Raw genomic sequence first — 57,671 nt, 5'->3', positions numbered from 1 at the left:
GTGCGAGCATCAGGCCAATTGCAAGACGGGGAGCCTGTCTCTGCCACAGCTTCAGAATGCGAAAAATAGCCTGTCTGTCTGTCACGGCAGGCGTGTTTGGCTGCCCGGCGGAAGAGGTTGCAGGAGCGGAGGAGTTCTGGGTCACGTCAGGCATCTCAGGCTGCTCCCTGCTGAAAAATGATCTTTCCATTCTGGAGGCCAATCTGCTGACCGTTGAACATATGGGCAGCCGCAGAGTGCGTTGCCAAAATGACGGTTTTGTTTAGCGCAAGCTGCTGCAGGCTTTCAAAAATGCTTTTTTCTGTTTCCGGATCAAGGTGGGCCGTGGGCTCATCCAGCAGCAGCACAGGTGCATTTTTCAAATAGGCGCGCGCAATGGCAATACGTTGAGCTTGTCCGCCAGAAAGACCAAACCCTCCTTCCCCAATACGTGTTTCCAGTCCTTCCGGCAGAGAGGGGAGGAATTGGTCCACGGCCGCGGCTTTCACTGCCGCCATAAGTGTTTGCTCATCAGCATCAGGATGCGCAAACAGGATGTTGTCACGTAATGTGCCAGCAAACAGGGTGGGTTTTTGTCCTATCCAGGAGATAATTCGGGAAAGGGCATCTGATGAAATGGTTTCGAGCGGCGTCTCATTCAGGCGTATCTGTCCGCTCTCAGGTTTGATGAACCCTAGCAGAAGCTCCATCAATGTGGATTTCCCGGAGCCCGATGCGCCCGTCAAAATAACGGTTTCGCCCGCAGGCACTTTAAAACTGATGTTATCAAGAGCCTGCCCACGTGCGGGATCCCATGTGAAGCAAACCTGATCCAGCGTGATGGAGATGGCCCGCTCAGAAGCAAGCTGTTGCTCTTCAAGCGCCGGGTGCGATTGCGCTGCGGGTAAATCCAGTACGGCTGTAGCGGCGCCCTGCGCATGAGCACGATCCTGATAGGCAAGAGCCAAAGCGCGCAGAGGGGCAAAAAATTCTGGAATAACCAACAGGACAAACAGGCTACTTGTCAGAACATGCTCCAACTGCGGGCTCGCATTCTCGGCCTGCAAGGCCAAGGCCACCTTTCCGTCCATGATGGCAACCACGATCAAAGCGATCACCATGGCGGCATCAATGGATGCTGAAGAAAGGAACGCAACGCGCAGAACTTTCATGGTCCGCTGTCGCAACTCGTCGGCTGCGTCAGCCAGGCGTTGGGTCTCGTCTTCTGTCCGGCCAGCCAGCACAATGGTGGCGATGCCTTTTACACGGTCCAGAAAGCGCGCTTGCAGGCGGGTCATGGCAAGGAACTGATTGCGGGATGCAACAGCGGCACCAATGCCAAAGATTGCCTGCCCGAACGGAACAGCCAAACCGCAAAGCCCTAAAACGAGGCCTGCCCGAGGTTGAATAATGTAGACAGGAATAAGAACAAGAGCGGGGGCAGCAATCCACGTGACTGAGGCGGGAATCCACCGACCAAAAAAGCCATCCAGCGCTTCGATCCTGTCAACAGCTGTTGACGTCAGAGCGCCGCTATGTGTTTGACGAAGAAGTGCAGGCCCGCCAGCCAAAATAGAGCCAAGGACCTCTCCACGCAGCCGTCGACGCGCTTCGATGCCTGCATTTGCAGCCGCCACATCGGCCCCCGCCACCACACAAGCCCGTGTGAGAGCCAGAACCAAAAAGGACACAATCGGCCACACAGGAAAAGAGTGAGGAGAGAGCCCTGAATGCAGGCTTATCAGCGCATGGCCGAGCACAACGGCTATGCACCATGCCTGCGCCACGCCAACAAGAGAAGACAGGATGCCAAGGACCATTACAGGTCCGGCTGCTTTGCGTCCCAGACGGGTTTGTGTCCGCGTCCACCCGCGTATCGCTTGTTTTTTACCGCTCATGACGTAGGCGTTTATACCGGACAGGAAGGGACGCAAACCATTAAGCACGCCAGCCCCGGCTGCAAACAGGGCATACCGCCACTTTTTTCTGGGCGAATCCTAAAGGATCAGGGGGAAAAGAAGCCGTTTCTAGGAACCGTCCAGTGGAAAAACAAAGGTGTAACGGGTGCCATATTCGCAGTTTTTGTCAAACGTGGCGTTTAACTGCCTGGCAAAGCCACGGATTAACTTCAAACCGATGCCATGTTGATCTGGGGAGGTGGCGGACTCAATATCGCACCCTATTCCATCATCACTGACAGAAAGATTCACATTTGGTCCCTGAAGGCTCAAGCGAACAGCAATGGTTCCATGCCGTCCATCCGGGAAGGCATATTTGATAGAGTTGGTCACAATTTCCGTCACGATGAGGGCAAGAGGTACTGCCTGATCAGGGTTCATGGAAAAATTGTCTGCGACGACATCCAGCGTAATACGTGCGGCGCTTTCTTCGCCCGCAATGTGCAATGTCTGGTCGCATAGCTCTTTAAGAAAACCCGCCATGTTGAGGCTGTCCAGACGATCTTCTGCGTAGAGCGTCCGATGGAGGGTTGCGAGAGCTCTTACTCTGTCTCGGGCCAATGCAAATTCCGCACGTACATCAGGGTTGGAGATGCGACTAGCTTGGAGGTTCAAAAGGGAAGCTACAATTTGCAGGTTGTTTTTGACCCGATGATGGATTTCACGCATCAGCAGCTCCTGATGCGCCATGGCTTTTTTTAGACGCGCTTCATGGCGAGAAAGTCGGCGGGTTGCCCGTGTGAAAGCTTGACCAAGTCTTTGAAGTTCCAAAGGCATTGAGCGCGTGATGCGCGTATCAAAAACGCCTTCTATCTGCCATTTCTGAACAGAGTAGGTTAATCGCCGTAGTGGCCACACCAGCACAATGTTGGCAGCCAGCGTGACACCAATCAGTCCGGCCGCCAGCAAGAGCACTAACCCCGATATTTCCAGAATCATGGTCCGCAATGCCCCTGATTCCCGGGCCGTTCGTTGCGCGGAGACCAGAATATCAGCCCCTCCAGCAATAGCTCCCAAGGCGTATCCACCTTCAGGCGTGGGAAGTGACACGACAGATCCTGCGCTGGCTTCAAGCCGCTGCTGGAGGGCTCCTACGATAAAGCTGGGGGGCGGCGTCCATCGGCAATCCGTGCAGACGGAACTCAAGGAACCATCCTGATTGATGAGCCATGCCTTCAGGGGATTGTTTTCATCCGAAAACGCCTGCCAGCCAATGCTGTTGGAAAGATAGGCTGCCTTCCGGGAGAGTTGAAGGATACCAACAAGATATCCATGCGTTTCCGGAATGGAAAGAAAAACGGCAGGAACCGTGATTCTCAAGAAGGAGCCGCTTCCTTCCGACGAGCTATTGCTCTGAATCGCTTCCAGTAAGGTTCCCTGAAAAGAAGGAAAAGTTTCTCCTTCCTCAATATTCTGACACCCACTTCCTGGCGTGGAAATCGACTGGATGACGTTGCCTTCAGCACTGAGCACACCCAGATAGCAGTAACGTTGCCCGCTCATGGTTTCAGCCAGCTTGAGGGCGTGACCAATCTGCTCAGGCGTCAATCCCATACCACCGATGGTTTCCAACGCGCTCCGCAGGCGGTCCGTATCGTGTCGAAACTGGAGGTCCAGCCGTGTAATGGCTGTAGCAGCACGCTGGGCGCTGCCCACCATCAGTTCGTTGTAGTTGTGAACAGCAAGGACCGATCCGATCGCCACCACAGGTATGGCGGAAAGGCAGATCAAAAGCCGCATTCGGGCGCTGGTTGTGCTGAAGATATGCCCGATGCCGGAAAGCAGGGAAGCGAGAATTTTACGCAGACTGCGTATAAGACTCCCTCTCTCCTGTCCCTGCTTAGTCTCGACGATCTTCTTCAATGAGCTTTAGCAGTTCTTCTGGAATAGGTTCGTTCGCTACATCATCAAAAAGCTGGTGAAGTCCGCGTTTGAGCCAGAGATCAAACGCCTGATCAGACGTTTTCTTGGATTCTTTTGGTGGATCGTCACCCATGAATTTTTCCATCCGGTGGTGCACCCTTACGCCGCCCGACGGAAATGCCATGTTGTCTGTCTGAATAGCAAACATCTGACATACTCAAGCTCGTTAGCCTACCTTACATATGTGGGCCTTCAAGCCCACTTTCTGTCTTCACGTTACACGCGGCTTGATGCGGTTTTTTCCTGTGTATTCCGCTCTACCTTCCGCTGCAATGCTGCGGCCTGCGCTTTCAGACGATCTGCGCCCACATGTTCTTCACCTATCATCCAGGCTTCAAGCTGGCGGCGTGCCCGGAAAACGCGGCTTTTTGCCGTGCCAACCGCACATCCTGCAACTTCTGCCAGTTCCTGATAGCTCATCCCTTCCAGAACGCCTAACACCAGAGCTTCCCGCTGATCGTCTGGCAGACGTGCAAGCGCAGCATCCAGATCCTTGAGCACAATCCGATCTTCATGCGGAGCATTGGTGGACAGGAAGGACGGCGGCATATCATCAATGTCGGTCGTTTCACGTTTTTTCCGCAGGTCGGAAATAAAACGATTGCGCAAAATACGATGCATCCAGGCAGGGAAATTTGTGCCTGGGGCAAAGCTATCCTGCGCCGAAAGGGCGTTGCAAACGGCATCCTGTACCAAGTCTTCGGCCGCGGCGCGGTTACGGGTTAGCGCCAGTGCCTGAACACGCAGCTTGGGCAGGATAGCAATAACCTGATCGTGGAATGACTTCGTCATCGGATTTTTCCTTCGCCTTTATTCATTCTTGAAAACTGAATGAACGGGAGGAGGCAAAGGTTACAAAAAAAGCCTCAAAAAATTATCACGAAAAAGTGAATGACGCTTTTGGAGAAGTTTCAGTGGTCCTGCGTCAGAGCCTGAAGTTCTGCTCTGGCGCGCGAGACACGGGTTTTCATGGTCCCAACTGACACCTCGCAGATGCAGGCGGCCTCTTCATAAGTCATTTCCTGTGCGCCAATCAGAATAAGAGCTTCCCTTAAAAGAGGAGAAAGCTGCCAGAGATAATAATCGAGATCCCGAATCGTTTCCCTGTCGGGGCCGTTCTGTCGGTTTGCTGGTTGCGTCTGGGCATCAGAAGCATAGTGATCCAGCACTTCCCTTTCTTTCTGCTTGCGTCGTGCCTGTTCAAGAAACAAATTGCGCAGTATGGAAAATGTCCATGCTTTCAGATTGGTGCCCTGAGTGAATTGTCCTGCCTTTGCCAACGCGCGGAGAATGGTTTCCTGCACCAGATCATCCGCAAGTGTCGCATCACGCGCCAGCAGGCGTGCAAAAGCGCGAAGTGCTGGAACCTGTTTCAATAAATCTGTGCGAGAAAATGATGCAGTTGCGCTACGGTGCTCCAGTTTATCGCGTGTCAGAACACTTACCCCTTCCTGCAGACGATCGGTCATGTCATCGTTGCGATCCTGCGTGTCTATCGTCATTACTCCACGCGAAGGAGATTTGTCATGCCAGAGTCACAACGCGCGGCCTTAATCCAGGCACTTCCCTATGGCAGACGCTACGCACGCGCATTAACGCGTAGCCAGCCGCGAGGTGATCTTCTGGTGGCCGAAAGTTTGCGGACTTTGACAACCAGCCGCCCTGCTGATGATCTGCCTGCTTTATGTCGTCTGTATCAAGAAATATCACGCCATTTTTCTGCTCAGGCGGATCACCACCATCCGGAAGGTTCTCTCTCCATCCTTCAGCGCCAGTTACTCCTTCTGTTAACACTGGAAGAAGTTTCTCCTCCAATGGCAGCGCGAATTCTTGACCTGTCAGACGCAGAAGCCGAGCGGGAAACTGAACGCGCATACTCTTTCCTTAAAACCGGCATTCAAACGTCTGTTCTTATTATTGAAGACGAACCCATTATCGCCATGGACATTGAAGAACTCGTTCTACAATGCGGGCACAAAGTGGCAGGAATAGCGCATACGCAAGAAGACGCCATTCGTATTGCTCAGGAAACGCGCCCCGGTCTTATTCTGGCGGATATTAATCTAGGTAGTGGCGGTGATGGCATGCGTGCCGTGGCGGAAATCACCAAAACGCATGATGCGCCGATAATTTATGTTACGGCCTATCCGGAACGTCTCCTGACCGGTGAAACATCGGAGCCCAGCTTCGTCATCACCAAGCCGTTTGAACCTTTGACTTTGGCGGTTGCGACCTATCAGGCTGTCAGCAGTTTTGATCTTGCAAGTTCCTGATGATCGTCTAGCGTTTCTTACTGACCAAAGGGCGATATCTGGAAATATCCTCTTGCGTCACTGAGGGCTCTGGCACAGAAACGGAGAATGGCTCTCCCTCCCCTTCTCCACCTTCAAGATATTTCTCTCACTCTTGGTGGCAGGCCTTTGCTTGATAAGGCAGGCTTCGCTGTAGCACGGGGTGAACGTGTCTGCCTCGTGGGGCGGAATGGTTCAGGAAAATCCACTTTACTTAAAATTGCAGCGGGCGCTTTGCAGCCCGATTCAGGCGTCGTGTTTTTGCAGCCGGGAGCCACTTTGCGTTATTTGCCGCAGGAACCCGATCTTTCTACGCATCTTACGACGTCAGATTATGTGCTGGCACAGATTGCCGAGCCCGAAAATTCGTGGCGTGCTGCCGCAATGCTCGATGCTCTTGGCCTAACGGGTCAGGAAAGCACCTCTCATCTTTCTGGCGGGGAAGCACGGCGTTGTGCAATAGCTGGCGCGCTGGCGGCTGCTCCTGATATTCTTTTGCTGGATGAGCCCACAAACCATTTGGATATGCCTACGATCGAGTGGCTTGAACGCGAATTGCTAAGCCTCAATTCAGCAATGCTCATGATCAGCCATGACAGGCGTCTTCTGTCTACCCTCTCCCGCTCCGTCGTATGGTTGGATCGAGGGATTACGCGCCGTCTGGATCAGGGTTTCAGCCGCTTTGAAGAGTGGCGTGAAGAGGTCATCGAACAGGAAGAGCGTGATGCGCATAAACTTGATCGCAAAATCGCGCGCGAAGAAGATTGGATGCGCTACGGTGTTACCGCACGGCGCAAACGGAATGTTCGGCGTGTGGGTGAATTGGCTGCGTTGCGAGCCGCTAAGCGTGAGGCCGTAAGGGCACCGGGTTCGGTTACGTTAGCGGCACAGTCATCGGGCGTCTCTAGCAAGCTGGTTGCTGTAGCTGAGAACGTTAGTAAATCCTGGGGAGATCGCGTTATCGTGCGTGATCTGGATCTGCGCCTACTGCGTGGAGACAGGCTCGCTCTTGTGGGAGCAAATGGCGCAGGGAAGACGACACTTCTTCGTCTTCTGGTTGGTCAGGATCAACCCGATAGTGGCACGGTTTCTCTTGGCCCCTCCCTTTCCATGGTAACGCTTGACCAGCAACGCCGGACGCTGGACCCTCAGAAAAGTTTGGCTGATACTCTTACGGGTGGCGGTGGAGATATGGTTCAGGTTGGTGCGGAAAAACGCCATGTTATCGGCTATATGAAAGATTTTCTGTTTAAGCCCGAACAGGCTAGGACACCAGTTGGTGTGCTATCAGGTGGTGAGAGAGGCCGCTTGATGTTGGCATGCGCTCTTGCTCAACCTTCCAACCTTTTGGTGCTGGACGAACCAACAAACGACCTTGATCTTGAGACGCTTGATTTGTTGCAGGAAATGCTGGCGAGCTATTCTGGGACAGTGCTTCTGGTAAGCCATGACCGAGATTTTCTGGATCGCGTTGCGACTTCTGTTTTAGCTTCAGAAGGCCAAGGTAACTGGGTGGAATATGCTGGAGGGTATAGTGATATGCTTGCCCAGAAAAAGGGTGGCATAGAAGAGAATGTTATGGCTGCACCGCCTGTTGTCAGGGTGCAGGGTTCATCAGAAGCTAATGTATCATCCGGAAAACCGTCGTCCCGAAAGTTAAGTTATAAAGACCAGTTTGCTCTGGATAGCTTGCCCAAGGAGATCGCTAAGCTTGAAAAACAGGCGGAAATAATCCGGACCAAATTGGCTGATGCTGATCTCTATGCAAAAGATCCGAAGGCGTTTGAAAAATATAGCACTGATTTAGTGAAGACCGAGACAGCTCTCGCCGCGGCAGAGGAAAAATGGTTGGAGCTTGAAATGAAACGAGAAAATCTGACGGTGGACCCAAATTAATTTCCCAAACCAGCTTGCCAAGAGCAAGAGGCTCCGCTAATACCAACCACACAAACCGGGTGCGTAGCTCAGCGGTAGAGCATCGCCTTCACACGGCGGGGGTCACAGGTTCAATCCCTGTCGCACCCACCACGATTTCCCTAGTTTTCTGCGGGTTTTACGTGGTTTCCGGTATTGCCTTCCAAATCACGGCATATAAATAAGTAAGCGTTTCTTGTTCGCGTTATGGCGGTAGCAAGTAGTTATTCTCCTTCTCTATTATGTTGATTTGAGAGGATGATGAGACGTAATTGCTATCATATAAAAATGGAATATTTTCTTATGTATTTGTTTTATTTTAAAATAGTTTTCAATGAAAGTTATTCGGTGATAGTAAAATAAGAAATTTTCTTAAATTTAGAATTACATTTCTCTGATAATGAATATAAAATAGCTTTGTTTGTGCTGAAAGTTATAGTTCTATATAAATATTATATTTCGTGAAGCATCGAATAAAGAATGTTTGTATTTTCACAAAAATCCTTTATTCGATGTAGGTAATTAAAAAATTATTCTGATGTAACAGCAACAGTTTCTGGGTTCAGACGGTAGCCACCACCTTCTGTAATAAGAAGGGAGGCATTTGCTGGGTCTGGCTCAATTTTCTGCCGCAGTCGATAGATATGAGTTTCCAAAGTATGGGTTGTCACCGCTGCGTTATAGCCCCACACTTCGTTCAAGAGAACTTGGCGCGGAACAGGCCGGGTCCCTGCCCTGTAGAGGAATTTAAGAATAGCCGTTTCTTTTTCCGTCAGGCGGATACGGCGATTTTTCTGGGGATCCTGTAAGAGTTTTCCTGAGGGACGGAACGTGTAAGGACCGATGGTAAAGACGGCATCTTCACTGTTTTCGAAAAGCCTAAGCTGCGCACGCAAACGCGCAAGCAATTCAGCAATTCTAAATGGTTTGGCAACATAATCATTTGCCCCTGCATCCAGACCGCGAACAATATCCGCTTCATCGTCTGAGCCAGTGAGCATAATAATGGGCATACGAAGCCCTTCTTTTCTCAGCTCGGCACAAAAATCACGCCCATCTCCGTCAGGTAGCGTGACATCAAGCAGAATAGCGTCACATCTGGCGTCAGGAGCCTTGAGTTTCTCGCGGGCTTCAGCGAGCGACGCTGCTTCCTGTACAGTGAACTCACCTTCAAGTTGCAGTTGCTCTACCAGCGTCTGACGCAGTATCCGGTCATCATCAACAACCAATATTGGACGTGCACCCGTCATGGGGTTTTCTTCTCCTTGTGTCAGCCTGTAACTAATGGCTGCCTAAACCATCCACTCTGACAAGTTTGTCACGATTTTGGGCTCAAACCAATAGCCATAAGCATGATCTCACTGACATCATAGAAAAATCTACAGCCAGGACTCTTATTGCGATGATGATACACATTAAACCACGCTCATGCAGTCGTAGTGATGCACAACTGCATTGCGAACACAAAGTCATGAGGGCGATAATCGGGAAAAACGGCGTTACACAGGATAAGCAGGAAGGTGATCACGCAACGCCAATAGGGATATTCTCCCTCAGGCAGGTTTTTTATCGAGCAGACCGCATTCAAAAACCCGATACCGTATTGCCTGTAGAGGCCCTGACCATTCAGGATGGATGGTGTGATGATCCTACCCATTCCGCTTACAATCAAAAAATATCGCTTCCTCATTCTGCACGGCATGAGGCTCTTTGGCGAGAAGACAATGTCTATGATCTGATTGTTGTTATTGGCTATAATGACGAAAAAATTCAGCCCGGGCGAGGATCTGCTATATTTATGCATCTTCAGCGGGAGAATAAAGCTCCCACCGAAGGATGCGTTGCCCTGACAGAAGAGGATTTGCAGGCAGTGTTAGCTTCGGGAGCTACAGCCATTCATATTCATGCTTCTGACGACTGATGGCAGTGTGGGAAGTGCCTGAAGACATATGCTTCTTGAGAGCGTCAGTATGCTCGCCTAGACCTCTCGAACTAAGAGGAGGAATCTTGAAGCCTTATTCCGCAGACAAAGGCAAGTCTATCTCATCAGAAGCAGTTTTTTTCTTCTGCTCGCGTCAAAACCGCAGCAAAAAAACCATCCGTCCCATTTTGCCGGGGCGATAGCGAAAACATGCTCGTTTCTTTCAGCTTTTCGGGTAGGGCGGAGCTATCTGAGGCAACAAGTTTGAAATCCGGTTTGCGACGAAGAAACGCCTCAACTTGATCTGCATTCTCTGCGCGTAGAACAGAACATGTCGCGTATACCAACCTGCCGCCGGGTTTTACAAGAGTTGAGGCTTTGTCCAGAATTTCTGCCTGCTTGGTCAGTAGCTCTTCCAAATCCTGTTCAGTCATACGCAGACGGGCATCAGGATTGCGGCGCCACGTGCCCGTCCCACTGCATGGTGCATCGACCAACACTCTGTCGAAGGAAGCTGAACGGCGCTTGGCCCATTTATCACCAGCTTGAAGAAGATGCTGTTCTACATTGTGCACACCCGCACGCCGCAAACGCCGCACAGCACCATCAAGGCGTTTTTCGGCAACGTCACATGCGGCAATATGCCCCTTGTTTTCCATCATCATGGCTAATGCGAGGGTCTTGCCCCCTGCCCCGGCACAATAATCCAGAATGCGCATCTGAGGTGCCGCGCCCAGAATGGCAGCGACCAGTTGACTCCCCTCATCCTGGATTTCTACTCGACCATCCTTAAAAAGTGTGGTGGAGGTGACAGGTTGCCTTCCATTCAGACGTAAACCCCATGGAGAAAGTGGGGTTAAAGTCGCATGCAGGCCTTCGCGGGCCAGAGCCTTCTGAGCTTCCTGTCGTGAGTTACGAAGAATATTCACCCGTAGATCAAGGGTGGCGGGCTCAGAAAGAGCTGCGAGTTCTTCTTCCAGCGTGTCTCCGAATGTCTCTTCTAATTTAGGGAGCAACCAATCGGGTAGTTCCAGCTTAACGGCGCGCGGCATGCGCGCATCGTCCAAAGATTTTTCCGCCAGCGCTGAGAGAACATTTTTCTCTTTGAACGTCAGCGCTCCAGCGGCAAAGCGTCCATCAGAAAAAAGGGAGGCGACGTCCCTAATGGGCGTCCCTTTAAACGCAAGGCATGCCGCCGCCAAAGTTCTGGGAGTTGGTGTTTCTGCGCCACTTTGCTCCAGATGCCAGCTTAGCCTGCGCCACTCGCGCATGACATCCCAAACTAGTCCGGAAACAGCCCGACGATCTCCGCCGCCAATGTAACGCCGCTCCCTGAAGAAGCTGTTGGCAACGGCATCGGCCGGCTTACGGGGGGCTGCCTCCATAGCAGTAAGAAGGTCAATGGAGGCAGCAAGTCGGGCGGAGGGCGTCATGATCGTGTCTTAATCCCGGCGATAATTCGGCGCTTCACGTGTGATGGAAACATCATGAACGTGGCTTTCACGGAGACCCGCGCCTGTAATGCGACGGAAACGGGCACGTTCCTGAAGCTCTTTGATTTCACGGGAGCCTGTGTAGCCCATACCGGCCTTGAGACCACCGACAAGCTGATGAATAACGGCAGACATGGTGCCCTTGTAAGGAACACGCCCTTCAATTCCTTCTGGAACCAATTTCAAGGAATCTTTCACTTCCTGCTGGAAGTAGCGGTCCGCAGATCCTCGGGCCATAGCGCCAAGGCTGCCCATGCCCCGATAAGATTTGTAGGAACGGCCTTGATATAAAAAGACCTCTCCCGGAGCTTCCTCGGTCCCAGCAAGCAGAGAACCGACCATAACCACGTCGGCCCCGGCCCCCACGGCTTTGACGATATCTCCTGAAGTGCGAATACCGCCATCAGCAATCGCTGGCGTATTCTTGGCGTGGCACGCCTGTGCCGTTTCCAGAACGGCGGAAAACTGAGGCACACCAACACCGGCAACAATGCGCGTCGTACAAATTGAGCCTGGGCCGATCCCGATTTTCACACAATCAGCTCCAGATTCGATCAGAGCTTCGGCTGCTTCCGGGGTCGCTACGTTGCCAGCAACAATCTGAATCTGGTTATCAAGCGCTTTAAGACGCTCTACTGCGCGCAGCACGCCAGAGGAATGGCCGTGCGCAGTATCAACCACCAGAACGTCAACGCCTGCTTCAACAAGCAGCTTGGCGCGGCTGAACCCGTCTTCTCCTACCCCAGTTGCTGCGGCACAGCGCAACCGTCCCATGCTATCCTTAATGGCGAGGGGGTAGGCAACGGCTTTGTCCATGTCCTTGACGGTAATAATGCCAACGCAGCGATCCGCGTCATCTACAACAAGCAGTTTTTCAATCCGGTGCTTGTGTAAAAGCTGCCGGGCCGTGTCGGCATCTGCCCCATCGCGAACAGTGACCAAGCCCTCATGGGTCATAAGTTCAGAGACGCGTTGAGTCGGATCTATGGCAAAGCGCACATCGCGATTGGTGAGGATTCCGACCAGTTTCTGCGTATCCGGCTCTACAACAGGAAGGCCGCTGATGCCATTCCGGTGCATGATTTCACGCACCTCAGCTAACGTCTGGTCTGGTCCCACTGTAACGGGATTTACAACCATGCCAGACTCAAAGCGCTTCACGCGGCGTACGTGTTCAGCCTGTTCCTCGGGGGACAGATTTTTATGAATGACCCCCAAACCACCTTGCTGTGCCATGGCAATAGCCATTTGATCTTCCGTTACGGTGTCCATAGCGGCGGAAACAAGCGGAATATTGAGTTCAATGGAACGTGTCAGACGGGTACGAACAGAGGTTTGACTCGGAACGACTTCAGATGCAGCGGGAACAACCAGAACGTCGTCAAACGCCAAGGCTTCGCTAACACGGCTGTAAGGGGAGGAAGTCATACAACGGGGCCCTTCAGTAGAGTGCGACTGGGTCACCCGATAGCAAACTATTGCCTCAGGTCACCTGACCATTGGCGCTTCCTCATATGCCGTTGCGGATATAAACGCAAGAGGAGAAAAAACTCTGTAATCATGATTTTATGGAATATGTTTCCTTTCGCCAAAAATGGTGTTTCTCGTCAGACAAGAGTTCTTCGTAAGCGCTGTGAGAATTTGGGCCATGGTCAAGCCTCCTTTTGAGACGGGCTGTTAGTGGATACTGCACACAGCCAGAAGAGAAGCAGACTTCGAGCCTTGAGCTCGCCGCTTTTACCGTAAAAAATAACGCTCTCAGAAGTAAACCTTCAGGAGAGCGTTATTCTGGAAGTGAATGACTTTACAGGGTCTCATTTTTTTGTAGATTTGACGGGTTTGGGAGATTTCTCCGGTGGTCCCCTATCGCCTGTTACACCACTGTGAGACGGTGGATCACTGGCTGGGAAACTGTCATCCAAAGTTTCGTCCAGCTTCTCATCCTGAGCTTGTTTTTTGCCGTTTTTGTTCTTTTTATCGGTCATGGCAGAACCTCATGTTGTTGATAAAAGTGAGAGAGCCCGCACTGATAAAAATGGGATGTTTAATCCGCTCTTTCCAAGAGTGGCGAAGCTTCTTCACTCCAACGTGCCAGATGGACTGATTTTCCCTTATTTAGATAGGTTGCTTATTCTTAATTATTGAGAAACATCTAATCCAGAAAATAAAAAACAAAGACAACGGACGACGAGAAAAATGTAGAAAAAACCACTTTATCATATTCTGGCAGGGCCAATACAAGTATGAATGTCTTTCCTTTGATGATGTGATAATCAAGATATTTGAGCGCTTGGTATTAGGATGTCGATGGGGAAATAACGGCATGAATCAGGAATGGCGAGTGTACCATCTTTGGTTATTTTCACATTGTTCCATAATATAGATTTCCATTCATGCTCTGTATTTTCAATAATTTCATCATTCGTTTTCACATAATCCAAAGTGCTCAGGTCTATAGATTCCGGTTTCAATAAAAAACCATGCTTTGGAACAAGAACGAGAGTTTTATTGTTGCCTTCCTGACGAGAAAAGCAAAAAAGAGAATTTTTAAAAATGGGTTTTAAAGTGATGGGAATATAATCTCCTTCTGAAAAAAGTTCTGGAAAATTCTGACGAAATTTGAGTATTTTTTGTATTAATATCTGTTTGATAATTCCATCTTTCCAATGCTGTGCCGTCTGAGAGAAGCTTTCATGGCGAAGGAGAGCTTTTTTTCGGGATTTATAATCAACCGCCTGACGGTTGTCTGGATCTACCAAGCTAAAGTCCCACCATTCTGTGCCTTGGTATGTATCTGCCACCCCAGGCACAGTAAAACGTAGCACAGTCTGGGCTAGACTATTCAAGGCACCGGCAGGCGCTATTTTCTGAAAAAATAGGGTAAAATCAGCAAGAAAAGGCTCGTGCGTAAGAATTTTTTCTATAAATGCCGTACAATCTGCTTCGTAATCTTTATCCGGGTCTGTCCAGCTTCCATGCCGTTTGGCTTCACGTATTGCTTTTATCTGCCATCCGAGAATGCGCTTCTTAAAAGATGCGTCTGGGATAGTCTGCTCCAAGGGCCAAGTGCCCAAAAGCGTTTGATATAAAATCAGTTCGTCTCTGCTGTCTGGCCCATTTTTCCCTCTGTGGACTTTATTCAGTGTTGACCATCTGGATACGGCTTCTCTCCATTCAGAGGAAAGAGACGATAACACAGCCAGTCGGGCCCTGGCGTCCTCTCCCCGCTTATGGTCATGAGTGGCCGTGGTGAGCATGCTCTGAGGACTATTCGTTTTCCGAGACTGCATTGCCTGATGGAATTGGGTGCTGGATATGGAAAATTGGGCCGGGTCCGTTCCCACATCGTTGCGTGAAAGCAAGCGTCCGTAACGATAGAACACAGTGTCTTCAATGGCTTTGGCTGCAAGTGGCGCACTTAGATGTTCGAAAGCTTGCACTCTCTTCCAGTCATCACCCTTTCCTGCCAGTTTTTCATTTAACCAATTCAACAAGGGAGAAAGGCGGGAAGGAATTTTTGTTTTGAGTTCTTTATGCGCCTGCTCAAGAAATATGTTCTGATTGCCAGAATGTGCCGATAAAGACCTGTTTTTGCCAAATTCATCAGCATTATATGTTCGATATATGCGTATAAGCGAGAGAAGCTTGATGACAATAAGGCGGACTTCCCGCTTGGTAAAATCGCGAAGAGTAATATCCTGCCGCGTAAGACGATAAAGATGATCAATGAGGTTATCGGTCGCGCCACAAAGCAAGCTCTCTGCGACTTCAATGCGGGCATTCTGGCTTTCTGTTGCATAATCAGACCAGCTTGGCGCGACCTCTTTCCACAAACTCTCGAGCGCTTTTTCTCCCGAATTGTCATGCAGTAAAAGGCTGATTTCCTCTAGAAAATCATATCCTGTCGTGCCGGTTACCTGCCAAGTGGGCGGTAGTTTTTCTTCTGGCTCCAGAATTTTTTCTACGTAAAGGATAGGGGCTTCAGGAGATGAGGACGGACGAACTGCTTTCCGTTTAGCCATTTCTTCTCTGAGGCGCTGACAGTAATAGCCGGGTTGCGCCAAGCCATCGATATGATCAACACGGAAACCATCAATAACGCCTTGCTCATAAAGGGTAAGAGCATAGGAATGAACGGTATCAAACACGAAATCATTCTGAATATTCAGGGCAACTAGCTCAGTAATGTTAAAAAAACGTCGCCAGTTTATGGTTTCGTCAGCAACACGCCACCATGCCAGCCTATAATTCTGTTTTTCGAGAAGGTTATGGAGATCTGTCGCATTGTCGTTGTAAACATCGAGAGTGGATTGAATAGAATTATACCATTTTTCTGCTCCTACGTCATTTTTACTGGGTAACGGAAGATGATCCGGGCAGATCGGGAAGCAATGTTCATGGTGCTGAATATAAAAATATTCTTTCTCTTCATTATAAAATAACGTGAGAAGCCCATCATTTAATGCCAACCCATAGGGGCGATCTAGAAAAGGAAGAAGGATAGTATTTTCAGGCCGATGCTGAGTTGCGTCCCAGTCAATATCGAAAAAAGAAGCGTAATCGGAAGATCGTCCCCACGTCAGAACATCTTGCCACCATTTGTTCTCAGATCCAACAGCCATATGATTTGGAACAATGTCCAGTATCAGCCCCATATTGCGTGTATGGGCAGCGTGGCTGAGCGCTAGAAGCCCAGGCTCCCCTCCCCTTTCCTGACTGATGCGATTGTAGTCAATGGTGTCATAACCGTGATTGGAGCCGTGCCGAGATTCAAAAAGAGGAGAAAGGTAAAGGTGACTGATTCCAAGAGAGTGATAGTAGTCAATGTGCTCACATGCGTCATAAAGTGTGAATTCGTTGTGGATTTGTAGCCTTAATGTCGCACGTAAATTGCTCATTTTACGTTTCTTGCTTTTTCTATAATGGCGATACGACGCGCAATATCTTTGTTTTGGACAATTTCTTTTACCATGATTGGATATCTGTTGCGCCAGTTTGGATGTTCTTTCTGATCGCCGGGCACATTTGGTTGTTCTGTCATACCCAGAAAATCTTCCATGGGTACAAGAACAAGGGGGCAAGGTGTGCTGGCTACGGCCTGAATTGATGTGTCAACAACTGTTGTAGCGCCCGCAGGACTGACGGGCGGCATAGGGAGAGGGTCTTCCTTTGACGTGGCGGCGGTCAACATAGACCATAACGTGTTGCGCTCATTCTGCCGTGCTGCTGTTGGCGCTTGTTCTTTATTTCTGGCGTGTTGGGCAGGGTTATCCATTTCCAACCACCATCCGGCTACTGTAGGCAGATCATGTGTTGTTGTCATGGCAACACCCGTTGTAGGCCACGCCGCAGGTGCCATAAACTGGTTTGACGGGGTTTTCATAAACCACATCACATTCATGCCCCATATTTTTTTTCTGCCATACGGCTTCGGAAGCCTTTGGGAACAGTTCCTAGGTCTTCTCCTATTACCATGCCTCCTGCTCTTACAGATTCAAGCGCCAGAAGATTTTTCAGGTCTGCCTGAGGCATGGTGAGATATGTTCCCTCATTGGAATTTCCTCCATCCGGTATCAGCCATATCCGTTCGAGGCCCATAACGTGATCAAATCTGATCCCGCCGCCTGCAGCAAAACCTGCACGGAGCATGGCAATAAAGGCTTCATATCCATTTTGCTGTAATGCCTGTGGAGAAAAGGTGGTCAATCCCCAGTTCTGCCCCGCCGGTGCCAGTTGATCCGGGGGGGCGCCAATCGAGGCTCCAATAAGAAAATTATCCTGTTGTGACCAGCATTCCGCCCCGGATGGGGCGAGCCCAACGGCAATATCCGCAATCAACCCGATGGGCATTCCCGCCTCTCGCGCTGTCCTGGCGGCATATTTCAGGCTTTTTACTGCAAGCCATTGCAAAAAAAGCCAAAACCCTACTTCTTCCTGGTGAGTATGGGCAAAGCGGGCAACTTCTGGCGTATCGGGTTTTTTGAAGGGAGCTTCCCATAATCTCCAGTTGTCTCCCCGCGGCCCCCGCGTTTTCAGAAAAGCCTGTAGCGCTTCAAAGACAGCATGGTTTTTTAACGCGCTTCCTCCCTCCTGAATGAAGGACAGCATGTCTTGTGGAGGACACGGCCTAATATGTTTTTCATACAGTACACGAAGAACCTGAAGCCTCAATGTACCGGCAGCCTTCCAGTTAATCAGCTTTTCTGCCGTTCTTTCTGTAATCTGGGCCGCCCAGTCCGGATGTTGCCGGTAAACTGTATGGATAAGCTGCTTGGAAAAACACGTCCGTAAATCAGCAAGAAGCGGATTCAAAAATCTTCTGCTGGAGGGAGAATACGGGCTGCATCGTTCGGGATGTATTGGGCAAAGTGCATGTAAAGGGCTCATCATAAGAGCGTCTGCTCCCTGGAGGCCTGCTATTTTGGCAAGCTTTGCCACACTGCCCAAATGCCCGATGCCGGTATCATTACTTTGCCGAAGTGCGGGGATTTGTACAGTTAGCCCCCAACCGCGTGACTGTTCATTACGAAATTTTAGAGAAGCGCAGGTTTCTGGTGCAACAGCGAGCGTAATTTCTGTCCCACCAAGTTCCAATGTATGGTAGCCGGGTTTGTAACAACGGGGTAATTGAAAGATATCGTTTTGAGTTGGCGAAATCTTTCCTTCAGTTTGCGTACCATCTTCGTGTTTTAATAAGAAGGACTGTGGTCCTCCTTTCCGAAATGGCAAATTTGTCGTTTCGCCCACTTTAACAGTCAGTAAGGACGGGTAATTTTTTTCCTCTCCAGAAGAGCGTGTCTGCAAGGTATGGAGAAGTGCCTGAAGCACATCCGGGTCCGTGCGATGTGTTTTGCCGAACGCATCCTGCCATGAGATGGCAAGCCCCGCCTGCTTGGCAGCTTGATGCAGATCGCGCTTGGTCATCGTTCAGAACCTTCTCGCAAGGTTGCTATAAAACTATGAGATTTTAATGTATGATTGATTTTACGGTCCTGATGGTCCGAGCGGTAGAGGACAACCCCCGCATAGCCTGTAAGCATCGTAATGTCGGTGTCAGAAAAATTGACAAAAAGCTCCAGAAGTCTGTCATCACCCATGCGCCAACTGACGGCAAAGGCCCCAGGAGCCCATATATGGCTGGAAGCGGCACGTGCATTGCGTAAGCGCGGGACGATATGTTCCTGCCGAACAGCAATCAGCTTTTTTACCGTTTCATAGATTTCTGCATACTCGGGCTGGTTACGCTCGGCCCAATCCAGGCAGGAACGCCTGAATGTCTCAGGAGAGGCAGGGTCAGGAATAAGATGGGCTTTTTCCTGACTATTAAAAGCAGAAAACGCAGCCATTTCTTTTTGCCGCCCTTCGCGAACAAGCCTGTTCAAATCGTCACTATGACTTACAAAATAAAGAAAGGGTGTTTTCGCCCCCCATTCTTCTCCCATGAAAAGCATAGGAATGTGAGGAGATAACAACAGCAAAGCATGAGCAACACTCAAAACTGCACTTTCTATCTGTGTCGATAACCGATCACCTACCGCACGGTTGCCAATCTGATCATGATTTTGAAGAAAGAAAATGAACGAGGTTGGTGATAAATCGGCCGAGGGCTGTCCGCGGGGCTTTTGCGTATCGGGTGAGATCTGTCCTTGATAAACAAAACCTTCCTGTAGGGCGAGCACAAGGTCCTGAGTTGGGTTTTGGGCGAAGTTTCCGTAATAACCCTCTGTTTCTCCGGTTAACAGGACATGCAAGGCGTTATGCGCGTCATCATTCCATTGGGCAGAGTACCCTGCTCGCAGAAGAGAGGCATCATTATTTTCATTTTCCAGAATAAAATGGATATGTCTTTCAGGATGACACCTTGCGCGTATCTTGTGAACAAGATCCTGAAGCCATGATTGGGGAGCAATGGCATGCACTGCATCCAACCTCAATCCATCAATATGATAGATGTTAAGCCAATATAGTGCATTATCAAGGAAAAAATCCTGCACGGCAGGAAGCGTAAAATTTATGGCCTGCCCCCACGCCGTTTGTCGAACAGAAGAAAAAAACTCGGGAATGTATTGAGAAAGAACATTCCCTTCAGGTCCAAAATGATTATACACGACATCCAAGAATACCATGATATGCCGCTCATGCGCAGCATCAATCAGGGCTTTCAGATCATTTGGTGAACCGTAACTTGATTCCGGAGCATACGGAAAAACGCCATCATATCCCCAGTTTCTGCTGCCTGGAAACTCAGAGAGCGGCATCAGTTCGATGGCGGTTATCCCTAGGTCAGAGAGCGTATCTAGCTGTTTGATGATAGCAGAATACCCGCCACAGGTCCCCACATGGAGTTCATAGATAACGGTTTCTTCCCATGGGCGTCCAAGCCACTGAGGGGTGCGCCATTGATAGGCGTGCTGATCAACAATTGCGCTCTTCCCGTGCACATCGTCTGGCTGGAACTGAGAGGCCGGGTCTGGAATGAGCGTGTCGGGAGACAGTTTATAGGAATAGCGCACGCCGGGCTGGCATGAAAAACAGGTTTCATGCCAACCCTCCTCATTCTTGGACATGGCCATTTCTGAACCATCCTCCAAAACCACAGAAATCTGCTCATAGTGAGGAGCCCATATGCGGAAACGTGTTGTTCCATCTGCCTGATACCAGGCTCCCCATTTTGGCAAGAAGCTGACAGTGGGGCTCATGATACCTCTCCCACTTCTGTCGTGGTGGACGAAGGCCGATAGGCCAGCATGGCCAAGCTCCGACCACTCACCTGAAGCTCTGAGAGAGAGGAAAAAAACAAAGTTTCCTCCTTCTCAGGATGCGCACTTTCCAGAATAAAGCGCCATTCGCCAAACGGTTGAGGAAGAGTGAAAAGTTGGGGATCGGCATTGGCGTTTAATAGAAGAAGGGTAATATCTTTCTTACCCTGCCTGGACGCCGCTCGCCTTAAGGCAAGGGTCCGCCCTTCCGGCCGTTCCCATTCTTCCACGCTCATTGGCGTTCCGTCTGCAGAAAACCAGCCGATGTCAGTAATTCCGGGGCTAATTTCGGTATGACCGTGCAGATATCGTCCGTATTTTATGGAAAAATGATTTTGTCTGGCCATCAGGAGGCGTTTGACAAATTTAGCCATTTCCAGTTCTGACGGTATGTCCAGAAGGGACCAGTTCAGCCAGCTTAAAATACTGTCCTGGCAATAGGCATTATTATTGCCATTCTGGGTTTGTCCAAACTCGTCGCCCGCCAGGAGCATGGGAGTGCCTTGTGACAAAAGCAGAGTTGCAAACATGGCGCGGCGCACTGTATCGCGAACATGAAGGATGCCCGGGTCTTCGCTTTTCCCTTCCTCTCCCCAGTTGGTGCTATAGTTCTCACCATGTCCGTCCTGATTGTTTTCTTCATTTGCCTCATTATGGCGTTCATTGAAACTGACAACATCCATGAGGGTGAAACCATCATGCGCTGTCAAAAAATTCACAGAACTCCATGGGCGCCTGCCTTTGCGTTCAAAAATGTCGCCTGATCCGGTCAGGCGGGCGGCAAGTAGGCCTCTTTGTCCTTCGTCCCCTCTCCAGAAGCGTCGGCTTGTGTCTCTATAACTGTCGTTCCATTCCACAAAACCCGGTGGATGGTTGCCAATCTGGTATCCTCCCGGTCCCGGATCCCAAGGTTCTGCAATCAGTTTAAGAGAAGACAGAAGAGGGTCTTGCCTTAAAATATCAAAAAAACCACTCCGTGGATCAAAGCCATACTCTTCACGGCCTAATGTGGTGCATAAATCAAAGCGAAAACCGTCAATGTGAAATACCTCAGCCCAGTAGCGCAGTGAGTCTATGACCATTTGCAAAACACGGGGATGAGAAAGATTAAGCGTGTTTCCACATCCTGTATCATTGATACAGCAGCGTAGATTGTCCGGTGCCAGACGATAATAACTGGCGTTGTCCAGGCCGCGATAACAGAGTGTTGGGCCGAGTTCGTTCCCTTCCGCAGTGTGATTGTACACCACATCCATTATGACTTCGATGCCCGCAGCATGTAAAATTCGGACCAGCGTGCAGAGATCTGAGGGAGAGCCTGAGGTAATGTAGCCTGTATGAGGCACAAAAAAAGATAGAGTGTTGTAGCCCCAGTAGTTTACTAGGCCCTTGTCTTGCAGATATCGATCCGTCAAAAAAGCCTGAACTGGCATCAGTTCCAGTGTCGTGATACCCAGATTTTTAAGGTAGGACACAAACCAGTTTTCACATAGGGCTGCAAATGTTCCCCGTTTAGAGAATGGGATATCCGAACGTAGCATGGAAAGGCCGCGCGGATGTGCTTCCATAATGACGGTGTCTTCCCATGGCACATGAGGGCGTTTGTCGTCTCCCCAGTCAAAAGCGTGATGGCAGACAACGCTGCGTGGCATATAAGGAGCACTGTCTCTTCTGTCCTGAGTTAAATCTGCTCGTGCGGCGTTAATGCGATAACCGAACAGGGCATCAGTCCATGTCAGGCGACCTGCCATTCCTCGTGCGTAAGGATCAAGGAGAAGCTTGTGGGGGTTGAAGCGGTGCCCTTGCATTGGCTCGTAATTACCAAAAGCGCGGAAACCATATAGGGTGCCGGGACGCGCACCGGGAAGATACCCATGCCAGATTTCATCTGTGTATTCTGGTAATTTATAACGGTGAGATTCCTTGCGGGAGGAGGAATCAAATATGCATAGTTCAATACGTTGGGCGTGGCCGGAAAACACAGCAAAATTAACGCCGTTTCCATCCCACGTGGCACCCAAGGGATAAGGTCGTCCAGGCAGAAGGGCATCACTCCATGATGTCATCCGGCTCCTCCTTCATGTTGTAGATACAAGACACTCAAAGGGGGGAGATACAAAACACACGATTGCTCATAACCGTGGGACACAATCTGCTCCGTGCTGCGCCCGCCAGCGTTGCCCGTCCCCCCTCCCCCATAATCGTCTGCGTCTGTGTTCAATCTTTCTGCCCACCAGCCGGGAAGAGGAACACCTATCCGATAATCGATGCGCGGTACGGGGGTCATGTTACACACAACCAGAACCGGTTTTCCGTCATCTCCATATCGAAGCCACGCGAACACGCTGTTTTCTGTGTCATTGCCAATGATCCACGCAAATCCATCAGAATGAGTATCGCGTTGGTGAAGAGTAGGCTCCGTGCGGTGCAGCCGGTTCAGGTCTCTGACCAGCGCATGCATTCCCCGCCCCCACGGGGTATCAAGCATGTTCCAGGCAAGTTCCCCGTGAGGATCCCACTCTTCCCATTGGGCAAGCTCAGCCCCCATGAATAGGAGTTTTTTTCCAGGATGGCCCCACATGAAAGCGAGATATGCGCGTAATCCTGCGTAGCGCGTGCCGCCTTCTCCTGGCATGCGAGAAAGAAGAGATCCTTTCCCATGCACAACTTCATCGTGAGAAAGGGGAAGGACAAATTTTTCGGAAAAAGCGTAGTGCAAACCGAAAAGAATGTTGTCATGGTGATAGCGGCGCCAGAGAGGGTCACGGCTGATGTAGGACAAAGTGTCGTGCATCCACCCCATGTTCCATTTGTAAGTAAACCCAAGGCCACCGCTGTCTACGCTGCGCGTGACACCTGGCCAGGCGGTTGATTCTTCCGCAATCATCAACGCAGTAGGCGCGTATTCAGCGACTGCGTGGTTCAGTTCCCGCAGGAATTCCACAGATTCAAGATTTTCCCGCCCGCCATAATAATTTGGCAGCCAGCCATTATGGGGGCGACTGTAGTCCCGGTACAGCATGGATGCCACGGCATCTACACGCAGCCCATCAACATGATATTGAGTAAGCCACATCAAGGCACTGGCAATAAGAAAACCTCGGACTTCGTTTCTTCCCACATTATAAATAAGGGTATGCCAATCGGGATGCAGACCCTCTCGTGGGTCCTGGTGTTCAAATAGGCATGTGCCATCAAAACGCGCCATGCCGTGAAGGTCATTGGGAAAATGCGCCGGAACCCAGTCCAGAATGACCCCCAAACCGGCCTGGTGACATGCGTCTATGAAAGAGGCCAACTGCTGCGGGTTACCTTGTCGCGGCATGGGAGCGAACAGTCCCAATGGTTGGTAACCCCATGAGCCATCAAAAGGATGAGCCATGATGGGCATAAGCTCAATATGCGTAAATCCTAGGTCAACAACGTAGGGGATAAGAGTTTCTTTAAGTTCATCCCATGTCAGAATACGCGTGCCATCTTTATCAGGGCGTCGCCATGAGCCGACATGGCATTCATAAATTGAGAGAGGAGCATTTTCTGCGTGGAATGAAGAGCGGCGAGCCATCCATTCTTCATCATGCCATTCAAAATCTAAAGGAGAGGCAACAACAGATGCGGTGGCTGGTGGAATTTCGGATGCCAATGCAAAAGGGTCTGCATGCAATGGCAGACGTGCGCCATCAGGGCCAGTTATATCGTATTTGTAACGCGAACCGGACATCACGTTGGGAATAAATAATTCCCAAATGCCACCGTCATGCCGCAGCCTCATAGGGTGCCGGCGGGCATTCCAGAGATTGAAGTCTCCGACAACCGACACACTTTTCGCATTGGGAGCCCACACAGCAAATCGAACACCGGCCACGCCGTCAATGGTCATGGTTTGTGCGCCCATCATGTGAGCCAATTCACGGTGTTTCCCTTCCGCAAAGAGATGCAAATCATGATGGCTTAACAAAGGAGGAAATGAATATGGGTCTGCTCCCTCCTCCCACCCGTCAGCCCACCCAATCCGTAATTTATAAGGTGCGCCAGTAGGAATGCGTGCTTCATAAAGCCCCGCCTGAGCAACGCATTTCATGGCTTGTTCACGCTGGACACCTGTGCGCGTCCAGCGGACCAGTCTTACCTCTCGTGCGTCCGGCATGAACACGCGGATGACGTCAGACCTTCCTGATTTATGCCTTCCCAGCAAAGAAAACGGGTCACCACAGGTGCCGTTAAGCAGGGAGGACAGTTGTTCCTGTGTTATGTTCGGTAGCGTAGCAGGAGCGTCTCGGTCGGCCATAGTCATGATACCGAACGTTCTGAACCGGCAAGAGGAGGACGCCGCGCGATACTCCGTTTGCCCGTTGCGGCTTTAGCATTGAAGGCCAGAACATCTGCCTGGTTGCTGTGATGCGAAGGAACAAGCCTTTTGAACAAGGCACCGTACAAGGCTGCGGGCCTTTGCCACGATACATCCTGTTGGGCACCGTTTCTTTGAAGGAGTGTCCACAAAGCTTTATCGCAGAAGACTTTATAAACACGCTGCATCACATTGATAATGGCCGTGGCATCGTTGGGGGAGAAAACAAAGCCGGTTGCGCAACCAGCCGAAAGTGCGGCGGCATTTGCATCAATAATAGTGTCTGCCAGTCCCCCTACCTTTGAAACAACAGGCACAGCGCCATAGCGCATGGCATAGAGTTGGGTAAGACCGCACGGTTCAAAACGCGAAGGAACAAAAATGACGTCAGCCGACGCTTGGGCTCGGTGACCCAAACTTTCACTGTATCGTAACGTGCAAGCAAAACGGCCCGGAAAACGGCGGGCAAGATGACCGAGCTGTCTTTCGATATGAAGCTCCCCTCCTCCCACAACCACGCATTGCAGGGCGTAATTTTGCCTCATCAGAACAGGCATAGCTTCAGCGAGGAGATCTATTCCCTTCTGATCGGTCAGCCGGCTGACAACGCCAATAAGGAGTGCATCTGGATTTTGTGCCAGGCCAAACTCGGCCTGAAATGCAGCTTTATTTGATCTACGTGTCCATACGTTTCCAGGTTTATAAGGGAAATGGATATCCGGATCAGTTTCCGGGTTCCAGACATCCGTATCCACGCCATTGAGAATACCGCTGAGATTGGCGCTTCGGCTATGAAGCAGTCCTTCAAGCCCCATGCCAAATTCCGCTGTTTGGATTTCTTCTGCGTAATTTGGGGAGACTGCAATCAGCCAGCGTGCATAATACAAACCTGCTTTTAAAAAACCAATATCACCATGAAATTCAAACCCGTTTTGTGAAAATCCTTCAACAGGCAGTTCAAAAGAAGAGAGTTGGTCAGCGCCAAAACGCCCTTGAAAGGCAATATTATGAATGGTTTGCACAACCGGAGGCGTCATTCCTGGCGTAAAATGCAGATAAGCCGCAGTTAAGCCTGCAGGCCAATCATGAGCCAATACAAGATCTGGCTGATAATCAGCGACCAATCCACAAGCCAGACGAGCAGCAACCCGAGAGAGTAAAGCAAACCTCAGGCCGTTATCATCCCAGGATTTTCCGTTTCCTGCAGTATAGGGACTACCAGATCTCAAATAAAGCTCAGGGCAATCAATTATGAAGAAATAATTATGCTCGATGGACGCCTGAATAATATGAACAGTATGGCCTAATTCCTGTATTTCTATTTTTTCTTGTTCATAATGGGCCCATTTCAGAGCGTTCATAACGGATGGATAGCCAGGCAAAACTGTTCTGACACGCACGCCTTGAGGGGCGAGTGCGGCAGGCAGAGCGCCCGTTACATCACCCAGGCCTCCCGTTTTCACCAGAGGAAAAAATTCTGATGCAACAGACAAAACATCAAGTTCAATTTTTTTTTGAAAAAGCTGCTGCATAGCATAACCTTTCCCGGTTATCGGGACATGGGTTTCCGTATTATCGCCTAACGTGCCAATGGCGTAGAGAGTGCATCAATCACGGGAATGTGATGTTAAGGCTGAGTGTCGCCATTAAAAAGATCGCGAAAAGCCAAATTTCTGATTTTTGCCGAATTTAAATATAAAAATAAGGGTTCTTGGGGAACATCGCCTGTTTCGCTTTCGTTTCAGGAAATAAGCTTATTACCGATACAAAGGAGACAGCATGCGCCAGTTGCTAAACTCTTCTTTCCGTTCTCTTCCCCTCCCCATCGCGGATTACGCCTTGATTGGCAATTGTCGAACCGCAGCTCTTATTGGCAAGGATTGTTCAATAGACTGGTTATGTGTTCCTCGTTTTGATAGCGCAGCCTGTTTGAGTGCATTGTTGGGAACTATAGATCACGGATGCTGGAAGCTGGAACCAGAGGAAGCTCTTATCTCTACTTCACGTCAGTACTGTGGAGACACGCTTATTCTTGAAACGCGACTGACCACGGGAAGTGGAGAGGTTGTTGTGACAGATTATATGCCTAAACTTGATGGGCACACCTCCATTATCCGTCGCGTAAAGGGTGTGAGGGGGCGTGTCAGGATGCGCTTTTTCCTTCGCTTGAGATTTGACTACGGCTTTACCGTTCCATGGGTCACTCGCTTGCATGACGAAGAAGGTATTCGTGCCATTGCCGGGCCGGATCAGGTTATTATTCGATCTTCTATTCCTTTACAGTCAGAAGAATTAAATACGGTCGCTTATTTTGAAATAGCAGAACAGGAGGAAGAAACATTTGTTCTTCAGCATGCCGCCTCTCATTTGCCTGTTCCTGATCGTCTCGATGTCGATGCCCTGCTGAACGAAACACAAGAGTGGTGGGAAGCATGGTCAGCCCAATGTACCTATCATGGTCCTTGGCGCGAAGCCGTAATGCGTTCCCTGATTGTATTGAAGGCCCTTACCTACTCTCCTACCGGAGGGATTGTTGCTGCGCCCACCACGTCCCTGCCAGAAGATCTGGGAGGAATCAGAAACTGGGATTACCGTTATTGCTGGTTACGGGATGCGGCCCTGACGCTTTCTGCCCTCATTTCGTGTGGGTACCATGAAGAGGCTCAGGCGTGGAATGACTGGCTTCATCGCAGCATTGCGGGAGATGCCGCGCAAACCCAGATTATGTATGGGGTCAGTGGCGAGCGTATGTTGCGGGAATGGAGTGTGGAAAACCTTCCCGGTTATCATAACGCCAAACCCGTGAGAATTGGGAACGCTGCATCTGATCAGATTCAGCTTGATATTTACGGGGTCATGGCGCACGTCGCCCAACTCGGGCGGAACGCTGGGTTGTCTCGTTCTCACTCGTCATGGGCGCTTCAGACAAATCTTCTCAATCGGTTGGAATTAAAATGGAGAGATCCTGATCACGGAATATGGGAGGTGCGCGGGGGAACCCGCCAGTTTGTCCATTCCAAAGTAATGGCATGGTTGGCGTTTGATTGTGCATTAAAAGATATGGTGCGCTACAATCTTTCAGGCCCATATGAAAGATGGCAGGAGATAAGAGAAGCCTTACATAACGATATATGCAGTTATGGATTTAATGTCGGAATTGGCAGCTTTGTTCAGTATTATGGAAGTGATGGAGTGGATGCTTCTCTTTTAATACTTCCTCTTGTCGGTTTTCTTCCCATTTCTGACCCGCGAATTCAAAGCACAATTAAGGTTATTGAGAAAAAGCTTCTTAGCGGCGGCCTGATCAGGCGGTATGAAACAGAAGACAATGTTGACGGGCTCAATTCGGAAGAAGGCGCTTTTCTGGCGTGTTCGTTCTGGCTTGCCGACGTGTACGCCTTGGATGGTCGAAAAGAAGCGGCCAACGCGTTGTTTGAAAGATTACTGGCCCTGAGAAATGATGTGGGCCTTTTGGCCGAAGAGTATGATGCACACCAAAAAGTGCAGTTAGGTAATTTCCCACAAGGATTTTCTCATCTTGCGCTTATCCATACGGCTCTTCTTTTGTCTGGTGAACTGCAAGAGTAATAAATATTTTATTAAGTATTCTGTTTTCCCTGATCTGTCATGCTGTTGATCCATGTTCAGGCAAGTGACATAGTGCCGGAATGTTACTTGGGTTTGAATGGGGTTGTTTTTGATGTCTGAATTTGAATCCATGTTTCTTCAGGCACTTTGACCCAGAAAAAACGGCTCTATTTTCTATGAATTCGACTTCCCGGCGGTTTGTTTTACGAGATGGTACATGGACCATCCATCAGCAGCTTGATGCAGCAATAGGGCCATTGACATCTCTTGCTGCTTACAAGCGGTATCTTGTCAGTATTCTGGCGTTAAGGGGAGGTGTAGAATCCTGTTTTCAGCATATTTCCTGGCCAGATTTTTTTGAAGGCTGGCATCCCACAACTCTTCTGCCTGTTCTTAATCAAGACGCTCGGGATATGGCAATTTCTCCCGATGTTTTTTCATCGGTCGCCCTTCCCGCGACAATTTCTGCCTTGATGGGAATGGTTTATGTTGTGGAAGGTGCCTCATTGGGGGCGCAAATACTGGTAAAACAGGCATCCTTACTTGGTCTAGGTGAAGAATTTGGTGCCCGCCATCTTTTTGTTCAATCTGGTTCGTTGGATAACTGGAAAGTTTTCTTGTCTCTTCTGGATAAAACGCCAGCCTTTGACAAGGAGCAAGCTGTCGATAGCGCAAGGAACCTTTTTTGCTCTGCCTTGGACGCCGTGAAAAAGGTGGATGCTCAGCAAGGCCTCTTACATGGTTGAATTCGGCAAAGCAGATCTGACCAGTTGCGATAAAGAGCCCATTCATATCCCCGGCAGTATTCAACCTCATGGCTGCCTTTTCAGTTGTGATAGAGATACTTTCATGCTGCGTCGCGTTTCCGCAAATGCGGCAGGCATGCTGGGCCTTGAGCACATGCGTCCCGGAGACATGTTGTCCGAGCTCCTCGGGCGCGAAGCCGTGCATGAAATCCGTAACGCCCTCACCAATAGCCTTTCCCTCAAGCGCCCGGCTTATCTCTTTGATGTTGAGATAACCCCGGCTGTCTATCCATATTGTGGGGCCTGAGGTTGTCGTTGAATGCGAGGCTACGGGTGCGTCTGATATCAGCCGTTTATCCATAGGGCAGCTCCGGCTGATGCTCGATCGGATACGTAATCTCTCAGATCAGCAGCAACTGTGCGATACCGTTGTGCGTCTACTGCGAGGCATGCTGCGGTATGACCGGATCATGATCTACCGGTTTGACCCGGATTGGTCCGGAAAGGTGATTGCAGAAGCTCGGTCTCCCTTGTTGGAAAGCTTTCTGGGTCAGCATTTTCCAAGCAGCGATATTCCTGCTCAGGCACGCGATCTCTACCGCCGAGCCCTGATACGAACTATTGGAGACGTGAACTATACGCCTGTACCGTTGCTGGAATTGCCGGGTAGCGTGCCTTTGGACATGTCTTTCGCACAGCTTCGGAGCGTCTCTCCCATTCATTGCGAGTATCTGGCCAACATGGGCGTGGGGGCGTCCATGTCTATTTCTTTGATCGTGGATGGCGCCTTATGGGGGATGATTGCATGCCACAATTATTCCCCTCGCCGTCTTACACTGGCTGAGCGCGCTGTTGCCAAAATGTTTGGAGAGTTTGTTGCTCTCCGTATCGTTGTAATTTTAAGAACGAACCGTCTTCTTATTACGCAAAGAACACATGCTTTAATCGACAATTTCCTCAGAGACGCTGTCTCCATGACGGACATGCCGTCCTATTTGCGGTCTCGGATTGCTGATCTTCAGCCGCTTGTCCCCTGCGACGGCCTTGGGCTGTGGATTGGCGGGCAATGGACAGCTTACAAAGAGGCTCCAACCTCATCTCAGGTGGCACAGAAACTTGTTGAAACCATTTCTCCGGTAGTAGGAGCGCACATCTGGCATACAGCCCATTTTTCAGGAGCTTTTGAGTGGGCAAAATGCCTGCTTCCAAATGTGGCGGGCGTTATGGTTATTCCAATTTCCGCACAGCCAGAAGATTATCTTTTTCTTTTTCGGAAGGAAATTGTCCAGACGCTTAATTGGGGAGGAGACCCCAACAAGACCTACAAGACCGGACCTAATGGGCCACGTCTTACGCCACGCTCCAGTTTTGCTATCTGGAAAGAACAGGTTCGGGATCATTGTTATCCGTGGACTACGGATGATGAAGAGGCCGCCATTCTCCTCCGTTCCGCGTTGATAGAGGTAATGGGAGCTTATCATCAGCAACAGCTTCAGGAGCGTTCCGAGGCAGATATTCGCCAGAGAATGTTGAATGAAGAGTTGAGTCATCGCGTCAAGAATATTCTGGCCGTTGTACAATCCCTTATGAGCCGCCCAGTTCCCCAAGGCCGGACCATGAAGGATCACTTCTCTATCTTGAAGGCCCGTATCGGCGCACTTGCCCGTGCACATGATCAGGTGGTGCGGGCGGATGGAGGTGGCCTACTTCGGCAACTGCTTGAAGCAGAACTGGAGCCTTATCGTCTGGAAGCAAGCACGATTACCCTGCACGGCCCCGAGATCTGGCTAACGGGGCGAGCGTTGTCCGTTATTGCGCTCGTTATCCATGAACTGGCAACAAATGCAGCAAAATACGGTTCGCTCTCCTGTCGGGAGGGACGTCTGGAAGTGGACTGGCACTTTGACGAGAGAGAACAGACCTGGGTGCTGACATGGAAGGAAACTGGTGGCCCGCCGGTCACGCAATCGGACGAAAAAGGATTTGGCTCCGTTCTGATTGAACGTGCCATTCCGCATGAATTGAATGGCAAAGCGATATGTGATTTGCGAACCGAAGGGCTGTTCATCCGTTTTGAGTTACCTAAGCGCCATGCTGTGTGTGTCATGCAGGAGAATAATATTATGTCAGACGTCGTCATCCCGTCAGAAACCAGATCGACTGATGATGCTCTACGGATGGCGTCAGTTCTGATCGTGGAAGATCAACTTCTGATTGCAATGGACATTGAGCATGCCTTGATGGAGCATGGCGTAAAGAATGTAAGGACAGTGTCATCGGTTTATGAAGGGCAACAAGCCTTGAAGAAGGATATGCCGGATATTGCTCTTCTTGATCTGAACCTGGGCGATGAAACATCAGTTAAAATCGCCAATGCTCTCCGTGATCGGCATGTTCCATTCCTGTTCGCTACCGGATATGCGGATGGTTCAATGATTCCTGCCGAATTCAACAATGTGCCGGTTATAAGAAAACCTTATGCTGTTCATACAGTCATTCGTGAAATGACGAAGCTTCTCGTTTCTTCAGCAGCGCATCATCAGGATATGGAATGAGGTGATATAGTCCATTCATTCTGGAGAGCAGAGGAAAGAGGAGGTGTTGATAAAACACCTCCTCTTTCTGTTTGGCTTTACTCTGTGGGTGTAGGATTGGACCGTGTAAAAGACATATGCAACGCCCGCCGCCGGATACAACGGGGCAGAAGTTCGCACATCATACTCATGGTCGCTTCCTCTGAAAGCCCAGTTTGCTCGGAAATGGAATCCAGTTCAGATTTTGTAAAAAATCTCTGAATTTCTTCCGGCGTAGCGCTTCGGGCTTTGTCCGTTGTTTGCCAGTAACGGATCACATCAATCATTCCCGCAGCTTCAGCTCGTTCCTCCAGTTTACTGGGATGATCCGGTTGGGGCACTGGACCAAGAATATCATTGATTACTGACAGCAAGCCGGACTCATCCTGAGTTGCAAATGTCAGGAAATCCCCCACCTGTGTTGCGGCAGAGGTAATCTGTTCAGAGAGTTTCATGCGTATCGCCTCGCGTTTGTGGAGAGCTTTCCGTCGTGCAACTCTTTAGTGTTAAGGGGTTTCGTGCGACAGTCCGCCCAGCCTCTTGAAAAGAACTCACCCTGCGCAGAAAGACGTTCTTGAATCAGTAAAAAAAAAGGAATCTTCTGCGCCTAAAATTTCAACGCCCGGCTAATTAGCAAGTTTCCTTGCTCTTCCCTCTCTGCGACAGGTTATTTCCTCCAAGAAACTTTTGGTATCTCAGTGGTGATTGCTGAAGGCGAGAGTCATACGATCATCTCATTGTTATGTTGCATTTCTGTCTACTCGAAATTCGAGTGAAAGGGCTTCATTCTAATAAAAGCAACGCAAAAATGCTTTTTTTCCTTTTGTGCGAACATGCTGTTTTCCATATATAACGAGAAAGCATCGTTTACGGTTGTTCTTAGAACAGCGACTGATCTGGGCCCCTTTTTATTCTCTTTTTGTGTATGTATGTCATGACAGGAAGGCAGAGTATGCTGACCAATTCTTCTCAAACTTTTCGTTTGTTTGCATCTCTGTCTCGGCGGAAACGGCTGATGTTTCTCTCAGGCCTGGCCAGTGCGGTTACGTGGTGCAGTGCTACCTCCATAGGTCTGGCAGCGCCCATCTCTACCAGTCACGCCGCGACGCATAGCAGCGCAAAAAAGGTTACTTCCACGCGTTCGTCCAAAGTGGCTTCTGTCAAAAAAAATTCTAACCCGCTACAGGCAAAAGGAGAGGAAGATATTCTGGTTGGTTCGCATCGTCAGGCCCTGAACGGCGGCGGCGGAATGATGCGCTTGGAAACGGCGCCTCATGCGGTGCAGACTGTTACAAAAGCCTACATCAATATGCGTAGCCCCACGTCTACTGCGCTTGATCTGGTCAAGAACCTTCCCAGTCTGAATATTATGGCCCCTGATAGTTCTGGTATGGAAGGCGGGCAGATCCAGTCTCGTGGCCTGACAGATCTGGATATGGCGCTCATGGTGGACGGCGCACCGGCGGCGGCGGCCAAATACATGACAGAAGACATTGATTCTGAAAATCTTGAAGAAGTCAGTGTTGCACCGGGGAGTGCCGCACGTGATCTTCCGGTGATGTCAGCCGCTGGCGGCGTCATGAACTCTCGGACTCATCTGCCCTCCAACAAGTTCGGCGGGATGATGGATTTTTCTTATGGGACCAATAATCTTTCCCGGGAATTCCTTCGTCTTGAGTCGGGTGAAATCGGCAATAGCGGCGTAAAAAGCTTTTTCTCTTTTTCCAATACACATGCGCGTAGCTGGATGGGTGCAGGTATCAACCAGCGTAAGCATATTGATTTCGGTGTAAGAAAGGATTGGGATAACGGTTCCAATGCACACCTTTTTCTGTCCTGGAATTCAGAAGACTTTGTGATCGATAACTACCCGACAGAGCAGCAATTCCTGAATTACAAGCATAACGGCATTGGCTGGGGTCGCTCTTCTGATTCTCGCAATGTCAATTATTGGAAAAACAATAACGATCATTGGAATCAGGTGTTCCTGACCGCCCCTATTCATGTCGTTTTACCCAAAAAATTTACATTTGATCTGCAACCGTATTTCAGTTTCGGGCAAGGTGGAGGGTTCGAAAAACCCTCTGGTATTGAGGTCTGCTCTGTGATTCCATTTTCCTTGCGTTGATTGGAGTATGGATCATGAAGCAGGCGGGATTTTTTGACGTTGAAGAGCGGCTTGCCCGGCTGAGCGGGCTTGGTGATCAGCTCGAAGCATTTTCCCGGACTGTGGATTTTGAAGTCTTCCGCCCTGACCTGGAGAAGGTTCTGGCGTATTCTGACGGAAGCAAAGGCGGACGACCGCCATTTGATCCGGTGCTGATGTTCAAAATTCTGGTGATCCAGACGCTCAACAATTTGTCTGATGAGCGGACGGAATATCTGATCAACGATCGCCTCTCCTTTATGCGTTTCCTTGGGCTGGGACTTTCAGATCGGGTGCCGGATGCCAAAACGGTCTGGCTGTTTCGCGAGCGTCTGACCCAGGCGGGTGCGATCGATGGGCTGTTCAACCGCTTTGATGCGACCCTGCGCAACGCCGGGTATTTGCCGATGTCCGGCCAGATCCTGGATGCCACACTGGTAGCGGCTCCAAAGCAGCGGAACACCAACGCAGAGAAAGCCGATCTTCGGGAAGGACGTATTCCTGAAGACTGGCAGGACAAGCCGTCAAAGCTGTCGCACAAGGATCGTCATGCGCGCTGGACGCTAAAGTTCACCAAAGCGAAGCTGCAGGATGATGGAACCATGCCATCCAGTGATCTCGCCATCCCGTTCTTTGGCTATAAATCGCATGTTTCCATCGATCGGAAATACCGGTTCATCCGGAAATGGAAAACAACGCATGCCGCCGCCAGTGATGGCGCGAGATTGAGAGAGGGGCTGCTGGATAAAACCAATACGGCCTCAAGTGTCTGGGCTGACACGGCCTATCGCTCAAAAGCCAACGAAGACTTCATGGAAAAGCAGGGATTTGTTTCCAAGGTTCATCGCAAAAAGCCGCATCTCAAGCCTATGCCCCGGCATATCCAGAAATCAAATGCTGGAAAGTCGGTCATCCGCTCGCGTGTCGAGCATGTCTTTGCCGATCAGAAGTCACAGACGGGGCTGTTTGTCCGGACTGTCGGTATCAGTCGAGCCACCATGAGGATCGGCCTGGCCAATATCGTCTACAACATGCGCCGCTTCCTCTTCCTGCAGCGGATCAGCACCACAGCGTAGCTATCAAGCGGATAACAGCGCCCAATCTGCTCAAAACGCAGACCGGATGCCATCGCAAAAACCGTCAATCAAATCGCCAAAAGCCAGAAATCACGGGCCACGCACATCAATTGACGGTTCTTCGATCCCTCCAGGTTGGGATGCCTCTCCCGGCGGCGTTGGTACGGATGCATCAGGTGCGCAACGCAACATGACATCCTATTTTGATGAACACGGGGCAAGGCAGGTTGGGGCAACGGCCAAACTGGGGTATGACATTGATCGGCATAACCATATTTCACTTGGTTACTGGTATGAGAACAATGTAACAGACCGCAACTATCCAAGCGGATTTGTTATGGATAATGGCGCTGCTCCTGGGCCCAACAATGCCAATTATCTTATTTCCAAAGGGGATAGACAGAAAGCTGGTTACGAAATTCATTCTCTCTTCATTCAGGATACGGCCCGTTACCTGTATGATAAACTTGTTATCAATGCCGGTTTCAAGTTTGTGATGGCAAATACATGGAACAAAGATTATTACGGGTATCAGGGAAACAACCGCACGGCTCCCCTCCCCCAGCTTTCCATAAGCTATAATATCGATAATCAGAATCAGATTTATATCAACGCTGAAGGGGATTATCGTCAGCCAAGCACAAATGACTTGGGCTGGCTCTATACCAGTATGCCTATTCCTAAAAATCAGTATTCCATCAAAGAGGAACTTGGATACAGATATCATAACAAGTATCTGATGCTGGATATGTCTTTCTTCAATTATAACGTTACCAATCGTATTGTTGATCAGTATCTGGGCATGAACAGCTTCCGCCCGTTTTCCATTGGCAATCAAACCATGCGTGGCTTTGATTTCATGATTGCTGGGAAATCAATTCATGGTTTCAGTCCCTATGCGTCCATTGAATATTTGCATGCGACGCAGGACAGTAACGTTTTCGACCCTTATCAGCAGATCATGCTTCATTCCAAAGGCACTCAGGCTGTCATGGCCCCGCGTATCATCGCAAACTTCGGTTTAACATATACGTATAAAGGTTTTTTTGCTAATGGTTCTGTTCATTATACAGGGCCGCAATCTGTCAGCGTTGCGAATGATCAGCGTATTCCAGGGTATGTCACCAACTCTCTGTCGCTCGGTTATCATTTCCAGCCCTTCAGCTTTCTCAAGTCTCCCACGTTCAAGTTGAATTTTACTAATCTTACAGGCTCTATAGTGCGTACTGGGGCCATGGGTGCTGTTTATAGCGCCAAGGATTCCAGCACTGTCTATAGCGGAAGCTCCCCTGCTTATACTGGTTATGGGAACTCCTTCATGGTGGAACCCCGTTTTTCCATGACAGGAACAATTTCCACATCTTTCTAAAAGATATCTGTTTCAAAGAAGTATGGTCTTCTTTGAAACAGAGACATATGCCAAAAATCCTTGAGTGAGCCTTTTTTGCTTATCTCAAGGATTTTTGTTTTCGTCCCACCTGTCTGGATGGCATGAAGAGTGTGATATGAATGTTGCCCACCAGATCATGCTTAGAAAGAGTTTTTAGCCGATGCCTTCTGCCATATTGGAAACAGAAATTACCGCGTTGTCAGATGCTTATGAAAGAGCGCTGGCTAATAACGACGTAACGGCATTGGATGCGTTCTTCTTTGATGGGCCAGAAACCGTCCGGTATGGCGTGGGTGAAAATCTCTATGGCACAGAAGAGATCGCCGCGTTTCGTCGAGCGAGAAAAGGCGGCTCACCGCCCCGCAAAATGCTGCGCAGGGTTGTTACTGTTCTGGGTGACAACGCCGCTGTTGTGAGCTTGGAATTTCAACGTGAAGGGTCCAGCAAAATAGGCCGACAAATGCAAACATGGTTTCTCTCCCCGCAGGGCTGGAAAATCATCGCGGCGCATGTCTCCCTTATGGCAGAACAGCCCGAAACATCTCGACCGGCGCTCTAAAAAATTTGCTGCTTGTGGGGGCTCAAGCCCCACTTTTTCTATGAATGAGTTTTATAACAATCTCGGAGGCAACAAGAGCCGCAATAATTTCTGGTCTCTTGTCTCTCACTGTTTGCCCGCCTATGGGGCAGGTAAGAGCGCTGATCTGGTCTTCTGTCAGCCCAATTGCGCGAAAACCCGTTTCAAACCGACGTCTCTTGGTTTTTGAACCAATCAACCCGATATAAGCTAGGTCATCCCGTTCTAAAGCGGCAGCAACGATCAAGGCATCCAAAGAATGACTGGGCGTTAAAACCAGAACGCCTGCTCCGGCCGGAAGTGCCGCGAGATGGTGCTCCCATTGCGAGCTAACGTGTGCAGTCACACCGGGGGGGATTGCACCAAATTCTTCCGATCTTGGATCAACCCAGACCAGGTTCAGGGGCAACGGTGCCAGAGCGTGGGCCAGCGCACGCCCTACATGCCCGGCTCCGAACATGAGAAGAGTTGGATAAGTCTGTTTCTCGTTATGAAGCTGTTGTTTGAGGGTATCAACAATATTGGGTTGAGCCCGCGTGATGGCCACAGTGACTTGCCCCCCACAGCATTGATTTGTACCCGCCCCAAGGGTGACATCATGAGTCACACTGGGAAGATTGCTGTTCAAAAGCGTACGCGCTTTCTGCAGGCATTCCCATTCCAGGCATCCTCCCCCGATTGTGCCTTTCTGCCAATCCTGCCCAACCAGCATGAAAGCGCCTGCTTCGCGCGGCGTAGAGCCGCGCACAGTTGTCAGTTGCACGCATGCGAAAGGCGGACTTTCTGGCCTCCAGCATTCCAGGATGGAGATCAAGGAGCGCATGGACGGATTAAACTTCAGAGAGAGCCCGCAAGCGCTCTGCCGTGCGCAAAATACACTCAGGCGTTGCTGGAGTATCCAGTTGGGGACAGATTTTGTAGTTTTTCAGGCTCGCAAGTGCATCAGAAATGGCCTGTAGTACAGCAACACCATGCACAAAGGGCGGTTCCCCAACAGCCTTGGAGCGGAAAATGGTTGCTTCCCTGTTCGGTGCGGCTTCTAGAAGCGAAACATTGAAAATACGCGGCCTGTCAGAGCACGCTGGGATTTTATAAGTGCTGGGTGCATGCGTGCTCAGTTTTCCGGCTTTGTCCCATACGAGTTCTTCCATGGTCAGCCATCCGGCCCCCTGTATGAAACCACCTTCAATCTGGCCGATATCAATGGCAGGGTTAAGGGATTGTCCGGCATCGTGCAGGATATCCACGCGTTCAATCCGGGTCTCCCCGGTTAAAAGATCTATGGCGACTTCTGCGCATGCCGCACCATACGCAAAATAATAGAATGGGCGCCCTCGTCCTGTTTCAGCATTCCAGGAAATTTTTGGTGTTTTGTAAAACCCGTTGGAGGATAATGAGACACGCGCAAAATAGGCTGCCTTGACCAGGGCCGGAAAAGAGACCAGCGTTTCTCCTATCTGAACACCTTCGGGCTGGAACTGAATATCTTGTTCAGATACCTGCCAATGATCTGCGGCAAAGCTGATCAAACGGTGTTTGATTTTGGAAATGGCATCAAGAACAGCCATGCCATTCAGATCAGCACCGCTTGAAGCTGCCGTGGCAGATGTGTTCGGAACTTTTCCGGTGGTGGTGGCCGTAATGCGCACACGGTCTTCTGTCAGCCCAAATTCCCGCATGGCGATCTGCACCATCTTGGTATGCAGTCCCTGCCCCATTTCCGTGCCGCCGTGATTCACCTGTACAGACCCGTCCGTATAGATGTGCACAAGTGCGCCGGCCTGATTGTAATGCGTTGCGGTAAAGGAAATACCGAATTTTACCGGAGTAAGCGCTATTCCTCGGCGTATATACGGACTGTGTCTGTTGGCTTCTCTCAAGGCCTCACGTCTAGTTCGATAATCGCAGTTTTCCGCCAGTTGTGTCATGATTTCAGAGGCAATGGAGTCCTCAACTGTCATGTGATAGGGCGTCAGGTCACGGGTGCCGGTGCCATAAGTGTTGCGGAGGCGGACATCCAGCGGATCCAGCCCGGTTGCAAAGGCGATTTCTTCAATAACCCGTTCCGCCGCAACAATCCCCTGCGGACCGCCAAACCCCCGATAAGCCGTGTTGGACTGTGTGTTGGTTTTCAGGGGTTCAGATCTGAAACGGACATCAGGGTAGAAATAGGCGTTATCAGCGTGAAACAGCGCCCGATCAATGACAGGACCGGACAAATCGGCTGACCAGCCACATCGGGCTGCGAGCACCATATCCACTGCAAGGATATGGCCCGTGTCATCAAACCCGACATCATACTCAACAACAAAATCATGACGTTTGCCAGTCATGATCATGTCATCATCACGGTCCAGCCGCATTTTGGCAGCCCGGCCGGTAGCGCTTGCGGCCACTGCCGCCAGACAGGCTGGGATATTGGCCTGAGTTTCCTTGCCGCCGAAACCACCTCCCATACGCCTGATCTCTACGGTGACAAGGTTGCTGGGACGGTCAAGAACATGCGCCACCATATGTTGCGTTTCTGTAGGGTGCTGCGTGGAAGACCATACACGCATCTCTCCCTCTTCCCCTGGCTGGGCAAGAGCAGCCTGCCCTTCCAGATAGAAATGTTCCTGCCCTCCAATGGTTATACGACCGCTCAGACGTCTGGGAGCATTTATAAGCCCCGTGTCAACGTCCCCTCGTTTCATTTCCAGAGGCCGCCATACCAGAGCGCTTCCGGCCTCGCGCGCCTCTGCAATCGTGAGGGCAGCAGGCAGCTCTTCATAGGTTATTTTGGCCAGACGGGCCGCTTTGCGAGCCTGATGACGATCTTCAGCCACCACAATGAAGATTGGCTGGCCATAGTAGAACACCATATCGTCAGCCAGTAGAGGCTCATCATTCTTGCCGACTGGGCTAACCTGATTATGGCCGGGAATGTCCTTGTGTGTCAGCACACAGATGACACCCGGCACAGCCCGGACAGCATCCAGATCAAGAGAGAGAATACGGGCATGTGCTTTGGTGCTCAGTCCTGGCACAACATGAACCAGTCCTCGTGGTTCAGGTATGTCATCCAGATAGGTGGCTTCACCTGAAACATGCATTCTTGCACTTTCATGTTTCAAGCTGGTGGAAGCCCCACCCGTGACAATTACCGGATTGGGCGTGGCACGCCTGCTCTCCAGAGAGTCCTGTTCTCCGGAAGCAAGCTTGACTTGCATCTTTACTGCCTCAGCCATGAGCGGTTTCCTTCCACCCGGCAAGCCGGGTTTCTGGCTGTTGGGTCATTCCCGATGTTTCTGCAAAATAGCGCGTTAACAGGTTGGCTGCTACGGTGCGCCGATACCATTCACTCCCTCGCATATCAGAAAGGGGTGCAAAATCGGTCTGGATGGCGTCGCGTGCTGCACTGAGGGCGCGTTCATCCCACATTTTTCCTACCAGCGCGGCTTCGGTAGCAGAAGCGCGTTTGGGAATTGCTGCCATCCCGCCAAAAGCAATGCGTGCGTCCGCTATCAGTCCTGCCTGAGTAACAGTTAACGCGAATGCGCCTAATATGGCTGAAATATCCTGGTCAAACCTTTTGGAAACTTTGTAGGCTCGATACTGCAACGCGGGAGCAGGATACGGGATCAGAATCCCTTCAATGAATTCCCCTTCTTTACGGTCCTGTTGACCATATGCCAGGAAATATTTTTCTAAAGGTAATGTCCTGCGTGTTTCGCCGTGCCGTAAATGGAGGATAGCGCCAGCGGCAATGAATAACGGTGGTCCGTCTCCTATGGGAGAGCCATTTCCTATATTGCCACACACCGTTCCTGCATTGCGAACCTGAGTAGAGCCGATGCGGCGAATAACTTCTCCTGCATCAGGAAAAAGAGCCGCTATGTCCTGCTGTGCTTCTGTGTAGGGTATGCCAGCGCCAATCCATAGACCTTCCGGGCGATGGTCTATTTTTCGCAGGTCGTGAACACCTGAAACACTGATAACGTGCGGAAGAGACTGTAAACGTTTGGTAACCCACAGGCCAACATCGGTTGCTCCCGCAACGAGTGTGGCATCTGGTGCGGCTTTGTAACTCGCAGCAAGCTGGTCGGATGTTCTGGGCAGAGTAACGGTACCGGCATGTGTCCTGATTTCGGCCATTTCCGCATTCTGTAACGCCGTCAGGCGTGTACGGATCTGATCCTGTTCACGTTCAAAATTGTCCTGCGTATGTTGCAGGGCCTGTTTCATGGCCTTGACTATGGGGGCATATCCGGTGCAGCGACACAAATTGCCAGCGAGGGCATCATTGATGTCTGCATCTTTAGCCGTTGCCCCTGCTTTCTTGCTGTAAGCCACCATGGACATGACAAATCCCGGCGTGCAGAAACCACATTGTGACCCATGAAGGTCAACCATAGCCTGTTGGACGGGATGCAAGCTGCCATCCGGTGAGCGCAGGTTTTCTACCGTGAATAGCTGCGCACCATCCAACATCCATAGGAACTGAATGCACGCATTAACGGCCTTCCAGACAAGCTGGTTGTTTTCAAGCCGCACCACCAGCACCGTGCAAGCTCCGCAATCCCCTTCATTACATCCTTCCTTGGTTCCTGTGAGATGACGTGTCTCACGTAACCAATCAAGCACGGTGGTTTCCGGGGCCACATCGGAGAGCCGGTAATGCTGATCTCCCAGATAAAATTGGATATGATCACGCATGGCAGTTTTTCTCCTAAGGACCACATTCCGGCCCGTTTATGCACGTTGTCTGCTGACCTCGAAGCCAAGCGGGTAAACGGGACATTTATGTGTGGCGGTTCCAAAGAGAATCACAAAAAACAAGACGTTCGTCCAACAGAAAGAATACGACGCGCCGTTGCGTTTTTGTCGACGCATGCCATAGGAAGAGAATTCTCAGGATATAAGCATGACCCCTATGCGAAACTCAGGCCGCGTTTTCACACTGTCCCGCTTTGCCATTTATTTTGAAATGGTTGCGCAGGCTGGTTCCATCCGACAGGCTGCCACTGTCCTGAACGTTTCTCCATCCGCAGTTAACCGCCAGATTCTGGCTATTGAACAGGATATGGGCACACCCTTGTTTCATCGTCACAGCACGGGTTTGAGTCTGACAAGTGCGGGAGAACTGTTGCTTGCCACGATCCGCGCTGGAAAACGCGATTTTGAGGCTTTTCAGACACGCCTTACAGCTCTTTCAGGTCTGCATGGTGGATTGGTGACCATGGCAGTGGTCGAGGCTGTTAGTGATCGGTTTGTGCCGGACATCCTTTCCGAGATCAGCAAGGATTATCCGCGCGTGGAATTTTCCATAAAAACTATGGATTTCAAGACGATCTGGCATAGCGTTTCCCGCAATGAAGTCGATTTTGGAATTTCTCTCCTTGGTTCAGAAAAGCTTTCTCGTCGGGTACGCGTGGTTGCAACCCTGCAAGCGCCTATTGGATTTATTGTTCGTCCGGATCATCCATTGGCAGCCTGGAAGGAAGCCAGACTGAGCCATGTATTGGGAAGCCGGTTGATTATTCCAGATGCAACGCTGGCAGTTGGGGCGGCTATCCGAGAAGGTCTGGTTGCCCAGAATGTTGATATCAAACCAGCCTTTTCGTGTAATCGGATTGTCAGTATCAAGGCGTTGGTAAGGAGCGGGCTGGGCGTTGCCCTGCTGACACAGGCTGATGTGATTGATGAAGAGAAATCAGGCGAACTCTGTTTTGTCAGAGTTATTCAAAGCGACATAAAACCTCTTCGCTTCGCATTGATCCATAATACACAGCGACAACTTTCAGCGGCCGCACATGCAACTCTAGACGTGATAACGAGGAATTTTCACGCGCTCTCCACAGCAGAGAGCGCAGGTTCCCTTCCAGATATTTCTTCTTAATGGTCTGTATGGGGGTAGGAAACGAACTCTGCCTCGACCGTTGCGCTTGTCTCATGTGTGTTTATGGCAGATTTCTGCGGTTTTTCTGTCATGAAATGGTTGAAAATCAAGTGAAGCACCATGGCAGACATTGAACCCAGCGTAATACCGCTTCCAAATACAATTTGTGCCCAATGGGGAAAATTGTCGGCAATATGAGGTTGCGCCGTTGCTAGCATGCCTAGGCCCACACTGGTACCAACGATGATCATGTTGTTCTGATTATCAAAATCAACTTTCGTCAGGGTCTGAATACCAACAACCGCAACGGTGGCAAACATGGACAAGGCAGCGCCACCTAACACAGGCAGGGGAACACAGGCCATAATGGCAGCCAGCTTGGGAATGCATCCCAGCACAATCATGATCACAGCTGCGGCTGCGACGACCCATCGGCTTTTGATCTGTGTCAGGCGGACCAGCCCCACATTTTCAGCAAAACAGGTGTAAGGGAAAGAATTTAAAATTCCTCCTATGGCGGTTGCTACGCCATCCGCACGAATGGCGCAGGCAATATCCTTTTCTGAAATGCTTTTTTTGACAATGGCTCCGGTTGCAAACACGTCTCCCGTTGTTTCCAGCATTGAAATGATCATGACAATGATCATGGAAAAAATAGGCACAATGTGAAAGCTGGGTAGCCCGAAGTAGAAAGGCCGGGCAATGGTCAGCAATGGAGCGGCAGAAACGTCCTGAAACTGTGCATCTCCTAGCATCCATGCGACTAATGTTCCGCAGACAAGCCCCAGCAGGATGGCGATGGTCCCAATGAATCCGCGAAAAAATTTCTGAATACCCAGAATACAGAACAAGGTTCCTAACCCGTAGGCCACGTTCCGTAATTGCACAGGGTCCTGCATTGTGGTTGTGCCGCGCCCTGCCACAATATCATTTGCGGCAACCGGCAGAAGAGCCAGACCGATGATCAGGATAACGGAGCCGGTCACAACTGGAGGAAAGAACCGGATCAGTTTGGAAAAATGGGGAGCCAGAAAATAGGAGAAAACACCGGCTACAATAACAGAGCCGAAAATCTGCTGAAGTCCAACAATACCGCCTCCGGCAGCCGTGCCAATCGCGATCATCGGCATAACGGCTAGAAATGTTACACCCTGCAGCAGTGGTAGCCGTACCCCGATATTCCCAATTCCTACCGCCTGCAGAAGAGAGGCAATGCCGCAGGTAAAAAGATCGGCTTCAATAAGGTGTTCCAGCGTATCATGCGACAACCCCAGAGCACCGGCCACCAGAATGGGAACAATCACTGCGGCAGCGTAAAATGTCAGAACATGTTGAAAGCCGTACACCCCAAGTTGCCAGATGGGCAATATTTCATCGACCGGATGAACCGCTTTTGACGTCGTTCTGACAGTGTTCACGGCTCAACTCCCTCGATAGGTGGAATAACTGTAAGGAGCGGCTAACAGAGGCACATGGGCGTGCCCCTCTTCTCCCAGACCAAAGGCAACAGGAACGACATCCAGGAAAGGCGGATCAGCAAGCTGATGGCCTTGAGCGCGAAAATAGTTCCCAATGTCAAATTCGAGTATGTAGAGCCCTTTTTCCAGAGACAGAGACCGTAACTCCGGACAGCGGCCATCTTGATCCGTTTTTCCGGAAAAGATTACAGTGTCTGCAGAAGAAAGACGAAACGTAACCCCGGCTGCAGGACGGCCGGAGACCGTATCCAGCACATGCGTAGAAAGCGAACTCATACTTTCACCTTATCCTGTAATCGTAACGATGCGATAGCATCAATCTGCGCGAGTGCTTCAGTCAGTTCATTTTCTGCCGTGCTGTTTAGCCGACGGCTCATTTCTTCAAGAATAATCGCTTTGGGTGCTTTTCCCGCCTTACGGACACAGATGACAAATGGCATGCCGAACTTTGCCCGGTAGGCGGCATTCAGGGCGTGAAAACGGTCATACTCTTCGGCCGTCAACCTGTCCAAGCCTGCACCACCCTGCTCCTGTGCAGAGTCCTCACTCAACGCAGGATCAATGCCCGCCCGGTGTCCAAGTTCGGGGTGTGCGCAAACCAGTGCATGTTTTGCACTGTGGTCCGCCTGTTTGAGAATACTGGCAAAAGCAGCCTCCATGGCCGAAAGACTGGAGAAAGGACGTTTCTTTTCTGCTTTCTCTGCAATCCAAGGGGAATGCTCATAAATGCCACTGAATTCAGCAACAAAGGCGGCTGGAGTCAGGGCATTTACTTCATCAAGCGTCATGCCGGATAGACCTTCTGCCAGTGCCGTGCAATGTCCAGACGCGTTGCAACCCAAACGTTATCATGCGCTTTAATATGCTCAAGAAAACGGGCGACAGCTAATGCCCGCGCTGGTTTGCCTGCCAGACGACAATGAAGACCGACTGACATCATGCGACCGCCTTCCTGGTAAAGCATGTCAAAATTATCACGCATGTAATGGAAAAATTGTTCACCCTCGGTAAAACCGTTCAGGGCTGAAAATTTCATATCATTTACGTCAAGCGTGTAAGGCACAATCAATTGAGGCTTGCCGTATTGGCGATCATAATAAGGGAGATCATCTGCATAGGAATCCGCATCATAAACAAATCCCCCTTCTTCTACGATCAGACGAGCCGTGTTTGGGCTGGTCCGTCCCTGATACCAGCCTAGGGGACGCTCTCCCGTTACTTTTGTATGCAGGGCAATGGCTTCACGGATATGCGCCCGCTCCACTTCTTCAGGGATGTCCTGATAGTCGATCCACCGTAGGCCGTGGGAGGCAATTTCCCATCCGCTCCGCTTCATGGCTGCAACGGCTTCAGGATTGCGGGCCATGGCCATGGCGACGCCAAATACAGTCGGGCGAAAACCTGCGTTTTCAAAAAGTCTGTATAACCGCCAGAACCCCGCCCGGCTGCCATATTCATACAGGCTTTCCATCTGCATGCAGCGTGCGCCGATAATCGGTTTTGTGCCGACCATTTCAGAAAGAAAGGCCTCAGAGCCTTTGTCTCCATGCAGAATACTGTTTTCCGCGCCTTCCTCGTAATTCACAACGAACTGAATGGCGATGCGAGCCCCTCCAGGCCATTGAGGGTCAGGGGGATTTGGCCCGTAACCAATCATGTCACGCGGATAAGTCGTCATTGTTCTTCCTGTTTTCGGCGTCTCATTCAGAAGCAGTTGGGGGTGCCAGACTGATCAGCTCATCTGTATTATAATCCAGAAGGCTTTGAAGCTGCTTGTCTCCATCCGCCACAAACAGGTCCCGGCCAATGGCCTGCGTCAGACGCTCCACGCCGAAGCGCATGCCGCTGATAGATGCACCGGATAAGCCCATGCTTGGCATGGCGGCAAATGTAAAATTGTGAATGGCCGCCATCATGGGGGCAAGAGGATCCGTCGTGTCACGGGGAAGAAACTGAAAATGTTTGCCCAGATATGGGTGGCTACCCAGAAGAGTGTTTTCTTCGCCCTGCGGCGCCTCAAACTTATCGCGCCAAAGCTGCACTTTTTCTGCAATCAGACGCAATTCCGGTCTGCGGGTCAGGTCAATAACAAAACCTGTTCCGATAATCAGGAAGTCAAACGTCATTTCCCCATGCGGCGTGCTGACAATAATCTCGTCCCCTTTTTCCTTGACGGAAAGCCAAGGGGTGCCTGTATGAAAGGCGAAATTTTCATGCTTCCGACAGCGCCAGAAGGTATCCTGCGGCGGAGGCTGATTGAGATCATAAATTTTGCGCATGAAACGCCAACGGGTCAGATCCGGCAGGTCTGCAAAGTAGCTGAGGAACCCTGCGTTCTCCATCCAGCGGTACGGATTAACCGTCGGTATTTTTGTGCGACGCAGGCAAAGGTCAACGCTTGCAGCGCCGTTTTCCAGCGCCGTCGCCGCGTTGTCAAAAGCCGAGGCCCCAGCCCCAAGCACTCCTATGCGTTTGCCGCGCAAGCTAGCGAAATCAATTGTTTGACAGGTGTGCGCATAGCGGGTGGGAGAGATTTTCTTTGAGATGAAATCGGGGACATGCCATGCGCCACCGCCTTCAATACCGGTAGCAAGGACAACTTTGCGGGCCCATTGGTGGGATTTTTGACCATTGCTGTGCTCAAATACAAGCCGCAGCAAGCCATCTTCCCATCCCATATCAACCAGTTTGTGGTCATTTTTTACGTTCAGTCCAAGCGTGTCTCTTACCCAGTTGAGATAGTTCTGCCAGTCCTGACGCGAGATTTTATCAAGTTTTTGCCATGCTGCTGCGCCATAGTGTGCTTCGTACCACGACTGCGGGGTAAGACTGGGGATACCAAGGTCTGGCCCCGTTACATGCTTTGGGGTACGCAGCGTGAGCATGCGGGCAAACGTAATCCACGGCCCCTCCCCTCCTCGCTCGGCTTTATCAAAAATCATGGTGTTGGGAATGCCACGTCGGCGTAGGCCAAAGGCTGTTGCTAGCCCCCCTTGGCCACCACCAATAATGGCGACATCCAGCACCTTTTCCCCATTACGTTCCATCTCCGGACACCAGTTGCCGGTCGCATAACTGATTTTTGCAAGATCAGCGTGTACCCGTTGGGTAAGATCTTGCAGGGCAAGGGAAGACGAAACCTGATTCATGATGAAGCCCTAATTAATGAGAAAGCGGCGTAATGAAGGGAGGGAAGGCAAAAACGCAGAGAGCCTTGTTTCAGAACAATATCGCAAAATAGGAGGGGGACGCTGAAGGTGCGTAGAGAGCCGCGGTTTGCAGCGTCATGGCGTTACGCTGCGTTTCTGGTCCTACTCTTCTGGCAAGAAACATTCATCACTATCCTCTGAACTGACATTAGCGCAGCCCTGTCCAACTGAGAGAATAATTTCATATTCACCCCGTTCTTGTATATGATTTAAATCAGTCTAATCTGTTCGCAAAATGAGAGCATCCATTATGCCTGTCTTTTCGCGTTTTCTCCGGTACTTTATGGCGGTGGCCCAGCATGGATCCATCCGGAAAGCGTCTGACGAGTTGCATATAGCGGCTTCAGCGATAGACCGGCAGATTCTTCAGGGAGAAAAAATGCTGGGAACGCTTCTGTTTGAGCGTCTTCCCACAGGCTTACGGCTAACAACCGCCGGTGAATTATTGCTGACATCCTGCAGGCGCTGGACGCGGGATATGTCCGCCCTGACAACGCAGATTGATAACCTGAAAGGATTGCGGCAAGGCTCGGCTGATATTGTGATTCCAGATGCCCTTACCAAAGGTTTCATACCAACGGTGCTGGGAAAACTGAGGGAAAGCCACCCCGGCATTACGGTGAATATTCATGTCCGCGCCAGTAGAGATATGGGAGAAATATTGGTTAATGGAGATGCCGATTTTGCTCTGATGTTCAATCCGGGCCATATGAGAGAATTATATGTGCGTGCCCACAAGGAAATCCCTCTCGGGTTTATTACCCTTCCCGATCATCCTGTAGCCGCCATGGACGAAGCTTATTTTAGCCTCTGTGCGGAATATCCCGTGGTTGTGCCCGCTCCGCCCTTGGCGCTCTGGCGACCATTGGAGCTTCTGGAGGCCGAGACAGGCATGAAGATTCAGGCCATTGCCCGTGCTGACAACATTCAGATGATCAAATCGCTTGTGAGCGAAGGGGTTGGAATAGGTATTCTGAGCTATCTGGATGCATATGATGAAATCCAGAAAGGACAATTGGCTTTTGTGCCTCTTCGCAACAAAAAGCTTTCTCCGATCACATTGGCATTGTGTGTTGACCGTTCTCGCCAGTTGTCCATGGCTGCCCGGCTGATTATTTCCGAGGTAGAGCAGTTCTTCGTCGAAGGGATTTGATATAAACCAAGGACGCCCGGCAACTCAGGTATTTTTCTCAGGCGTTTTTGTATTTTGGACGCCAAATTTTGTGGCGGCGATCACCATGCCGCGACAACCCCATCGCTTCTTGGATCTGTTGCTCCTTCCAGCACGCCATCTGCATGGCGTACCAACGCGCCAGCGTGCCCCATCAAGGACGTAAAGGGAGCTACACATTCAATGGCATGTCCTGCCGCTCCAAGTTGCGCAATAACGGCAGGATCAAACCGGTCTTCGTATTTGAGCGTAACACTCTCGTCGCCCCATGTACGGCCAAGTAACCAACGGGGGGCTGTTATGGCTTCCTGCAAACCTATCCCGTACCGTGCGTAACGGCTGAACAGGGCCGCCTGCGTTTGGGGTTGCCCTTCTCCGCCCATGGTTCCGTAAACCATTGTGCGTCCGTCAGCAAAGCGTGCAGCGGCGGGATTAAGAGTATGGAATGGCTTGCGTCCAGGTTTAAGGGCGTTCCATCCGTCCTCCGCCAAGCGGAAGCTGGCTCCTCTGTTTTGCCAGACAATGCCTGTCTGAGGGAGAACAACACCTGATCCAAATTCAAAATAGGTACTCTGGATCATGCTGACAGCCACACCGTTGCTATCAATAGCTCCCATCCATACCGTATCTCCATCCTGCGATGGGTAAGGCCATGGTGCGGCCTTTTCCGGATCAATCGCCGCGACCATGCTTGCCAATGCGGCTTTGTCGTTCAAGCAATCCTGAGCCTCTACACTCATAAACGATGGATCCCCCACGTGGGTATCCCGATATCTGAACGCCTGTTTTGTAGCTTCCACCAAGCCATGAATATGGTCAAAACTCTCTGGCCGTTCCGCCTTTAACTGATCAAATAATGCCAGAATGAGAAGAGAGGCCACGCCCTGAGTAGGCGGAGCCATATTGTAAAGCGTGGCTCCCTTGATCTGCACGGATAGAGGCGGTTTTATAGAAGCTTTGTGAGACGCCAGATCTGCTAGGGAAAGCGGGCTGCCTGCGCGCCGCAGATCCTCAGCAATGTCATCGGCCAGAGAACCGGTATAAAAGCTGTCAGGGCCTTCGTCGGCAATACGTCTCAACGTCTGCGCCAGTGCCGGGTTTTTTAAAATGTCGTTTGTCTGAAGCGGTCGTCCTTCAGGCTCAAACACGACTGAATAACCAGAAATGTCTCTCAGTTCGGCTGATTTGGCTGCAGCAACTGCCGCGCCTCCTTCAGTGACCGGCACGCCGTGCTCAGCATACCAGATTGCGTCGCTCAACAGACGTGTCAAAGGGAGGCGTGTTTGCTTTTCACCACTCGCGCGTTCTGCGAGGCCTAACGCTGTTCCCCAGCCTGAAACGGTTCCTGCCACTGTGTTGGCGGCAAGGCCTCCCCGCCAGGGAACTGTCTGGTGACCCGCGTTTTTGTAAAGAGTCAGATCCGCTTTTCCTGCCGCCGCCCCACACGCATCTATGGTCTCCACGCGTCCGTCGGGCCAGCAGATGAGCCAGAAAGCATCTCCTCCAATGGACGTCATGTGTGGGTAAACCACAGCTAAAGCAGCCGCTGTGGCGACCACGGCCTCAATGGCGGAACCGCCCTCTTTTAGAATATCCAGACCAGCCTGGCTGGCCAGATGATGCGGGGACGTAACCATGCCTCGCAAAGAGCGCGGTGTGTGCAACATCAGGATTAGTTCCGAGCCGTTACAACAGGAAAACCGAGAAGACCTTTCTGTTCCAGCATTTCGGCAAATGCGAGAAGAGTGTTCTCTTTACCGGGGGCCGCAATGAATTGAACACCCAGAGGAAGAGGAGTGTCCACGTCATTTCGCGGCGAGAGAGGGGCAGAAAGCACGGGCATGCCAGCCAGACTTAAAGGCTGGGTGAACAGACCAAGGTTGGCGCGAGCGGAAACAGCTTTTCCTCCCACCATAATGGTGGGCTGATCCAGCCGTGGTGCTGGGCCGACAGTTGCCGGAGCAACAAGAATATCTACTTTCCTGAAGGCTTCATGCATGATTTCCCGGAACCAGTTACGCACGCGCTGCGCCTGAATGACGGCAGCAGAGGGAAGCAATGCGCCTGCCATCAATCTGTCTCGCGTGGCGGGGTCGTATGCCATAGGCTCAACCTTAAGCCGGTTAAGGTGCAGATTGCCTCCTTCTGCGGCGGTAATAACAAAGGAGGCGGCGCGTGCACGCGCAACTTCCGGCAAAGTAATGGTTTGAGTGTGCTGGCAGGCCGCCTGAATAGCATTCATGCCGGCCGCTACGCCACTGGTCAAATCCTGAGCAAACCACCCATCCAGTATTCCGACCGAAAGCGCGCTGACATCACCTTTATAAGCGAGGGACTGACCAATCAGAACTTCGCTGACAGAGCGAATATCCGCAACGTTCTGTGCGAACGGTCCAATCACATCCAGGCTGCTAGCAAAGGGATAGACCCCTGCCAGCGGGACAAGACCCTGCGTTGGCCTTAGCCCCCACACACCACACAGGGACGCGGGCACACGAATGGAGCCATTGGTATCTGACCCTAGTGTGAACGGAAGAAGATTTGCTGCCACGGCTGCGGCAGAACCACCAGAGGAGCCGCCCGCAAGCCTTTGGGGGTCATGTGGGTTTCGCGTTGTTCCGTAATGTGCGTTTTCGGTGGCGAAGCCGTACGCAAACTCGTCCATGTTGAGAGAGGCTACCGGAATGGCCCCAGCAGCGCACAATCGCTGCACGACTTCTGCGTCCCGAGTGGCGGGGGGAGAGTTATTCAGCACCACGGAGCCCGCCGTTGTGACCTGCCCCTCAAGATCGAACAGATCCTTCACGCCAAATGGCACACCCGCCAGAAGCCCTACCCTATCCCCTCTGGCAATACGGGCATCCAGATCTTTAGCTGTCTGTAATGCTCGTGTTTCCAGAACCTTGGTGACACAATTATAGGAAGAATCCCGTTCTTTCAGGTCGCGTATGGTGTCAGTGCAATGCTGAAAGGCCGAAACTTTGCCGTTCTGAATACTCTGCGCTAATGATGAAATAGACATGCTTACGGCCGATACTCATAGGCAGGGATGCAGGTGTCAGGCAAAGCCATGCCACAAATCAGATCAACGTACCCACGCAATAACTGCGTATTGGCCGCCACACTAGCCATACAGTCTGCAGGAATGGTCAGATCAATCTGGCGTGCGAGCACGTGCAGATCGCTCAGAATGAGATCCTGTTCGTTCACTCAGGCCTCCTGTGGCAAGATCGTGAAATAAGAATGACTTTTATGAATATTCTGCAAGGGCGGCATCCACGCCTGCGCCTCTCTGTGCCTTATGGCCTTCGGCAGCCAGGCAGACTTCAAGGGCGGCAAGGGTCAGAAGAACCTTGTGTTTGACGGCATTATAACCCATGGCCCCAATGCGCCAGATTTTACCAGCCAGAGGACCAAATGCGGTGCCGATTTCGATACCAAAATCATCCCGCATCCGCATTCTGACATTCTCGCCGTTCACTCCTTCGGGGATCCAGATGCCGGTCACGTTTGTCATCCGATAGGTATCGTTCCCGAAGACTTTCAGTTCCAACGCGCGGGCACCCGCCACCATGGCGGTACTGGCAGCGCTATGGCGGGCAAAACGTGCTTCCAGCCCTTCTTCCAGCATGATCCGTGCGGCTTCCCGTGCACCATACAGCATCGTTGTTGCTTCTGTGTGATGGTTCAGGCGTTTTTCAGACCAGTAATCCATGACCATGGCGAGATCAAAGTAGTTGGAGGCAATGCGCGAGCGGTTGCCATCGAGCGTATCTGCACCGCGAATACCCGCTTCCACATGCTTGCGCGCCATAATGTGCTCAGCTGCCCGATCAGAAATTGTGATGGGGGCAGATCCTGGTGGTCCCCCCATACATTTCTGCAGGCCGCCAGAAACGACATCAACACCCCATGCATCCGTCTCAACTGCCATGCCACCAAGCGTAGCCGTAGCATCCGCATAAGAAAGCACGCCATATTTGCGACAGAGCTCCCCTACTCCCGCCAGAGGCTGAGCCATGGTGGTAGAGGTATCTCCATGGATGCAGGCAAAAACCTGAGGCTTGTGTTCAATCAGTGCATTTTCAATCTGTTCCAGCGTGGCGACTTCGCCCCACGGAAGGTCCAGAGTGCAGATTTCAGCACCAATGCGCTGGGCAATTTCTGAAAGCAGCAGGCCAAAACGGCCCGCACGCACAATCAGCAATTTTGCTCCCGGTTCCACCAAAGAGACGAGAGCAGCTTCGATCCCTGCCCGGGCGGTACCGTCAACCAGAAAAGTCCAGCGGTTTTCCGTCATGAAAACCTGACGGTACAATTGCATGGTTTCATTCATGTAGGCTGTCATTTCAGGGTCAAACTGTCCCAGCATGTCAGCCGCCATTGCCCGCAAAACCCGGGGGTGCGCGTTAACAGGCCCAGGCCCCATTAACAGCCGCTGGGGCGGATCAATCTGACCGAACAGATTCTGTGCCATTACGCGATTTTCTCCTGTCCTGCAGAATAGGTTTCTGCGTAGCTTTCGATAAAAGTAACCATCACCTGAAAAGCAATTTCCACGTCTTCCGCGGTTACCGCTTCTGCCGGGTTATGGCTGATTCCTTTTTCGCACCGTATAAACAGCATGCAGACAGGGGCCAAAGCCGCCATCACCATCGCGTCATGCCCTGCGCCGCTCACCAGTTTGCGCGCAGAAAGACCGGTAATTTTTTGGATTGCGTCGCTCAGGGCCTGTGTCAGTGCGGAATTGCAAGGGGTTGCAGGCAGGTCCTGCTGCAGTTCCATACTGAGTTCAACATGCCGTTTTTCTGCAATTGCCGCCAAGGCAGTGCGAATTGTCTCGGCCGCCTTGTCGCGGATACTCTCCGTGCCGGACCGGATATCCAAAGTAAAGGCCACGTCTCCTGGCACAACATTGGGTACGCCCGGAGCAACGTCCAACCGGCCTACAGTAGCAACAAGATCACCGGCTCCCTGCAGCGCTATGCTTTCAATGGCCACCATTGCTTCAGCAGCAGCAGCCAGAGCATCTTGCCGCAAGTGCATGGGCATTGTGCCAGCATGCCCTGCAAAGCCCTTTATATTAATGAGGAAGCGGTATTGTGCAGCAATGGCAGTGACAGCACCCACCGCATGATTTTCAGATTCCAGAACCGGCCCTTGTTCAATGTGGGCCTCAAAGTAAGCGATAACATCTTTCTTGTTGCGGGCTGCCTTTGAAAAATCTTCCAGAAGGAAGCCTTCTGTCCCCAAGGCGTCTCGCAAACTGATACCGGCGGCATCCTTCATTGTGTCGGGAGCTGCTGTCAGCAAGCCCGCGACTGCGCGGGACGTCAACATGGAGACAGGAAAGCGTGACCCTTCTTCGTCCCCAAACCCGATAACTTCTACAGCAAACGGTAGACGCTTTTTATGAGCCGAAAGATAGGCAACGACTTCAATCCCGAGCATCACACCCAGCGGCCCATCATATCGACCGGCGTTTCTGACACTATCAAGATGAGAGCCGATAAGAAGAGCAGGCGCATCAGGTCGGGCGCCTTCATACCGCCCCACAAGATTGCCTGCCGCATCTTGGCGAGTTGTCATACCCGCCTCTTCCATCCAGGCAGAGACACAGCGGACGGTTTCTCGGTAAGCCTTGCTCAGATAGGGGCGGAAAAGGGCTCCTTCCTCTTCAGAATACGGAGCAACACCAAGGCTATTACACCGGCTGACAGCTCGGGTTCCACCATATTGAGCCGCCCCAACTGGCGCGGAGAAAGGTGTTTCACGAGATGTCATACAGTCACAACTCCGGCTATTCGTGCATCTTGTTACGGTACGCGTACAATCTTGCATACAAGGAAGATGGGTTGCAACCCTTCTCCCCTCCATAAAAAATAGACTAGAGCGTGTCGTCAGTTAAGTAGGATAATGATTGAAGCGAACTGCACGGCTGCGAGGAAGGTCGATTTCAGCTTGTCGTAGCGTGTTGCGATAGCACGGAACTGCTTGAGTTTATTGAAGAACCGCTCGACAAGGTTCCGTTCGCGGTAGAGAGCGAAGTCGGTTTCCCGTTGGGTTGTTCTATTGCGTTTCGGCGGGATGACCGGAGTAATCCCGCGCTGTGTCAGCCGATCAATCAGTCTGTCCGCGTCATACGCCCTGTCGGCGAGGAAGGCATCCGGATCGATGTTTTCCAGCATCGGTTCCGCCTGGCTGATATCCGCATCCTGCCCCGGTGTGATGCCGAGTTCCACCGGATTGCCCAGAGCGTCGCAGATGGCATGGATCTTTGTCGTCAACCCGCCTCGTGATCGTCCGATGGCCTGATCCGCGCCCCTTTTTTGAGGGCTCCGGCACTATGCTGATGTGCCCGGACAATGGTGCTGTCGATCATCATGTATTCATTGTCGTGATCCGCGGCTAGATGGCGAAAGATCCTCTCAATAACACCGCTTTCACACCAGCGGCGCAGACGCCGATGCACGTTTTTCCAGTCTCCGAAACGGGCAGGAAGATCACGCCATGGAATGCCTGCGCGATAGCGATACAGCACGGCCTCCACGAACAGGCGGTTGTCCGCTGCTGTGCCGCCGACATGACCTTCACGACCGGGGAGAAGGTCTTTTATCCGTTCCCACTGATCGTTGCGTAAACCGTAGCGCCGCATCTGTTGCTCTCCCACAAAATCGGGAAAACAGTCAGCACAGGACGCCACAAAGTACAACCCTCACGTGCCATACTCAGCGCTTAACTGACGACACGCCGTAGTGAATTGCTAAATTTATAGCAGGAGAAACCTGTGGGCAGGGCCTATGACTAAGGCCCCCTGCCCACCTTTCAATTGAATCTCTTGTACACACAGAGCGTGCCTGAAGGACGTGGTTTGGCGCGAGTGTTTTTCAGCCCATTCGTGATGAAAGGACAAGATAAGTCACAAACACACCATCCAAAGTAAGCAACATAACGGTAATGTCCTGCCAGCGTCTGCTTGTAATGGCCAGAAATGTGAAAAGCAGGAGGCCGAGAGCCAGACTGATCATGAAATCTCCTGTCATGACGGTAATCAGCACCATGAGGAGCGGTATAATCTGCTCTCGCGCAGAAAGATTTTTCAAATCAGTCAAGCCGCTGAGCATGCCCAATCCCACCAAGATAAGAATAGGAGCCGTTGCTACAGCTGGTACGGATGTGATTAACGGCCAGAAGAGAGACGAAAGCGCAAAAAGCAACGCGACTGTCACACCGACCAGCCCGGTTTTACCCCCTTCCTCTACTCCCACCAGAGATTCAAGATAGGCAGAAACGGTGGATGTTCCGAGCGCAGAGCCGACAATGCTTGCTGTTGCATCAGCAGCAAAAGCATCTCGCCCCAATAGCGGCTGCCCTTCCTTGTCTTTGAGTCCAGACCGCTGAATGACGGCCATCATCGTGCCGGTTGCATCAAAGAAGTCCCCGAGGAAGAAATAGAGGGTTACTGGTAAGACAAGGAAAAAATGAGAGAAAAAGCCTTTGAAATCGTATGGGAAAAGCATGTGCGTTGGATAATGGGGCCAGTCTATCCAATGGGTTGGCAACTGTGTCACCTTTGCACCGGCACCGTGCGGGACAAAGCAGCCAACAATTGTGATTATTGTAATGACAATCAGCATGGCCGCCGGAACACGTGACCAGCGCAGAAATGCCGCAAGAAAGAGTCCAGATATAGCCAGAAGAACGGCCGGATCAGTCAAATGACCAAAAGCCAGACCATCATTCCCTTTTATGGCCAAGCCGCCTGTTACCATGCCGATATGCGCAATAAATGCCCCAATGGCAAAGTGGATGCCCAGACGAACAGGAACAGGAAACGCCCTGACTATTTTCTGCCTCCACTGGGTCAGGGAAAGCGTTAAAAATGCCAGACCGCCCAGTAGTACCATTGTGAAGGCAACAGCCGGAGGAACACCCATCCGGATAACCACAACTTGCGCGAAGATAACGTTACTGCTCATGGCTGGAGCCAAGGCGATCGGCAGATTGGCCCAAAGAGCCATGATAAGAGACCCCAAAACCGCAGAAGCGATTGTGGTCATGACCATATCGTGTCGGTCCAGCCCCGCAGCGGAAAGAATGTCGGGGTTGACGGCCATGATATAGGCCATTGCCCCGAATGTCGTGACGCCAGCCAACACTTCCTTCCAGAAACTGGAACCCCGGGCGGATATCTGGAAATAGCGATCACAATACCGATTAAAAAACGTTGAAAATACGCTCATTCTCTCCTCGCCGTATCCAGATGACACCCGGTTATAGTAGTCATGAGCCTTCACGCCAAACAGTTCGTTTACTGAAACAATTGTCTTTCGTGGCTTCTTCTGGAACCCTTCTGGAAATTCATGGAGGGGCGTTTCGGCCTAGCATGAGGCTTCCTATGGCGGTGAGGATTGTTGCCCCTGTCGTGTCGATCCTCTGCTCATAGTCTTTCATCTGTCGGCACTGGCGAATCACTCAGCCCAATGTTTATTCGACGATCCATCGATATGGCGGAATTTCAAGTCCTTTTGCCACGTCGGACCACCAGATGACCTCACGGAAATCGCTCGCCCGTTTCCGGTCATGTCTGTTCGCGGGCGATATCAGGAGCCGACGTGTTCCCATTCCTCATCGGTCAGATCTTAGGGATAGCGTTTTGTCCTGCGTGTAATGGCGGCCATACGGCCTCGTTGTTCTGGTGCCCACATCCTGAGTTTGGGTCACGCGTAAACTTTCTTAAAAACGCGTCACATCAAATTTCCAAAAAGGGCTCTACCGAATTTTATGCACGAGCATTTTTGTTAAGAATTATTCCGGCCCGTCCGCTTGATCGGCTTGGGAGCGTCTATCCATACTATCGGTTGAGCCCAAGAACCACTTGTGATGCATGGTTACGGCAAATAGTGGGAATGTCTATGGGCGACTATGTTAATGCCTCACAAACTTATTCGGCCGTGCCGGATGCGTATTACGGCATTCCAGTCATGCCCGGTTTGGTTATTCTGCCGGGGTTTGAATACATGATGCGCCCCGGTTAAGCATTAGCTGTCCCTAACGTCATCTTAAGGAGCATGACAGTCCATCAGTGCTTCATAATGTAATGTGTTTGCCCAGTCGCCGCCGCAAAATGAGGGCCGCCTTCTTTTCTCTTTTTACGTGGTGTCCTCACGAGCCAGCAATGGCATGCAGCGGCAGAAGAAGAGACATAAAAACCCTCAGAAAAGGCGACTTTGAGAACATGAGGGTATTGTCA

General features: G+C 51.0%; 43 protein-coding genes, 1 tRNA gene and 4 pseudogenes (1 of these 48 only partly in view). 15 read left to right on the top strand and 33 right to left on the bottom strand.

Features of this window, described 5'->3' with window-relative positions:
• From cydC to ASN_RS16740, 6 genes are all read right to left on the bottom strand, one after another.
• Nucleotides 1–154 carry the 5' end (the start) of a thiol reductant ABC exporter subunit CydC gene (gene cydC / locus ASN_RS16765; protein WP_231948295.1) on the bottom strand. The gene continues 1,574 nt to the left of window position 1, outside the view, so 154 of the gene's 1,728 nt are visible here — the first part of the coding sequence; the start codon lies at nt 152–154; its stop codon lies off the left edge, out of view.
• Between the two features lies 1 nt (nt 155).
• On the bottom strand, nt 156–1,877 hold the full coding sequence (gene cydD / locus ASN_RS16760) for a thiol reductant ABC exporter subunit CydD (protein ID WP_058988891.1): 1,722 nt from the start codon (nt 1,875–1,877) through the stop codon (nt 156–158).
• A 129-nt stretch (nt 1,878–2,006) separates the two neighbouring features.
• The gene (locus tag ASN_RS16755; protein WP_058988890.1) at nt 2,007–3,677 is read right to left on the bottom strand and encodes a sensor histidine kinase; all 1,671 of its coding nucleotides are present in this window, start codon (nt 3,675–3,677) and stop codon (nt 2,007–2,009) included.
• A 100-nt stretch (nt 3,678–3,777) separates the two neighbouring features.
• Entirely contained in the window at nt 3,778–3,945 is a 168-nt protein-coding gene (locus ASN_RS16750) for a NepR family anti-sigma factor (protein WP_158307605.1), read from the bottom strand.
• 131 nt (nt 3,946–4,076) lie between these two features.
• Complete coding sequence (locus ASN_RS16745) at nt 4,077–4,652, bottom strand: sigma-70 family RNA polymerase sigma factor (RefSeq protein WP_006559239.1); 576 nt, start codon at nt 4,650–4,652, stop codon at nt 4,077–4,079.
• A gap of 119 nt (nt 4,653–4,771) precedes the next feature.
• Nucleotides 4,772–5,329 carry a sigma-70 family RNA polymerase sigma factor gene (locus ASN_RS16740; protein ID WP_231948294.1) on the bottom strand — a complete coding sequence of 186 codons (558 nt, stop codon included), beginning with the start codon at nt 5,327–5,329 and terminating at the stop codon, nt 4,772–4,774.
• 57 nt (nt 5,330–5,386) lie between these two features.
• Between ASN_RS16740 and ASN_RS16735 the strand changes: the two genes are divergently transcribed.
• The 3 genes from ASN_RS16735 (at nt 5,387) to ASN_RS16725 (ending at nt 8,179) form a co-directional block, all read left to right on the top strand.
• A complete protein-coding gene (locus ASN_RS16735) occupies nt 5,387–6,133 on the top strand; it encodes a PhyR family response regulator anti-anti-sigma factor (RefSeq protein WP_039904903.1) in 747 nt (248 codons plus the stop codon).
• 87 nt (nt 6,134–6,220) lie between these two features.
• On the top strand, nt 6,221–8,047 hold the full coding sequence (locus tag ASN_RS16730) for an ABC-F family ATP-binding cassette domain-containing protein (protein ID WP_058988889.1): 1,827 nt from the start codon (nt 6,221–6,223) through the stop codon (nt 8,045–8,047).
• A 57-nt stretch (nt 8,048–8,104) separates the two neighbouring features.
• A tRNA-Val gene (locus ASN_RS16725) sits at nt 8,105–8,179 on the top strand.
• Nucleotides 8,180–8,595: 416 nt separating this feature from the next.
• Here the strand turns inward: ASN_RS16725 and ASN_RS16720 are convergent.
• Nucleotides 8,596–9,315, bottom strand: coding sequence for a response regulator transcription factor (locus ASN_RS16720; RefSeq protein WP_039904348.1), 720 nt, complete (start codon nt 9,313–9,315; stop codon nt 8,596–8,598).
• Between the two features lie 152 nt (nt 9,316–9,467).
• Between ASN_RS16720 and ASN_RS16715 the strand changes: the two genes are divergently transcribed.
• On the top strand, nt 9,468–9,986 hold the full coding sequence (locus ASN_RS16715; RefSeq protein WP_082666750.1) for a L,D-transpeptidase family protein: 519 nt from the start codon (nt 9,468–9,470) through the stop codon (nt 9,984–9,986).
• Between the two features lie 125 nt (nt 9,987–10,111).
• Here the strand turns inward: ASN_RS16715 and ASN_RS16710 are convergent, their stop codons facing one another.
• The 9 genes and pseudogenes from ASN_RS16710 to glgA all read right to left on the bottom strand — a co-directional run bounded on the left by ASN_RS16710 (nt 10,112) and on the right by glgA (nt 26,118).
• Nucleotides 10,112–11,419: an RsmB/NOP family class I SAM-dependent RNA methyltransferase gene (locus ASN_RS16710; RefSeq protein WP_058988888.1), complete on the bottom strand. Its 1,308-nt coding sequence runs from the start codon at nt 11,417–11,419 to the stop codon at nt 10,112–10,114.
• Between the two features lie 9 nt (nt 11,420–11,428).
• On the bottom strand, nt 11,429–12,907 hold the full coding sequence (guaB, locus tag ASN_RS16705; protein ID WP_006558617.1) for an IMP dehydrogenase: 1,479 nt from the start codon (nt 12,905–12,907) through the stop codon (nt 11,429–11,431).
• 386 nt (nt 12,908–13,293) lie between these two features.
• Nucleotides 13,294–13,464 (bottom strand): hypothetical protein, encoded by a 171-nt coding sequence (locus tag ASN_RS20020; protein ID WP_167541324.1) that lies wholly within the window; start codon nt 13,462–13,464, stop codon nt 13,294–13,296.
• 288 nt (nt 13,465–13,752) lie between these two features.
• On the bottom strand, nt 13,753–16,377 hold the full coding sequence (gene treY / locus ASN_RS16700; RefSeq protein ID WP_058988887.1) for a malto-oligosyltrehalose synthase: 2,625 nt from the start codon (nt 16,375–16,377) through the stop codon (nt 13,753–13,755).
• Nucleotides 16,374–18,403, bottom strand: a pseudogene (malQ, locus tag ASN_RS16690) (4-alpha-glucanotransferase). The gene treY and the pseudogene malQ overlap by 4 nt, the downstream one beginning before the upstream one ends.
• Nucleotides 18,400–20,178 carry a malto-oligosyltrehalose trehalohydrolase gene (gene treZ, locus ASN_RS16685; protein WP_058988884.1) on the bottom strand — a complete coding sequence of 593 codons (1,779 nt, stop codon included), beginning with the start codon at nt 20,176–20,178 and terminating at the stop codon, nt 18,400–18,402. The pseudogene malQ and the gene treZ overlap by 4 nt, the downstream one beginning before the upstream one ends.
• The gene (gene glgX, locus ASN_RS16680) at nt 20,175–22,304 is read right to left on the bottom strand and encodes a glycogen debranching protein GlgX (protein ID WP_058988883.1); all 2,130 of its coding nucleotides are present in this window, start codon (nt 22,302–22,304) and stop codon (nt 20,175–20,177) included. Before glgX ends, treZ begins: the two co-directional genes overlap by 4 nt.
• Complete coding sequence (gene glgB / locus ASN_RS16675; RefSeq protein ID WP_099048325.1) at nt 22,301–24,526, bottom strand: 1,4-alpha-glucan branching protein GlgB; 2,226 nt, start codon at nt 24,524–24,526, stop codon at nt 22,301–22,303. Before glgB ends, glgX begins: the two co-directional genes overlap by 4 nt.
• A gap of 2 nt (nt 24,527–24,528) precedes the next feature.
• Entirely contained in the window at nt 24,529–26,118 is a 1,590-nt protein-coding gene (glgA, locus tag ASN_RS16670) for a glycogen synthase GlgA (RefSeq protein ID WP_058988881.1), read from the bottom strand.
• A 247-nt stretch (nt 26,119–26,365) separates the two neighbouring features.
• Between glgA and ASN_RS16665 the strand changes: the two genes are divergently transcribed.
• The 4 genes from ASN_RS16665 to ASN_RS16650 all read left to right on the top strand — a co-directional run bounded on the left by ASN_RS16665 (nt 26,366) and on the right by ASN_RS16650 (nt 31,475).
• Nucleotides 26,366–28,174 (top strand): glycoside hydrolase family 15 protein, encoded by a 1,809-nt coding sequence (locus ASN_RS16665; RefSeq protein ID WP_058988880.1) that lies wholly within the window; start codon nt 26,366–26,368, stop codon nt 28,172–28,174.
• A 176-nt stretch (nt 28,175–28,350) separates the two neighbouring features.
• Nucleotides 28,351–28,920, top strand: coding sequence for a biliverdin-producing heme oxygenase (locus tag ASN_RS16660; RefSeq protein ID WP_058988879.1), 570 nt, complete (start codon nt 28,351–28,353; stop codon nt 28,918–28,920).
• The gene (locus tag ASN_RS20340; RefSeq protein WP_058988878.1) at nt 28,913–29,227 is read left to right on the top strand and encodes a hypothetical protein; all 315 of its coding nucleotides are present in this window, start codon (nt 28,913–28,915) and stop codon (nt 29,225–29,227) included. The genes ASN_RS16660 and ASN_RS20340 overlap by 8 nt, the downstream gene beginning before the upstream one ends.
• Before the next feature lie 70 nt (nt 29,228–29,297).
• On the top strand, nt 29,298–31,475 hold the full coding sequence (locus ASN_RS16650; protein WP_231948293.1) for an HWE histidine kinase domain-containing protein: 2,178 nt from the start codon (nt 29,298–29,300) through the stop codon (nt 31,473–31,475).
• 77 nt (nt 31,476–31,552) lie between these two features.
• Here the strand turns inward: ASN_RS16650 and ASN_RS16645 are convergent, their stop codons facing one another.
• The gene (locus tag ASN_RS16645) at nt 31,553–31,948 is read right to left on the bottom strand and encodes a YidB family protein (protein ID WP_058988876.1); all 396 of its coding nucleotides are present in this window, start codon (nt 31,946–31,948) and stop codon (nt 31,553–31,555) included.
• A gap of 497 nt (nt 31,949–32,445) precedes the next feature.
• Here ASN_RS16645 and ASN_RS16640 point away from each other — a divergent pair.
• The 4 genes and pseudogenes from ASN_RS16640 to hpxZ form a co-directional block, all read left to right on the top strand.
• Nucleotides 32,446–33,558, top strand: a pseudogene (locus ASN_RS16640) (TonB-dependent receptor plug domain-containing protein); the annotation flags it as partial.
• A 77-nt stretch (nt 33,559–33,635) separates the two neighbouring features.
• Nucleotides 33,636–34,715 (top strand): IS5 family transposase, encoded by a 1,080-nt coding sequence (locus ASN_RS16635; protein WP_058988266.1) that lies wholly within the window; start codon nt 33,636–33,638, stop codon nt 34,713–34,715.
• 133 nt (nt 34,716–34,848) lie between these two features.
• Nucleotides 34,849–36,084: pseudogene (locus tag ASN_RS16630) on the top strand (TonB-dependent receptor); the annotation flags it as partial.
• Nucleotides 36,085–36,265: 181 nt separating this feature from the next.
• Nucleotides 36,266–36,664, top strand: a complete 399-nt coding sequence (gene hpxZ, locus ASN_RS16625; RefSeq protein ID WP_058988875.1) for an oxalurate catabolism protein HpxZ — start codon at nt 36,266–36,268, stop codon at nt 36,662–36,664.
• Between the two features lie 22 nt (nt 36,665–36,686).
• On the opposite strand, the gene xdhC is transcribed toward hpxZ, so the two are convergent.
• From xdhC to xdhA, 3 genes are all read right to left on the bottom strand, one after another.
• Nucleotides 36,687–37,505, bottom strand: coding sequence for a xanthine dehydrogenase accessory protein XdhC (xdhC, locus tag ASN_RS16620; RefSeq protein ID WP_058988874.1), 819 nt, complete (start codon nt 37,503–37,505; stop codon nt 36,687–36,689).
• Between the two features lie 7 nt (nt 37,506–37,512).
• Nucleotides 37,513–39,774: a xanthine dehydrogenase molybdopterin binding subunit gene (gene xdhB / locus ASN_RS16615; RefSeq protein ID WP_231948526.1), complete on the bottom strand. Its 2,262-nt coding sequence runs from the start codon at nt 39,772–39,774 to the stop codon at nt 37,513–37,515.
• Nucleotides 39,775–39,901: 127 nt separating this feature from the next.
• Nucleotides 39,902–41,377 carry a xanthine dehydrogenase small subunit gene (xdhA, locus tag ASN_RS16610; protein ID WP_058988873.1) on the bottom strand — a complete coding sequence of 492 codons (1,476 nt, stop codon included), beginning with the start codon at nt 41,375–41,377 and terminating at the stop codon, nt 39,902–39,904.
• Nucleotides 41,378–41,585: 208 nt separating this feature from the next.
• Here xdhA and ASN_RS16605 point away from each other — a divergent pair, with 208 nt between their 5' ends.
• Nucleotides 41,586–42,560, top strand: coding sequence for a LysR family transcriptional regulator (locus ASN_RS16605; RefSeq protein WP_058988872.1), 975 nt, complete (start codon nt 41,586–41,588; stop codon nt 42,558–42,560).
• Here ASN_RS16605 and ASN_RS16600 read toward each other — a convergent pair.
• From ASN_RS16600 to ASN_RS16580, 5 genes are read right to left on the bottom strand one after another with little or no spacing between them, the layout of a single operon-like run.
• Nucleotides 42,557–43,978 (bottom strand): nucleobase:cation symporter-2 family protein, encoded by a 1,422-nt coding sequence (locus ASN_RS16600; protein WP_082666748.1) that lies wholly within the window; start codon nt 43,976–43,978, stop codon nt 42,557–42,559. The two genes, ASN_RS16605 and ASN_RS16600, sit on opposite strands and share 4 nt — an antisense overlap.
• 3 nt (nt 43,979–43,981) lie before the next feature.
• Nucleotides 43,982–44,314, bottom strand: coding sequence for a hydroxyisourate hydrolase (gene uraH / locus ASN_RS16595; RefSeq protein ID WP_058988871.1), 333 nt, complete (start codon nt 44,312–44,314; stop codon nt 43,982–43,984).
• The gene (gene uraD / locus ASN_RS16590) at nt 44,311–44,826 is read right to left on the bottom strand and encodes a 2-oxo-4-hydroxy-4-carboxy-5-ureidoimidazoline decarboxylase (RefSeq protein WP_058988870.1); all 516 of its coding nucleotides are present in this window, start codon (nt 44,824–44,826) and stop codon (nt 44,311–44,313) included. Before uraD ends, uraH begins: the two co-directional genes overlap by 4 nt.
• Nucleotides 44,823–45,716, bottom strand: coding sequence for an allantoinase PuuE (gene puuE, locus ASN_RS16585; protein ID WP_058988869.1), 894 nt, complete (start codon nt 45,714–45,716; stop codon nt 44,823–44,825). Before puuE ends, uraD begins: the two co-directional genes overlap by 4 nt.
• A gap of 22 nt (nt 45,717–45,738) precedes the next feature.
• Nucleotides 45,739–47,187, bottom strand: a complete 1,449-nt coding sequence (locus ASN_RS16580; RefSeq protein ID WP_058988868.1) for an NAD(P)-binding domain-containing protein — start codon at nt 47,185–47,187, stop codon at nt 45,739–45,741.
• 310 nt (nt 47,188–47,497) lie between these two features.
• Between ASN_RS16580 and ASN_RS16575 the strand changes: the two genes are divergently transcribed.
• Nucleotides 47,498–48,400, top strand: coding sequence for a LysR family transcriptional regulator (locus tag ASN_RS16575; protein ID WP_006558769.1), 903 nt, complete (start codon nt 47,498–47,500; stop codon nt 48,398–48,400).
• Nucleotides 48,401–48,480: 80 nt separating this feature from the next.
• Here the strand turns inward: ASN_RS16575 and ASN_RS16570 are convergent, their stop codons facing one another.
• From ASN_RS16570 to ASN_RS20600, 8 genes and pseudogenes are all read right to left on the bottom strand, one after another.
• On the bottom strand, nt 48,481–50,085 hold the full coding sequence (locus tag ASN_RS16570) for a gamma-glutamyltransferase family protein (RefSeq protein ID WP_058988867.1): 1,605 nt from the start codon (nt 50,083–50,085) through the stop codon (nt 48,481–48,483).
• 5 nt (nt 50,086–50,090) lie between these two features.
• Nucleotides 50,091–51,440 carry an AtzE family amidohydrolase gene (locus ASN_RS16565; RefSeq protein WP_058988866.1) on the bottom strand — a complete coding sequence of 450 codons (1,350 nt, stop codon included), beginning with the start codon at nt 51,438–51,440 and terminating at the stop codon, nt 50,091–50,093.
• Between the two features lie 2 nt (nt 51,441–51,442).
• Complete coding sequence (locus ASN_RS16560; RefSeq protein ID WP_006558766.1) at nt 51,443–51,628, bottom strand: AtzG-like protein; 186 nt, start codon at nt 51,626–51,628, stop codon at nt 51,443–51,445.
• A gap of 40 nt (nt 51,629–51,668) precedes the next feature.
• Nucleotides 51,669–52,895 carry a pyridoxal-phosphate-dependent aminotransferase family protein gene (locus tag ASN_RS16555; protein WP_006558765.1) on the bottom strand — a complete coding sequence of 409 codons (1,227 nt, stop codon included), beginning with the start codon at nt 52,893–52,895 and terminating at the stop codon, nt 51,669–51,671.
• On the bottom strand, nt 52,895–54,202 hold the full coding sequence (locus ASN_RS16550; RefSeq protein WP_058988865.1) for an allantoate amidohydrolase: 1,308 nt from the start codon (nt 54,200–54,202) through the stop codon (nt 52,895–52,897). Before ASN_RS16550 ends, ASN_RS16555 begins: the two co-directional genes overlap by 1 nt.
• 116 nt (nt 54,203–54,318) lie before the next feature.
• A protein-coding gene (locus ASN_RS19070; RefSeq protein ID WP_099048343.1) for an IS5 family transposase occupies nt 54,319–55,073 on the bottom strand; the annotation gives its coding sequence in 2 pieces (ribosomal slippage) (nt 54,319–54,743 and nt 54,743–55,073; 756 coding nt in all).
• 232 nt (nt 55,074–55,305) lie between these two features.
• Nucleotides 55,306–56,661, bottom strand: coding sequence for an NCS2 family permease (locus ASN_RS16535; RefSeq protein WP_058988864.1), 1,356 nt, complete (start codon nt 56,659–56,661; stop codon nt 55,306–55,308).
• A gap of 304 nt (nt 56,662–56,965) precedes the next feature.
• Nucleotides 56,966–57,126, bottom strand: a pseudogene (locus tag ASN_RS20600) (transposase); the annotation flags it as partial.
• On the opposite strand from ASN_RS20600, the gene ASN_RS19770 reads away from it, so the two are divergent.
• A complete protein-coding gene (locus tag ASN_RS19770) occupies nt 57,109–57,456 on the top strand; it encodes a carbohydrate porin (RefSeq protein ID WP_407922288.1) in 348 nt (115 codons plus the stop codon). The pseudogene ASN_RS20600 and the gene ASN_RS19770 overlap by 18 nt on opposite strands.
• The last annotated feature ends 215 nt before the right edge of the window (nt 57,457–57,671 follow it).

The organism is Acetobacter senegalensis (assembly GCF_001499615.1).
GTDB lineage: Bacteria > Pseudomonadota > Alphaproteobacteria > Acetobacterales > Acetobacteraceae > Acetobacter > Acetobacter senegalensis.
Note: the sequence above shows the minus strand (reverse complement) of the source record. Positions and strands in the feature narration are given on the sequence as shown.

Excerpts from the sequence above, each read along its gene's own strand:
- ASN_RS16650 (WP_231948293.1), top strand. The coding sequence starts at position 29,298 with ATGCTCGATCGGATACGTAATCTCTCAGATCAGCAGCAACTGTGCGAT.
- ASN_RS16730 (WP_058988889.1), top strand. The coding sequence starts at position 6,221 with ATGGCTCTCCCTCCCCTTCTCCACCTTCAAGATATTTCTCTCACTCTT.
- ASN_RS16715 (WP_082666750.1), top strand. The coding sequence starts at position 9,468 with ATGATGATACACATTAAACCACGCTCATGCAGTCGTAGTGATGCACAA.
- ASN_RS16660 (WP_058988879.1), top strand. The coding sequence starts at position 28,351 with ATGAATTCGACTTCCCGGCGGTTTGTTTTACGAGATGGTACATGGACC.
- hpxZ (WP_058988875.1), top strand. The coding sequence starts at position 36,266 with ATGCCTTCTGCCATATTGGAAACAGAAATTACCGCGTTGTCAGATGCT.
- ASN_RS16535 (WP_058988864.1), bottom strand. The coding sequence starts at position 56,661 with ATGAGCGTATTTTCAACGTTTTTTAATCGGTATTGTGATCGCTATTTC.
- ASN_RS16635 (WP_058988266.1), top strand. The coding sequence starts at position 33,636 with ATGAAGCAGGCGGGATTTTTTGACGTTGAAGAGCGGCTTGCCCGGCTG.
- guaB (WP_006558617.1), bottom strand. The coding sequence starts at position 12,907 with ATGACTTCCTCCCCTTACAGCCGTGTTAGCGAAGCCTTGGCGTTTGAC.
- xdhB (WP_231948526.1), bottom strand. The coding sequence starts at position 39,774 with ATGCATGTTTCAGGTGAAGCCACCTATCTGGATGACATACCTGAACCA.
- ASN_RS16580 (WP_058988868.1), bottom strand. The coding sequence starts at position 47,187 with ATGAATCAGGTTTCGTCTTCCCTTGCCCTGCAAGATCTTACCCAACGG.
- xdhA (WP_058988873.1), bottom strand. The coding sequence starts at position 41,377 with ATGCGTGATCATATCCAATTTTATCTGGGAGATCAGCATTACCGGCTC.
- cydD (WP_058988891.1), bottom strand. The coding sequence starts at position 1,877 with ATGAGCGGTAAAAAACAAGCGATACGCGGGTGGACGCGGACACAAACC.
- ASN_RS16755 (WP_058988890.1), bottom strand. The coding sequence starts at position 3,677 with ATGCGGCTTTTGATCTGCCTTTCCGCCATACCTGTGGTGGCGATCGGA.
- ASN_RS16740 (WP_231948294.1), bottom strand. The coding sequence starts at position 5,329 with ATGACCGATCGTCTGCAGGAAGGGGTAAGTGTTCTGACACGCGATAAA.
- ASN_RS20020 (WP_167541324.1), bottom strand. The coding sequence starts at position 13,464 with ATGACCGATAAAAAGAACAAAAACGGCAAAAAACAAGCTCAGGATGAG.
- ASN_RS16605 (WP_058988872.1), top strand. The coding sequence starts at position 41,586 with ATGACCCCTATGCGAAACTCAGGCCGCGTTTTCACACTGTCCCGCTTT.
- ASN_RS16720 (WP_039904348.1), bottom strand. The coding sequence starts at position 9,315 with ATGACGGGTGCACGTCCAATATTGGTTGTTGATGATGACCGGATACTG.
- ASN_RS16570 (WP_058988867.1), bottom strand. The coding sequence starts at position 50,085 with ATGTTGCACACACCGCGCTCTTTGCGAGGCATGGTTACGTCCCCGCAT.
- uraH (WP_058988871.1), bottom strand. The coding sequence starts at position 44,314 with ATGAGTTCGCTTTCTACGCATGTGCTGGATACGGTCTCCGGCCGTCCT.
- ASN_RS16710 (WP_058988888.1), bottom strand. The coding sequence starts at position 11,419 with ATGACGCCCTCCGCCCGACTTGCTGCCTCCATTGACCTTCTTACTGCT.
- glgX (WP_058988883.1), bottom strand. The coding sequence starts at position 22,304 with ATGACATCATGGAGTGATGCCCTTCTGCCTGGACGACCTTATCCCTTG.
- ASN_RS16750 (WP_158307605.1), bottom strand. The coding sequence starts at position 3,945 with ATGGAAAAATTCATGGGTGACGATCCACCAAAAGAATCCAAGAAAACG.
- treZ (WP_058988884.1), bottom strand. The coding sequence starts at position 20,178 with ATGAGCCCCACTGTCAGCTTCTTGCCAAAATGGGGAGCCTGGTATCAG.
- ASN_RS16745 (WP_006559239.1), bottom strand. The coding sequence starts at position 4,652 with ATGACGAAGTCATTCCACGATCAGGTTATTGCTATCCTGCCCAAGCTG.
- ASN_RS20340 (WP_058988878.1), top strand. The coding sequence starts at position 28,913 with ATGGTTGAATTCGGCAAAGCAGATCTGACCAGTTGCGATAAAGAGCCC.
- ASN_RS16735 (WP_039904903.1), top strand. The coding sequence starts at position 5,387 with ATGCCAGAGTCACAACGCGCGGCCTTAATCCAGGCACTTCCCTATGGC.
- treY (WP_058988887.1), bottom strand. The coding sequence starts at position 16,377 with ATGAGCAATTTACGTGCGACATTAAGGCTACAAATCCACAACGAATTC.
- glgA (WP_058988881.1), bottom strand. The coding sequence starts at position 26,118 with ATGCAGCAGCTTTTTCAAAAAAAAATTGAACTTGATGTTTTGTCTGTT.
- ASN_RS16665 (WP_058988880.1), top strand. The coding sequence starts at position 26,366 with ATGCGCCAGTTGCTAAACTCTTCTTTCCGTTCTCTTCCCCTCCCCATC.
- ASN_RS16555 (WP_006558765.1), bottom strand. The coding sequence starts at position 52,895 with ATGGCACAGAATCTGTTCGGTCAGATTGATCCGCCCCAGCGGCTGTTA.
- puuE (WP_058988869.1), bottom strand. The coding sequence starts at position 45,716 with ATGACGACTTATCCGCGTGACATGATTGGTTACGGGCCAAATCCCCCT.
- ASN_RS16550 (WP_058988865.1), bottom strand. The coding sequence starts at position 54,202 with ATGACATCTCGTGAAACACCTTTCTCCGCGCCAGTTGGGGCGGCTCAA.
- glgB (WP_099048325.1), bottom strand. The coding sequence starts at position 24,526 with ATGGCCGACCGAGACGCTCCTGCTACGCTACCGAACATAACACAGGAA.
- ASN_RS16565 (WP_058988866.1), bottom strand. The coding sequence starts at position 51,440 with ATGTCTATTTCATCATTAGCGCAGAGTATTCAGAACGGCAAAGTTTCG.
- ASN_RS16575 (WP_006558769.1), top strand. The coding sequence starts at position 47,498 with ATGCCTGTCTTTTCGCGTTTTCTCCGGTACTTTATGGCGGTGGCCCAG.
- uraD (WP_058988870.1), bottom strand. The coding sequence starts at position 44,826 with ATGACGCTTGATGAAGTAAATGCCCTGACTCCAGCCGCCTTTGTTGCT.
- ASN_RS16645 (WP_058988876.1), bottom strand. The coding sequence starts at position 31,948 with ATGAAACTCTCTGAACAGATTACCTCTGCCGCAACACAGGTGGGGGAT.
- xdhC (WP_058988874.1), bottom strand. The coding sequence starts at position 37,505 with ATGCGCTCCTTGATCTCCATCCTGGAATGCTGGAGGCCAGAAAGTCCG.